The sequence below is a fragment of the Methylotuvimicrobium sp. KM1 genome (assembly GCF_044788715.1).
GTDB lineage: Bacteria > Pseudomonadota > Gammaproteobacteria > Methylococcales > Methylomonadaceae > Methylotuvimicrobium.
The window spans coordinates 4,439,757-4,497,427 of record NZ_CP173170.1; the positions used below are offsets into that span (position 1 = coordinate 4,439,757).

Here is a 57,671-nt window from a genome sequence, read left to right on the forward strand (position 1 = left end):
TGACGATAGCCTTGTCTTCACGAATTGAAATTCCTGCCGGCTGATCGTCGACCAGCCAGGAACCGATCAGGGTATGATTATCGCCGAATTTAGGTAAAGGATAATAGGCCTGGAAAATAAAACCTTCTTTTCCGTAAGGCCCATCTGTGCCAAAAAGCTTTTTACCGCCTTTATATAACGACACATTGGCGCCTTCCCTAGAAAATAACGGCTTTTTGACTAACTCCAGTCCTGGACTCCATTCGACATCATCTTCGAAAAAAGCAGGCAAAAGATTGGGGTGGCCGGGAAACATTTGCCATAACATCGGCAACAGCGCTTTATTAGACAGAATCGCTTTCCACAGCGGCTCCAGCCATTGCGTGCTACTTTTCAGCAACAACGGTCCATAGTCTTCGCTGAGCATGAACTCCCAGGGATATAGTTTGAATATGAGCTCAATGACTCTATCCTCCAAGTCGGTAAATGCCCCGCTTTCCCCTTGCCCAATATCCTCGACATAAACGAAACGATTAGGAATACCCGCTTCTGTTGCGCAATCTTGAAGATATTGCACTGTCCCCCTATCTTCCTCGCTGTCTTTGCAACAACTAAAGTAAAAGTCGCTGCCGTCGGTCGAAGCATGAATAGATCCTAAACGCTGCACCAGTTTTTCCTGTAAGGAATTAAATTGATCACAGTCTGGCGGCAACTCTCCGTTTCGGACATTGTCTTCAAGCCATAACCATTGCCAGAAACCTGATTCATAAAGACTGGTGGGCGTGTCGGCGTTATTTTCGTAAAGTTTCGCGGGATTGCGGCCGTCATAGGAAAAATCGAGCCGCGAATATAGGCTCGGTTGACGATTTTTCCAGGAGGCTTGAAGCAAATCCCAGAATATGTCTGGTATACCAAACTTTTCCATTAATCGTTCATCAACGACAACTCGGTCGACGACTTCGAGACACATCTGATGAAGCTCCTCGCTGGGTTCTTCGATATCTTTTTCAATTTGTTGCAAAGTAAAACGATAGTAGGCCGTTTCGTCCCAATAAGGTTCACCATACAACGTATGAAAGTGGAATCCGTACTCGTGAGCCAAATTTCGCCAACCCGATCTTTCCCGAATGGGCATACGAAACATGTCACTAGCCGCCCCAACCGCTGCTTCTTGAACTTGAGCGGGTCGAGCTCGAACCGCTCCAGGACGATTTAGCCGCAACCGTCGAACCGAAACCGCCTCGAGAAATGGTTCTGGTGACCGGGGGCTTGGATTGAAAGGCATCGCTACCGACGGTTACGTTAGTGCTGCGATTGCTGCCGTAACTTCGACCGTCGGCGGTCACCCAATTATTGTAAAAAGGAGAGCTGCGGCGATAAGAGGTAAAAACCGGTTGGGATTGGTAACCGCGATTAAAATCCAACGCCCTGGCAAACATAAATCCCGCCATTGCCGGCATAAACCAATTTTGTCCGGATGCATGCGGATAAGTCGTGCAGCGATTGAGTCCGAACTCTGACTCGCAGTCTTGCCGCGAGGCATACTTAGGCGCAGTTTTAGCGGCCTCTTCCTGCGCCTTGCGATAAGCTGCTTCGCAGTCTGCGGCATATTGTGGATTTTCGCTCTTACAAACGTCCAAGCTAGTATAAACCCGTGCATCGCGTTCTTCGTCAGAGCATGCATTTAACATGACACCCGCTACCGCTAAAGCAACCGGCTTGAGCCAAAAACGCGGGCCGTTTTTTTTCATTCGGTCCAGATTGATGCTTTTAGTGCGCTTCATGTGATCGCTCCTCAGTAGGTCATGCAGGCCGCATTCAAAATACCGACCGCAATCGAAAAACCGCCTAGGACCACGCCCGCGGAGATTTCATTATCATTGATGCTTTGCACGATTTTAGGCATGAAAATAAAGCGGATGATGGCAAAAGCAAGCAACTGTGCGATTAATGCGAATACGGACCATAACCAAAAATCCAGCAACGAAACAGAATTGGAGGCCGCTCCTGCAATCGCGATCGCGAAGCCTATGACAGCACCGATGAAACCAATCGCGGCCGCTACGTTTTTATCCTCCTTGACCAATTTCCATTCATCATGAGGCGTGATCAATGCATACAGAAATTTAAAAATCAGTAGCAAAGCCAATGAAGAGAAAAAATACATTGCGAAATTGCTGAGGCCCATCAGAGAATTTATCAAAGCGTCCACAGTTGACTCCTAGTGTTGTTTTAAAGAAAGGTTAAACTAATCGGCACCAGGCGGCGGCACTACAACAGAGAAGAACTTAACCGATAATTGTGATGTCGGCCGACTGCAAATTGATGCCGGTCGCGATAACCAAGCAACGGTCGGCACGCCCGTTTATTATTTTTTCTTCTCCTGAAACCAATGCGAATTCATCCAACGTATCATCGACCGGTCTTTCGTAGAGCATCACGAATTGATCGGTTTCGCTCGTACCGTCGGCTTCCGTATAAGTAATTTCAGTCATGGCCACCGGCGGCGAGGAACTGCCGACACTTTCCCAAACCCTAATAAACCGGTGACCCTCAAGCGTATATTCCGACCGGCTAATATCGGTATTGATTAAGCGATCCCAATCGGCTTGACTGCCAACAGCTTTGGTATCGTAAAAATACCAAAGCTTGACGTCTTCGATATGATTTTCCGTCATTCCGCCGTTTAACAGGACTTGCACGAAACTGTCGTCATCGGTGTAAAACCGCAAAAGCGTACTATTGTCGTCCAATTTGACTTCGCCGACCGCCTGAATAAACTGGGTTTTGGCGGCGCCTTCAAAAATAAGCAAGGGCTCGATCAGCTTGAGCCGCAGCGCGTCCAACTCAAATGCGCCGCCTAGCCTCAAACCGATGATTTCAGGGCTCCGAATTGTTTCTTGGGCGTTGTTTTTTTTGAACCATTTGCTAAACACACAGCTTCTCCCAATCGAGGCCGTCGATGCGTTCATCGGCAATGTAATAAATCATCGTGCCCGGATGAATCATGTGCGTCAAAGGCGGATTCAGCATGACGCTGCCATTGGTGTCGCCGACTGCGATCAGAATCGCATCGTGTTTTTGTTTAAGCGGAAAAAATAAATCGCCTAATAAAGCACTTTTCGATTGAGGCGGATATTTGATCGAATACTGCGTCATGCCGTCCTGAACATTCAACAAGTCCTGATGCAACGCGCTGGAGCCGGGATGCATGGCGGATTTAGCCAGCATCTCGACATCTACCGAAGGCGTGCATTCAATGTTCGGGCAATGCGTTTTCAGCAATTGGCTCAGTTTTTCATCATTGAAATAAGCGATCATGTGCGCGCTTTTATTACGACTTGCACAATACAGTGCGGTCGTCATCGTGACATCATCTTCCGGCGTATCGATAATGATCGTCGAGGCTTTTTCAAGACATGCTCGATCCATTTGCACGTCATCGTTATAACTATCGACCTTAACGAAATCGATTTGATCCGGTATCGGGTTCTCAATCTCTGCTTTCGCGCACAGCACAACCTTGTGTGTTTCTAAAGCGCCGAATTGTTCACGGAGCAGCAGACGGATGAGGTGTAAGGTCCGCATTTCGCCCCAGCCGATCACCAAAATGTGATTGGTGTAGTTTAACTGTTTCAAACCTTTTACTCCTTTTTTCCAATGATAGGCCGCAAAAACAGCGATCCGGCCTAAGAACATTGCAAACAGACTCAAGCCGAACGGAATCACGAATAATGCGGCCGTCATTTTGCCGCCAGGTGTCTGAGGAGATAAATCGCCGTAACCGACGGTCGATGCAGTGACTATCAACCAATACGGAAAGTCCGGCAAAGACAGTAAATCCGTTTCGCCGCAAAGAAAAAGCAAGGCATAGCTAATGCTCACATAAAGTAACAAAGCGAGAGCCGCACCTTGCCAACTCAAGATAATGCAATGCTGGATAAAAAATCGTTTAAGTTTATATAGGACAATCATCGAACAAGCCCATTAAACTCAACGACCGCCGAGAATGCGCTCCAGCTCGCTATCGGCATTTGCGTTGGAACCGGTGATGCCTGCCGCTTTCAATTTGGCCTCAAGCGCGTCGCCGCTTTCCTCGCCAAGCAGTTCTTCGGCGGCTTCCAGCTCGGCAGAGCGCTGGTTTTGCCGATCCTGAATACGCTTTAAGGATTCCGCCGCTGTTTTCATTTTGCTGTTCGCGCCCAAATGCCGAGAAGAAACCGAAACTTGAGCTTTTTGTACCGACTCGGTGGCTTTAACCATGTCGACTTGTTGTTCCATTCGACGTAAATTCGCTTTCGCCTCGGCAATTTTATGACGTAGCGTTTGCTCCGACTGATTGAATTGATTGACGTATTGCTGCTCTGCGTCCATTTGCTCGCGTAATTCCACGACTTTTTGTGCACATTCCAGCGCCAACTGCCTATCGCTCTCGGCGGCCCTGCGCGCGTGGCTCTCATAATCGACAATCGAGGTTTGTAAACCGGATACCTTTTGTTCCGCCAGTTTTCTTTTCGCCATGATTTGAGTCAAAGCATGGTCGGATTTACGCAGTTCTTCTTTCGCTTCCCGAATTTCTTGATCCAATATACGCAAAGCCTGACTATCTGCAACAGCCTCCGCAGCTTCGTTAGCGCCGCCCTTGATCGCAGTGACTAATTTATTCCAAACACTCATAGCTTAAACTCCATTAATCAAATGATTCTGGTAGGCATCCAAAAATGCACGCACATTCTGGAACAGTGTATCGACTTCGATGATAATACTCTCTTGTTTTGACTGACTCGACAATGCGCCGAAAGCCATATAATAATCTTCATCATCGATATGAGTAATAGCAATAGCCGTTAAGGGAAAAACTTGATGAGTTCTCAATATATCTTCATTGAGCAAGGCGCAGTCTTTAATCTCTTTTTTTGCGAATAATACCGACTCGACCAGGATTTGTTCGCCGCTAACCGCCAGATAAGCATCTAGTCCGTCGCCATTAGTGATACGCAAACAAGATTCTTCCCTAGCAACTTGATAACCGTCGCTTTCATTCAATAGACTTTCCAATTCGATAAGATTCCAACTCATAGTTTCTCCTGTAGCATGACATCGGCAAAAGAGCCTGCCAAAATTCTAGATGAAGGATTACGATAGCACAAACCTGTTTTTAACATATAAAAGGTAGAACAAAATCATCAGTTTTTTGTGAAATTCGGCCGAATTTAATTTCGACGATTGAAGAGCTATAGTTCTCGACAGGCGCTCCGCCCCTGCCAAAACCGAACGACTCTTAACCATCAAGATCGTTTATCTATCACTTCGTCTCTCAACACATCAAAATCATTGAATGCGCTTTTTAAGCTAAGCTTTAAATTGATGATCGTCGCGAGCGTGGTGCTGGTAAAAATACAAATCATGATCGCGATTTGATATTTTACGGCCACCCAGGGTTCGCTGCCGCCGAGAATCTGTCCGGTCATCATGCCGGGCAAAGAAACTAATCCCATCGTCGCCATGCCGGCTATCGTCGGATTGATTGCAGCTTTTATCGCATCCCGAAAATATGGCCGAACTGCCTCCATACGCGTTGCGCCTAGCATCAAAAAAGTCGCGTACTCGTTCTCGCTCTTGCGTAAAGCCGAATAGAATCGCTCTAATGCAATCACGTTGCCTTGCAGACAGTTGCCTAGAATCATACCGGCCAGCGGGACGATATACCGCGCATCGTAAAAAAGCGCCGGCCGTATTACCCAAAACACCAAAAATGCAGACGAGAACAGAATACTGAAAGCAATGGCTATAAACGTGACCAACGCAAAATAACGTACTTTAAGGCCCGCTCGACGTAAAATGCTGAAATCGGCGACCAAAAGCATCACCAGTATCCATAAGCCATTGAACCAAGGATTGTTGAGTTCGAACAGCCACTTCAGATAAAACCCGACCAAGGCCAACTGCACGCTCATCCGTAAAACGCTAATGCCGATATCTCGGCTCAACAGCAAGCCAAGCATTCGCAACAATAACCAAGGCAGTAGACAAAGGCCATACAGCAGCGCCATTCGCGGCAATTCGATATCAAGCGTTTCCACGTATTCTTTCCCGAACCAAGCGGCCCGCTTCCAGTTCTAAAATAAGATCGCAGCGCGCCAGCCACTCCGTATCGTGAGCGACCGAAAGCACCGTCAATTGAGGGTCGGAAAACACATCGAATACAGCTTGTTTGCTTTCCGCATCCAATGCACTGGTAATCTCATCCAACAAATACAAGCTTTTACCTAATAGCAGCCCTCGCGCCAATGCAATCCGTTGTTTTTCACCACCGGAAATTCGGCTACATTTCCGCTTTAAAATATCGACCGACAGATGCAAGCGATTCAATACTTCAACCAACCGAGCATCCGGAGGCCTTTGATTCCGATGGGTTTTAAACTGAAAAGGTAATAATAAAGCTTCGCGTACGGTCTCGGCGCCAAGTATGGGCTCTTGGCCGATATAAGCCGTCGCACTTCGAATCGCATGGACCGACGCAGGAGTCAACTGCATCTGCTGAAAATAGACGCCGCCGGCGGCGACGGCATGAAGCCCGATAAATGCTCTTAACACGCTACTCTTGCCGGAACCCGACTTACCGCATAAAACAGCTTTTTCGCCGGGGAACAGGGCAAAACTAATATTGGATAGGATGGTTTTTTCACGAACCGCTACCGATACTTGATCGAATCGAATGATTGGATTCATTAAGTTAATCCTAAAAAAAGCAGTTGAGAGTCTCAAACTACCGTTCGCCCTAGGCCCTTCGGCCGCGCTCAGGAAGAGCTCCGTCGAAGGGTCAAGGGTAGTTTGAGGCTTCACCAAGCCGGTGAAAGTGTTGTAGACCCTTCATGCTTCGACTTAGCTCTGCACGAACGGTCTACAACACATCTCAACTGCTCTTTTTGGGTTAATGGTTTAAAAGAACATACGCCCGAACTCACTACTTGCCCTATTCACTATTCACTATTCACTATTCACTATTCACTATTCACTATTCACTGCTCACTGCTCACTGCTCACTGCTAACTGCTAACTGCTAACTATTCTCTACTCAATACTCAGTCAACCAATAAAACTGGCACGGCTGAATGACCAGTTGCTGGTCGAATTCCGTCGGACGCTTGCCGGTATATAAATCACTGACTTGCCCGTAAATGCCAAACCCCGCCGTATTAAATTTTTCCATCTTGATACGCTGCGCTTGTTCGCTGAAATTACAAATCACCAGCACTTGCTCGGAAGGACGATTATGATCGTAGCGGATAAACGAAAAAATATGCGGGTTTTCGCACTCGATCAACTGCCGATTATTGAAGTCGGCAAAAGCCGTGGTTTCCTTGCGAATCGCAATCATTTTTTTCAATGCGTTAAATACGGCATGCTCGACCGTACCTTGTTTTTTACGTTGCTCGGCCCGTTCCCAATCGATCTTGGGCCGGTGAATCCAGCGGCTGTCATTGACCTTATCGGGTTGATCGAGATAACTGTGATCATTGAAGGTGGCGATCTCATCGCCGTAATACAGAAGCGGAAGGCCGCCGAATGAAAATATCACGCTATGCATTAATATGATCTTATTCAGCGCGATATCGATCGCATGCTCGTCGTCGGACTGAAGTGCCGTCTCAAGGCCGGCCAGCGAAGCCAGCGACCCGGCAATCCGCGCATCGCCGGTTTTGTCGTTACGCATGAACGGCACGCCGCTCGCGATCGAGTCCTCATAAACCCCTGTATAGAAATCGACCAGAAAGCGACGATGCGCGACTGGATCATAACCTACATGCCGCACATCGTTATCATCGAAACCTAGGCCGATATCGTCATGGCAACGCACATAATTCAACCAAGTCGCTCGCTCCAATTTATCGGGCAGGCTTTTCAAACCCTGATACAGTAATTTGCTATTGCGCGTCGCCAACGCATCCCAAAGCAAGGCCATCAGCGTCGCGTTATAGGCGATTTCACACTCTTTCGCGATAATCGCGTCCTCGCCGAAATATTTAGTAATCTCGACAGGCGCGACGATCGCCTCAGCAATAAACAAGGATCCCGGCGCGGTTACTTGGCAACAGTCTTTCATCAACTGCAGCAACAAATGCGCTTCGCGTTCGTTTTGACAGGTCGTGCCCATCTTCTTCCATAAAAAAGCAACCGCATCGAGCCGAATAATATCGGCGCCTTGATTGATCCAAAAGAGAATCACGTCGAGCATTTCGATGAATACCGAAGGGTTGCTGTAGTTGAGATCCCATTGATAATCATTGAAGACCGTCATCACCCATTTCTGCAGGGTTTCGTCCCAGGTAAAATTTCCCGGAGCGGTTTCCGGAAAAATTTCGGGCATGCTTTGTTCGAACATATCGGGAATTTCACGATTATCGAAGATGTAATAATAATCCTGATATTTTTGCTCTCCTGCCTTCGCCCGCTTCGCCCATTCATGCTCGTCCGATGTATGATTCAACACAACGTCCAAGGTCAACAGAATATCGCGTTTTCTGAACTCGCTTGAAACCCTCTGTAAATCTTCTAATTTGCCGACACGGCTATCGATCTGCCGAAAATTACTGACCGCATAACCGCCGTCGCTGCGTCCGGTCGGACACTCGAGAATCGGCATGATGTGCACCAAATTGACGCCGAGCTCTTGAAAATAAGAGGTATTATCCGCCACGCCGGCCAAGTCGTCGGCAAACCCGGCACTGTACAAAGCCATACCGACCCATTTTTGATTCAAAAACCAGTTATGATCGTTTTCCCGAGCGATATCGAGTTTCTCCAACTCTTCCGGCCGCTGAATATATTGCCGGGCCAAGGTTTCGACCAACTTGAGCATTTGCTCCTTGAAGTCGTCGCGGCGGCCGTATAGATGATGAAACAGATTATGAATCGCATAAAAATTCGCGCCGAGACGCGTGTAAAAATGCCGTAAATCCTGCCTGCGGATTTCCGGCTTGAGATCATCTAAAATTTCATTTAATAAGGAATGCGAAATCTGTTCGTACATGGTTAGGATGCGGAGAAAATGTAAAATTTCATAACCGGTAGAGCAAAGGCTCGCGCCCGGTAACGAGTAAAGAATGGATAGCTTAGTCTAGACCCCAAGCAGCTATGAACGTTTCATAAAATACAGGATCTCTAACCGTCGCACCTCTTTGGCCGACCATGGCCGAAGCAAACGCTTGCGCGCGCTCCATCGTGATTTGTAGCGGCCAATCGAGATTGAGCCCGAGTAGCATCACCGAAGCGAACGCATCGCCGGCACCAACCGTATCAATCACTTGGGCGATCTCGCCCGGCGTAACCCGGCACGACTCACCATGACGGTCAGTCGCAAACGCGCCTTGCTTGCCGCTCGTGACAATCAGTCCTTGTAATCGGTAAAGCTCGACAAAGCGCCGCATATCGGCCTTAAGATCGCCCGAAACCGGATAAAGCGCCGCCAACTCATGATGATTCAGCTTGACCCAATCGGCTTGACCGAGCCATTCAAGCACTTGGTCTTTTTGCCACCAAGGTTCGCGCAAATTGACATCCATGAAGATACGCCCCTTGTGTGCGTCTTTAAGAACGTCCAAAGCCGTCCTTGAAACCGGCTGACGCAAGGACAGTGTGCCGTGATAAAGCAAACCGGGACGCTCCGTATCTTGAAGCTCGGCTTCATTAATATAATCGTAGGCTTGTTCCGGCACGATCGTATAGGCGGGCTCGCCCTGCTCGATGACGATATCGACGACACCGGTAGGATGCCGGCTATCCCTTTGCAAACCCGACATATCCATGCCCCACTTATGCATCGCGGCAATGACCGAGTCTCCGGTCGCATCCTGACCGACTCGACTGATAAAATGCGGTTCTTGCCGGAAGGCCTGCAAATGCCAGGCGACATTGAACGGCGCGCCGCCGAGTACCCGGCTGCCATCGGGAAAATGATCGAACAAAACCTCGCCGAAAATAGTGATCGGATTTTTATTCATCGCCAATAATCCAGTGTTTGATTTCGGGTAAATAATGCACAACGCCTTCTAAAATACCGGCACTGTAATTGCCGTTCATTCCGAGAAAACCGCCTTCAGCCAAATATAACGATTGCTCGGTCGACTGCTCCCGAGCCAACTGCAGCGCCTGCTTGCGTACCTCGTCGGTCGCATTGGCGACCAATACCGAGTTAATCGGGCTGGTCAAAACCGGCAGATCGTTACCGCTATCGCCGGCGAAAACCGTGTTATCCAAACAAAAGCCAAGCTGCTTCATTAAAAACTCGACCGCATGAAACTTAGTCGCGCAAGCGGGTAAAACATCCAGCAGTCCAGTATGCGTGGTTTCGTCGACACTGTAAATAAGCTCCGCTCGTACCGAATTCGACGCCAAGCGTTTTCTCATTTCAGTCAACAAAGGCTTCGGATCGATTGCTGCCGATACATAATAACTGAGCTTGAAACGATTCTGCTTCGCGCCTTCCTGTTGCGTTAATTCGGACAATTCGCTGAACAAACGATGCATCTCGGCATGTTCGCGTCCGGCCCAATCCGGTTCGATTTCATGACTCCATTGCGGCCACTCTTGCCATTCATGATCAACGACTTGATAAATCGTCGTGCCTACATCACCGATCACGTAATCCGGCAACGGCAAATCGTATTCGGCTATCGCTTGCTGCACTAAGGCCTGATGCCTACCGGTCACATATGCCAGTGTGGATCCGGGATGCCGCGCCAAGGCCTTGAAATAAACCCTCGCCATCGCCGATTCCGGCACATTGCCGTTCGGCAATAAGGTTCGATCAAGGTCGGTACAAAGCAAAAGCCGGTCGGTCATAATTCTGCTCTCAGTCGTTTAAAAATCATAATGTTCTATCGCCTCAATGATACCGAGCGCAAAAGGTTGTGCCGCAAAATAAATCCGCTCGGGCTCGCGCAAACCCGATAATTCCTCGCGATGCCGATTAGCGACAACAACCGCTAAGGTATTACCCTGCATCATGTCTTCATCGGCGCCGGAGCCGCCGGCGACTAGAATACGCTCCAACGGCAGATTCCACTGCTGGGCGAAATAACGCAAGGCCAAACCTTTCGATGCACGCACCGGAACGATGTCGAAAAATTGCCCGAAGGATATATACACATTGACCGCCTGCTCCTCCTGACGCAACAATGTCTGAATTTCTTCTACCGTCGGCGCCTGCTCGGCATCGTAATGATAGGAAATTTTGAATCGGCTTTGCTCGCTTTTGGGCTGTAAAGTCAAACCGGGCAATTCCCCGATAATGCGGCGTATGGCCTTGCTATTCCAGTGATAATCGATATGTCTTGCCCAAGCGCTGTCCGGCGTCATTTGTGGCGAATAGACAATTTCGGTTCCCAAGCTGGTGATTAAAACATCCGGTACCGGCAAGCCGTTTCTCTTTAAAATTGTCATTGCCGAATCTAGCCTGCGGCCGGTCGCGACACCGAAAAAAACTTTTTTTCGATTCTCGGCCAAATAAGCGGCAAACGCTTTCAAACCCTCGGCGCTACCCAATAAACTTTGATCGATATCGGAAAAAACGGCTCGATCGCGATAGCTCAAATCGCCTCGCACGCGCGCCACTTTCGGGAACTCCGGATGATGCTCCAATAATGGCTGTATCATCTCAAGATACTTTTGTGCGTGCGTATTCCAGGAATAGCGTTTCCGAACATTTTTAAGGCCTTTTTCGGAAAATTTTTCCCATTTTTTCGGGCTGCTTAAAATTTCCAGCAACGCATTCGCTATCGCACTGCTATCTAGCGGATCAACGAGAATACCGTTATGGCAAGCACCGATAATATCGACCGGGCCGCCGTTTTCGGTCGCAACCAGCGGCAATCCGCATGCGGCCGCCTCGAGTAAAGTTAAACCAAACGGCTCGGTCAATGCCGGATTGACGAACACGCCTTTCGATTCCGCGGCCAAGCGGTAAATATCCGGAACATCCTCCTGTTTGTGGTGCTTAGGGATCGCAATATGGCCGTATAAATCATAGTAATCGACCAATAATAGAATTTCGGTCAACACCGCTTGCGCGCCTTCGTCCATTTCCCGGATATCGTCGCGATTGCCGGCTACGATCACTAAATTCGCTAATTTCTGTAATTCGGGAGACTCGCCGTAAGCATGAACTAACGAAACTATGTTCTTGCGTTCGTCAGGACGCGACAAAGCCAGAATCATCGGTTTTTTAGGATTATTCAAAAAAGGCTCCAGCGATTTGCCGAAGGCTATTTTTACCTTGTTTTCAGGAGGATGAAACTGCTCCAGATCGGTTCCCGGCGGAATCACGACCATGCGTTCCGGCTGATAATAGTCGTAGAGCTCGTATTGTTCGGCAATCTCGTTGCGGGTACTGGTCACGACCAACTCGGCATTGGCCAGCACATCCTCTTCGGCGCTGATTCTTTTGGAAATATGATAACGCTGCTCGATCAAATCATTCGGTAAGCCCATTGCAAGTAAACGACCGAGCTTGTCTCTGCCCAGTGAATGCCCGGTATGCACCAATGGGATACCGGTCAAAAGCGACAACCGCACGCCCACATAGCCGGCGTCGGCATAATGACTATGAATCACGTCCGGCATACGCGTCTGTTGCCGGAGCCACTCCAACAAATTGTCGGCGAAAATATCGAGATAATCCCAAAGTTCCTCTTTCTTGATATAGCCTTCGGGGCCGGCCGGAATCCGGACGATTTGCGCGTTTTTATCCAGCGGCTCAAGCGCTTCACGATAATCTGCACCAACCTCGGGATCGTCAACCAATCGCGTTGCTAAATCAACCCGACCTACCGAAGGTTGGCACGCTAAAGCCCTCGCTAAATCCACGACATACTTGGTCTGACCTCCGGTGTCGGCATCGCGTCCCAGTTCTAAATCTCGTCCGCGTATCAGGCCGTGAACACTGATCAAAAGAATATAATGCGAAACCTTCTTGCTCGTCATGATCGAACTCATTTCAGCTGGAGATAAATTGTATTCTCTCATTCACGAACAACTATCTCAAGTGACACTAACTTGCAGCATCTACCGGATCACCTTGAACCCTTTGCCCATTATCCTAGAAAAAGCATTTCACCATAACGGTCGTGTAGGCTTGGTATCGCCCCGGCAAATGAAAGTGCGAGGGTTGCTGAGGGTACGGTCACTCGCCCGACAGGACGCCCCGGTGCCGAATTTTGATCTACGATGGGTATAACCATTTTTTGAGCATGAAAGGAGTAGTGAAGCAAGTATAAACCTATGAAAATACTATGTTATTATTAAATACCATACTTAATGAAAGGCTTTTCTGTGCTACAATCCTCGACTCCTAAAAACAATTAAAAGGTTTTATTATGCAATTCACTAAATTTTCAACTTTTACGCTCCTATTTTTTGCTTTTTCCGTGAATGCCGATGTTCAGTTAACCCAAGCCGATCTAATCGGTACCTGGCAAATCGATAAGGAATCGGTCGACCGCGAAGGCACCAAATCCAGAAGCTTGAATACTACTTGGTCGTTCAGGGAAGACGGCACTATGGAAGGAAAGTCTCAAGAATCGGACGTTCACGCCCGGATCGATACACTCCGCGCAGTATTGAACTATTCGGTCGAAGACGGCAAATTGGTTAAACAAGCCGCACCGGGCCGCTCTAGAATGGAAACTTGCACCGCAATTGAAAAAGAAAACGACAAAATGATTCTTAAATGCCGATCGAATTATTTTTTCATGACCAAAAAATAACACGCAGGCAATCAAGTTACGTTGTATATCTATCTCATCAAATTTCGGTATAGCATATGGGGGCTTCGGGGTGTTCAGTCGATTTTTACTCCTGCAAAATCGACATTCACCCAGCTCCGAAATTAGAATGGTAAAGGTTATGTATATGCGCTACGCGCAATAATTTACTTTGTTAAATTTAAAACGATATCGGTTAAGAAAGTCATGCAGAACAATTTTCAAAAGAAAACAAACCATCCCATTCCTGGTCCAGTCGAAGCAGTGCATCGTTAAGAGAACAGGGCCTTATCAAATGATCGGGAGTCTCTTCGATCAAGCCCGCTTCGCTCAATTTGCGTATGCCATCACTCATCTCGAAATCGACCTGGACGCCATAGAGCTTCTGCAAATGATCTTCGATCAACCTATCCAACTGATGCGCCGAACAGCCCTGATGCTGTTTGTGCAATAATAATCCATAAGCGAGTATGGCTTCTTTGCATTCCTCTTCCTCTGCCATTTCGATCAGATTGGACAAAACACCCAAATTGTTGTCGAGATTATGAAAATACAGGCTTTTGGCTAGCACGGAAAGATAGCGGTTACGGCTTGACAACACTTTTCCGGCTTGCCTCCACATCAACCCCATGAAGCTGGCAACCGCTAACAGGATCGCAGCAGGATGCGCGGCTCGCGCCAATTTCGACACGACAGTAAAAATTCCGCCTATGACACCTCCCCCACCGCCGACGCCTATCTTAAACTTATCGAGCCGTCGCATTTCCACGCGGGTATTCGGAAACAACATTTCCAAATCGGCCCGTGGAATGTCTTTAAACAACTTGAGATAGATAACCGAATTATCTCCCTCTTGAGACATTTGCATCTGAAATAGCTGACGCCATTTATCGAGCACAAAAGCTTTGGGATCAGAGAAAAACGAGGTAGTTCCCACTGTTTTCTTTGCCGGTTTCAGTTTTAGCACCAAAAATAATCTTCGATAAATTGGAATTTCGATTGTTTCAGGCGTTAAAAAAAATGTCTGCCAAGAGCGTTTTTGCTCGGTCCGGCTAGCCCATCCCCGGTAGTACAAATGTATTTCATCGAAATCGTCGAAATCGATGGATAAATCCAAACCGTAAGGCGAAGTTTCAGATAATGCCTGATTCAGTTCTTCTTGACCAATTGGCCTGTAGTTGGCTTTGATAATGATACCCTTAATCTCCTCGATCAAAGTGTTTTGCATGACTTGCAATGCTTCGTTTGAATGCGTGTGCATCGCCAATGTCGTGCGATCGGGGCTGAACGGTAAATAATTGTGTTTCAGACTTTGCAATTTGGAAAAAAAATGGGCGTGATAAAGCGCAAGAAAAATTTTACAAAACTGTTTGAACAGTCGCTTTTCTTCCTCCGGAAAATCCAACTCGGTCAATAATCCAGAGATTAAATCATTTATATCCACCGGAATGAAATGCTCTAGCGTACTCTCTTGATCAAAGCTCATCTCGTTATCTATACCTTTCAAACTTCAAATTTCGGCAGTGCCGGAGGAGGCCTCGGGGTGCTCGGTAAGGCTTTGCCGGCATGGATCTAGCATAGAGCCTACACGGACGTATTTACGGCGTCCTTTGACGGGCACCCCGAGGCCGAATTTTGATCTCCGATGAGTATAACGACTCGTCGGAAAATAGCGCATATTCAGGGCTTATTAGTCGTGCCCGGCTCTTTGGGCGGAACCGGGTCATAGCCGTGACCGCCCCATGGATGACATCGACCAAGTCGTTTTAACGTCAGCCACAAGCCTTTAAATGGACCATGTCGAGTAATAGCTTCTACCGCATATTCGGAACAGGTAGGCTGATACCGGCACGAAGGCGGCAAAAGAGGAGAAATGACAAGTCGGTAAAAACGGACTATTCCAATCAACAAAGATTGCAAGCCTTTAGTCAACATCGTCAAATTCTCCAAAAATCAAAACAAATTACGCTTAAGCATAACCCAGCGCCAAACATACTTCTTTTTTACTTACTGTGAAAGCTCGTAGATTGAGACTCTTTATCTAATTTTTCGATAGATAATTCGAGCGCGTAGCCCGTATGCAGCGTAAGCGGAATACGGGGATTGCGTGGCCTCGAACGTCCCGGATTGCGCTTGCGCTCCATCCGGGCTACGCGGTTAAACTTTCATTTGCAGGGGCGATGGCCAGGCCTTCATGAACGTTACTGAAAAAGAGCACCTTCGATTTATTGATATTTGAAAACACTCCGCTTGAGTAACTTTTAGGGAATTTATTGTTTACCGTACCCTCTGCCTCAATTCAAACTTTGGCTGGCCAAATAATCCTCATAATTGCCGTTAAAATCGACGATGCCCTGCGGAGTCAATTCAATGATCCGGGTTGCCAATGAAGACACGAATTCCCGGTCATGGCTGACGAAAATCAGTGTTCCGGGGTAGTTTTCCAGCGCGGTATTCAACGATTCTATCGATTCCATATCTAAGTGATTGGTCGGTTCGTCCATAACCATGATATTGTTTTTTTGCAAAATCAATTTGCCGAACAGCATCCGGCCTTTTTCGCCGCCGGACAGCACTTTGACCGATTTGTGAATATCATCCTGCGAAAACAACAAGCGGCCTAAAGTGCCGCGAATAGTTTGATCGTCATCGCCGGGCTGCCGCCATTGGCCCATCCATTCCGTCAAAGTAATGTCTTCGGCAAAGTCGCCGGCATGGTCTTGCGCATAATAACCGACGCTGGAATTTTCGGACCATTTGATCACCCCGTCATCGGCAATCAAATCGCGCACCAGAGTACGGAGCAAGGTGGTTTTACCAATGCCGTTAGGACCGATCACCGCGACGCGTTCGCCGACCGAAACCACGAGTTTGAGATCTTTGAACAAGGGTTCGGCGCCATAGCCTTTGCTCAAACCTTCCACTTCCAAAGCCAAGCGATGCAGCTTTTTATCTTGGTCGAAACGAATGAACGGATTGACCCGACTAGACGGCTTCACTTCATCCAACTTAATTTTTTCCAGTTGTCTGGCACGCGAGGTGGCTTGCTTGGCTTTCGAAGCATTGGCCGAAAACCGGCTGACGAAGGTTTGTAATTCGGCAATTTGGGCTTTCTTTTTGGCATTGCCGGCCAGCAGACGTTCGCGCACTTCGGTGACCGCGGTCATGTATTCGTCGTAATTCCCCGGATAAATACGCAGTTCGCCGTAATCCAAATCCGCCATGTGCGTACAGACGCTGTTCAAAAAATGGCGGTCATGCGAGATGATAATCATCGTCGAGTCGCGCTCGTTCAAAATATTTTCCAGCCAGCGAATCGTGTTGATATCAAGGTTATTAGTCGGCTCATCCAACAGCAGAATATCGGGATCGGCAAATAAGGCTTGCGCTAACAAGACGCGCAATTTCCAGCCGGGCGCAACGGCACTCATCAAGCCGGTATGCTGTTCCTGAGGAATATCCAAGCCTAGCAGCAATTCGCCGGCACGGGATTCGGCGGTATACCCGTCCAGTTCCGCGAATTCCACTTCCAGCTCGGCAACTTGCATCCCTTCTTCTTCGCTCATTTCCGGCAGCGAATAGATGCGGTCGCGCTCCTGTTTAACGCGCCATAGCTCTTCATGGCCCATGATGACGGTATCCAGCACCGTAAATGTCTCGAACGCAAATTGATCCTGCCGCAAATTACCCAAACGCTCATTCGGACCGATACTGATGTTACCGGCGGAAGGTTCTAATTCGCCGCTTAGAATTTTCATGAGCGTCGATTTACCGCAACCGTTAGCGCCGATCAGACCGTAACGGTTACCCTCACCGAATTTGACGGAAATATTTTCAAACAGGGGTTTTGCCCCGAATTGCATGGTGATATTAGCTGTTGAAATCAAGATTTTGTCCGGATGTATAAGTGTTGTAAAAAACTGCCCATTTTAACCGGTTTAGCAGGGTAAAAGAGAGTTAATTAAAAACTACACCCATCCGAGCAAAAAAACGTCTAGTTTTCAAAAAGAGCCGATCGGCTTGGAATAACGAGGTTGCCCATAAGCGCCAACTTAAGAAAGGAACACGTCATTCCGCTAGGGATTCACTCCGGGCTATCCTGCCCGGAGCCCTTCGGGTAAATGCAAATCCGTTCCATACGGATTTGTGCCGGATTGCGGTTATTTTCACTAACTTTGGTCTTTATCCCGCTGAGATCATATTTACTCTCAACTTGAGCCCCGTCAGGACGGATTTTCTCGACGAACCTATCAAGCCCATCGTATGCGTAAGAAAACCATTGCCCGGCCCGCGCCCTACGTTGTGAGTATTCAGTCCCACGGCCATTCTCGTTCCTATGCTCTGTGTGGGAATGCCTGAGTACCGCTCCAGCGGTACGAGACGCTAGAGCGTCTCGGGCTGCATTCCCACGCTGGAGCGCTCATCGTTATACATAAGTCAAAAATTACTGTTTTGCAATCTTAGCCAATGAGGCTTCGATACCATTTTTTGTCGCCCAACGTTCCCGACTTCGAAATCGCGATCTGGGGATCGCTCCCACAGAGCATCCGCCCCCTTGTGGGAGCGACGCCTTCGTCGCGATTTCGAAGCCACTGATGTTCAATATCCGCCAGATTTATCAAACAGCACCGTTTCCAGGTATACGACGAACTCTGTTTAGCAAGTTTACCGATACTTGTGTATAACGGCGAGCGCTGGAGCGTGGGAATGGGGGGTGTGAATAATTACACAACGCAAGCCACAACACAGGAATAAAGGCACGCGCGAAGGCACCCTCGGTAAACAAGCGCCGTAAAAAATTAGGTATCTTGAACGCCACGAAAAACGCATCGGTAGCCGCATCGACACCAAACAGCCTGGCAATCAGCATATCCCTAACGAAACCCAAAATACGCGAAAGCATCGTCATAATACTGACGATCAATGTTGCTTTAAAAATCTCCCGGCCGAAAACAACTATTTCCCGCATGATTAAAAATTGACAATAGTAGCACTACGCAACATAATATGCGGTCTTATTAACTCACCCTTTACGAATCGATATACTATGGCTAACACAGCACAAGCAAAGAAGCGGGCGCGACAAGCGGAAAAAAGCCGCATTCGTAACGCTGGACAACGCAGCAATCTGCGTACCTTCATCAAAAAAGTTCTGGCTGCGGTCAACGCAGGCGACAAAGAAAAAGCGCAAGCCGCTTTTCAAACTGCGGTTCCCATAATTGATTCCGCAGCCAACAAAGGCCTGATACATAAAAACAAAGCCGCACGCAGCAAAAGCAGATTAAACGCTAAAATTCGCGGCCTTGCTTAATCGATAAAAAAGCCGAAAGCAAAACGCCCTTCGGCTTTTTACCCTTCCATCTTACATTACCACCATATTGTCACGATGAATTAATTCCTCATCGTCAGCATACCCGAGAATACGCTCGAATTCCGAACTCGGCTTTCCGACAACTTTTCTCACATCTTCCGCACTATAATTAATTAAGCCTCGTGCAACCTCCATCCCTTGAGCGCTCACGCAAGAAACCAATTCGCCGCGCTGAAACCCGCCGATTACGCTTTTTACCCCTACCGCCAATAAACTTTTACCGGCATCCCTTAAAACCCTCACCGCACCGTCATCCAATTCCAGACGCCCCTTAACCTGCAACTGCCCGGCCAACCAACGCTTTCTCGCCAATAACGGCCCAATACTCGGCACCATATAGGTACCAATCGATTTACCCGCAACAACTTCAGCAATTACATTCTCCACGACACCGGCCGCAATCACAGTGGCTGCACCGGAACGCGAAGCCAATCTCGCCGCACGCACCTTGGTATACATCCCTCCTCGACCAAGCCCGCTACGACTATCGCCAGCCATGATATCGAGACTCGCATCATTTACATTGATTTCCGAAACCAAACGCGCAGCAGGATCGACGCCGGGATCTGCAGTAAACAACCCCTGCTGATCGGTTAAAATAATCAACAACTCGGCTTCAATTAGATTCGCCACCAAAGCACCCAATGTATCGTTATCGCCGAAACGAATTTCTTCGGTCGCCACCGCATCGTTTTCATTAATGACAGGCACGACACCGAATTTAAGCAGTGCCAACAACGTGCTTCTCGCATTTAAATAACGCCGCCGATCCGACAAGTCATCATGCGTCAACAAAACCTGCGCGGCATGCAATCCGTGTTGCTGAAAATTATTTTCAAAAATACGAACCAACCCCATTTGCCCCACCGAAGCCGCTGCCTGCAATTCATGCAATGTTTTCGGACGAATCCTCAAGCCTAAACGAGCCATACCCTCGGCTACCGCCCCCGAAGACACCAAAATCACTTCGATTCCGCGCGCACGCAAACTTGCCATTTGCTCAACCCAAGCCGCAATTGCCTCCTTGTTGAGACCTCTCCCACCAGCGGTCAATAAAGAACTACCGATTTTGACCACTACCCTTTTCGTTTTAGCAAAATCACTTCTGCTCACTGTCGCTCCGCCGCCGCTCTTCCAAAAAACTCATGATCGCGAACATCAATTCACGCGTTCCTTCACCCCGCAAAGCCGAAACCTTGAACACGGGTCCCTGCCACTCCAATTCGTCAACAATAGCCTGGCAATGCTGCTCCACCGAATCGGACTCAAGCCTATCGATTTTATTCAGCACCAACCAACGCGGCTTATCGGCCAAATCATCACTCCACGACTTAACTTCTTGAATGATCTTACGCGCTGAAGAGACTGGCGAATCCATCGACTCATAAGGCATCACATCAATCAAATGCAGCAACAACCCGGTGCGCGACAAGTGCTTTAAAAACTGCAAGCCCAATCCGGCACCTTCGGCCGCCCCCTCGATCACACCGGGAATATCGGCGATAACGAAACTGCGCAAATCATCGACCCTAACCACACCCAAATTCGGATGCAAGGTCGTAAACGGATAATCGGCGACTTTCGGGCGAGCCGACGACACCGCGCGTATCAGACTTGATTTACCGGCATTGGGCAACCCCAAAAGCCCGACATCGGCAATCAGAGTCAATTCCAGCTTGAGCATACGATGCTCGCCTGGCGTCCCTTTCGTCGCCTGCATCGGCGTACGATTAATGCTACTCTTGAACCGCGTATTTCCCAGACCATGAAAACCGCCTTGCGCGACCAGTAACCGCTCACCCGCCTTGACCAACTCACCCAAAACCTCACCGGTTTCAGCCTCAGTCACCAAGGTTCCGGGCGGCACAGGCACCAAGCAATCCTCTCCTTTCTTACCGGTACAATTGCGAGCCATACCGTTTTGCCCACGCTGAGCCCTATGCACCGACTGGTAACGAAAATCCACCAAGGTATTGACGTTTTCGGTAGCTACCAAATAGACACTACCACCATCACCACCATCACCACCATCCGGGCCACCTTTCGGAATATATTTTTCACGGCGAAAACCGACGGCGCCATTACCGCCATCGCCGGCCTCAACCCGAATCACCGCCTCATCAACAAATTTCATCGCTTACACGCCGCATCTTCATCCGTTCACAAACAAAAAAGCCCCACCTTGAAGGGCGAGGCTTTTCATCAAACACTGCTTGCCGCGAATGCGGCGCAAGGTCTTATGCAGCAACAATACTGACAAACTTGCGTTTATTAGGCCCTTTGACCTGAAAAACGATTTTGCCCTCTGCCGTTGCAAATAGAGTATGATCTCTACCGCAGCTAACATTATCGCCCGCATGAAATTTAGTGCCGCGCTGACGCACGATAATATTTCCCGCTTTCACGACTTGACCGCCAAACATTTTAACACCCAAGCGTTTTGCATTGGAATCGCGACCGTTCCGAGTACTACCACCCGCTTTCTTATGAGCCATTACCTTACTCCCGAAATAATTTAAGCAGAAATACCAGTAATCTGGACTTCTGTGAAATACTGACGATGCCCCATTTGCTTCATATGATGCTTACGTCTTCTGAATTTAATGATTTTGACTTTTTTGTGCCTACCTTGAGACAACACTGTCGCTGTAACCTTGCCGCCTTCGACATAAGGCTGACCGACTTTTACAGCATCACCCGACTGAACCATCAGTACTTTATCGAATTCAACGCTATCGCCTGTTCCCAGCTCAAGTTTTTCTATTTTTAAGGTCGCACCCTCTTCAACCCGGTACTGTTTTCCACCTGTTTGAATTACCGCATACATCCGCGTCAGCTCCATCAAGCAACTATCTGTTAAAAGTAAACAGATAATTATATTTTTAAAAAAAAGTTACGTCAAACTTATATCCAACGAACTATTCGATTGCAACGCATAAAATAACACAACAAAGCTATTGACACCAATATACTTTATTCAATAGCATGGTCAGTTATCTTAGCCTTTACCCGAAAATAATTTTATTAATCGGATTTCACGGGCCGCACACCCGAAACAAACTTTAATTGACATTTTTTGAGCACTCATCGACTCATGGCATCCCAAACCAACCTTAGCCCGAATACTAAGCAACATCCGGATTTCAACACCATCAAGGGCCTCACAACCGAGGAAACCAAAGCGGTCGATCAGCTCATTCTCGACGAGTTAAGCTCCGATGTCATTCTTATTAATCAAGTAGGCCATTACATTGTCGGCAACGGCGGCAAGCGCTTGCGCCCGATGTTACTATTATTAGCAGCCAAAGCGCTCGGCCCGATTCACAATCACCACCTCATTTTAGCCGCGGTCATTGAATTCATTCATACCGCAACCCTACTGCATGACGACGTCGTAGACGAATCGGAATTGCGACGCGGCAAGGAATCCGCGAACGCGGTTTGGGGCAATGCCGCCAGCGTTTTAGTAGGGGACTACCTGTATTCGAGCGCCTTTGAAATGATGGTGAGAACCAACAACATGCGCGTAATGGAAATCCTATCCAAAACCACGACCGCGATTGCCGAAGGCGAGGTGTTGCAACTACTCAACTGCAACAATCCGGAGACCACCGAAGCCAAATACCTTGAGGTCATCTCGCGCAAAACCGCAATTTTATTCAGCGCCGCCACACGACTCGGCGCAGTGATTTCGGAAAGCGGCCCGGAAATTGAAGACAACCTTGCACGATACGGCCAACATCTCGGCATCGCTTTTCAATTAATCGACGACGCCCTCGACTACAAAGCCACAAAGGAAGAGCTCGGCAAGAATCTTGGCGACGACCTAGCCGAAGGCAAGCCCACACTACCGTTAATACACGCCATTCAGGTCGGCGCCCCTGAAGAAACGCAAATCATCATCGATGCAATCAAAACCGGCGACCGCGACGCCTTCCAAGAAGTCTATAACGTCGTACAAAAAACCCAAGCCATCGCTTACACCGAACAAAGAGCCCACGAAGAAGCCCAAAAAGCAATCGATGCGCTAACCATTTTACCCGACTCGATCTACAAGACCGCCCTGATTGCTCTCGCCGAATTTTCGGTTCAGCGAAATTATTAACGGTCCACATCCAAACCCGGATTAACGCGGAATTGACCGGCATCCATGCCGTACTTTTTTAACTTTCCGTACACCGCTCTCGGCGTCAATTCCATCGCTGCAGCCACTTTCTTGACATCACCGCGATGCAGGCGTAAAGACACTTGCAAAAAATTGCGCTCCGCATCCGCGACAACGCCTTCCTTGATGTCTCGCCAGTTATCGCCTACCGCGGCCTGAGAGGATAGCTCCAGATCAAGCTGCGTAATTTCGGGACCGGATGAAAACAAAACCGCACGCTCCAACACATTCTCCAACTCTCTGACATTACCGGGCCAATGATAAGCGCGAATCTTTTGCATCACGCCCCGACTAACCGAAAGCACCGTTTTATTATATTTTTCGCCCAGCCTTTTCAAGATAACCTGAACTAAATACGGCAAATCCTCCCCTCTTTGCGTCAATGGCGGAATAGATAACTTCACCACATTCAAGCGATAAAACAAGTCTTTACGAAACAAACCTTGCTCGACACGCTCTTGTAAATCCTGATTTGTCGCGGAAATCAAACGCACATCGACCTCGATGGTTTTTTTACCCCCAACTCGCTCCAGCTCACCTTCTTGCACCACTCTTAGCAGACGAGTTTGTGCACCCGCAGACAACGAATCCACCTCATCCAGAAACAGCGTGCCGCCATCGGCGCGCTCAAAAACACCTTGCTGGATCTCCACAGCTCCGGTAAACGCCCCTTTTTCATGCCCGAACAACGCACTCTCAATTAAAGTATCGGGAATCGCACCGCAATTAATTGCCATGAAAGCTTGACCGCTGCGCCAACTCATCGCATGAATAGCGCGCGCAACCAATTCCTTACCAACCCCGGTTTCTCCTTGAATCAACACCGTCGCAACTGTCGGAGCAATTTTTTCAATCGCCTGCAATATTTTTTGCATTACCGGAGATTTTGCCACTATAACGGGCGGCTGCTTTTTAGTGGGCCTTGGCGATTTCAATCGCCATATTTTTTGCATGCTCTCTTCAATTCGAGAATGCAAATCCGTCATATTACCCGCATCCTCCTCACTATTTCGGTGACCGTATTCAAGCCCAGGACGTCCTTTTGCCTCTTCCTCATTTAGATATACCGACACATCGCAGCCGCCATCCCCACGAGCGATGCTCTTAGCGATTTCCACCTTGGCATAACCGAAGTTTCTGGCCGCAATCCCGCCGAAAACACTAGAGGTCATTCGGCATAATTCCGGAAAATGCGTCACACCCTCTCCAAAAGGACAGCAAGTATTTGTAACCCGAATACATTGACTATCCGCCGAGTCCAGAGAAAATCCTCCGCCGATTTTATTTTTTAACCCAACAATTAACTCGATATAACTTTCCATATTTAAAGCACCATCAATATTGCGCTCTTCTCGATAAGTTTCTTCAAAAAACCTTCCTGCAGTTCGGGCGATGTATTCGATAAGCTCCTCGCTATGCGTTTTGCCTTGCTGCTCGGCAGCATGCATCAACTCCAACACAAAAGTCTGTAAAAAAAAAGTCGGCGTTAAATCGGAAAACGAAGTCTCATTCATGCAGCACCCTTGTGAAATTCAATTTCACTAATTGAAACATAATTTCACAAAACACACCACTACAAAACCTAATCCATTGTTAACAAGGTTATTTTTATTATTTAGTGCATTGGCATAAAGAATGCTTGATTGAGCAGGCTATCCATAAAAAGAGGATTTAAACCATGAATCAAGACAGACCTCCTTTAGACCCACATCCGCTTAGCGAATATGTTGCATGGGCCGGCAGTCGAAATCGAGACCCGCTACTGGGCGTATTAAAAGAAAAACTCCCGAAAGACCCGAGCCGCGTTCTCGAAATGGCCAGCGGCAGCGGCATGCACATCAATTATTTTGCACCACATTTCGACCACTTGCATTTTCATCCGTCGGATAAAGACATAGAAGTCTTCAATAACATCAAAAAATTATCCACGGAGCACAACAACGACAATATTGCCGACCCCGCACACCTTGATCTAACCGAACCTGAAACCTGGTTTAATCCCGGACCCCCGAATAGCTTTTCAGCCATTTTTTGCATAAACATTTTTCAAGTTGCGCCAATAACAATTGCCGATGGTATGATGGAATGCGCGTCGCATCTTTTGACTGACGAAGGCATTCTGCTGATTTACGGCCCATTCAAAGTCGAAGATTCCTTTACGACCGATAGCAACAAAGAATTTCATGAAACGCTGAGTTCTGCCGGCGTTCCTGAATGGGGCTTAAAAGATGTGGCCGACCTCAGAAAAGCGGCCGAAAGACACGGCATGGAACTAAAAGAACAAATCGATATGCCGGTCAACAACTTTTCTTTAATATTCGGTAAAAAAAACTAGTCGCGTAAATTACCGCGCGTCACTCACAATAATAATGAGGAGAAACACATGAGCAATGTATTGAATGAAGTTTTACTTGCCAACCGCGAATACGCCAATAGTTTCGACAAAGGCGATCTGCCGATGCCGCCGGGACGCCGCTTTGCAATCCTAACTTGCATGGACGCTCGTCTCGATCCCGCCAAATACGCTGGCCTTTCCGAGGGTGACGCTCACGTCATACGCAATGCCGGTGGACGCGCCAGCGACGATGCGATCCGTTCGCTAGTCATTTCCTATAAGCTTTTAGGTACACGCGAATGGTTCGTGATCCATCATACCGACTGCGGCATGGAAACCTTCACGAATGAAATTATGGGCGACTTATTATCTAGTAGCCTAAAAACCGCTTCGGTCGATGCCGATGGCTGGCATGACAGTTGCGAAGGCCCCGGTTGCACCGACGGCAAATACATCAATTGGCTGACCATCAAGGATCAGGCGCAAAGCGTTACCGAAGATGTGATGCGCATTAGAAACAGCCCGTTAGTGCCGTCCGATATTCCGGTTTACGGCTATATCTATGACGTAAAAACCGGTAAATTAATCGAAGTTCCCGAAGCGACAGCAGCGGGACGTATTTAACGATGCAGCAAAAATGTTCAGCCGTAGTCATAGGTGTAGGCCCGGAGCAAGGCCTGGGCGCCACACTCGCCAAATATTTTTCGTCCAAAGGTTTGCACGTTTTTATTGCAGGCCGAAGTGAAGATAAGCTGCTACATGTGGCCAAAACCATTCGCCAACAAGGGGGATCGGCCACCTTAGTCGTCGCCGATGCAACGGTTGAACACGACATTGAGCATCTTTTCGAAACAATAGCCTTACAAGGCTATCCACTCGAAATTGCCGCCTACAATGTCGACAGCAATATTCGTAGCCCACTTTTGGAAACTGAAAACGAAACATTCTCTCGTTTGTGGCAGCAAAATTGTTTGGGTGGATTTTTATTCGGCAAGGAAGCCGTCTCTTTAATGCTCGAACGCGGCAAAGGCACGCTGTTTTTTACAGGCGCCACCGCTTCGCTGAGAGCGAAACCGCCGTTTACCGCTTTCGCTTCGGCCAAAGCCGGACTTAGAGCCTTGGCGCAAGGCATGGCGCGAGAATTCTCGCCGCGCGGGATTCATGTCGTGCATACAATTCTCGACGGCGTGATCGACGGCGAACGAGCCAGAACGCAATTCCCCGAGTTTGTCGCACAAAAGGGTCCGGAAGGCTTGATGCAACTCGATGCAATCGCCGACACCTATTGGGCGATGCATCAACAACACCCGAGCGCCTGGACACACGAACTCGACTTGCGACCTTTTAAAGAATCTTTTTGACAGAACGTTATGAACCAAACCGATAAAACTTGGCATTTAAAAGGCGGCTATTTCGAAGCTTGTAACTGCGAAACCGCCTGCCCTTGCATCTGGCTGAAACCTCCTAGCGAAGGCACCTGTAAATTACTGGTCGCTTGGCATATCGAAACAGGCCATTACCAACAGGTTTCGCTCGACAATCTTAATGTAGTCCTGGCCTGCTACTCGCCAGGGACGATGATCGAAGGCAACTGGCAAGCCGCGCTCTATATCGACGACCGCGCTGACGACGATCAAGCAAACGCGATTACCGAAATCTTCGGCGGCCGCGCGGGCGGACATCCGCAAATTTTGATGAGTTTAGTTAGTGAAGTGCTCGGCATCGAAAAAACGCCGATACATTATTCGGCCGAAAACAACCAACGCCGCCTGAGCATTCCGGGCATCGCCGAAGCCGAAATCGAAAGCATTCAAGGCATATCCGGCGGCGAATCGACAATCAGCAATCCGCCTCTGTGCGTGGTTCCCTCACACGCCTCGATCGTTGCCCGCTCCAAACATTACCGTTACAAAGATTATCAATACGACTGGACCTTCTCGGAACGCAACGGCTTTTACTCCGATTTCGAATACCGTCCCTAAGTCGTGACCCGAACCCAAAATACGCTGTTTGCGGCCTTACTGGCCGTTAATCTCATGGCATGGACTGGGGTATTCTGGCAATACCGTTACATGACCGAAACGCCAATGATGGAAATGTGGATGCCGCCCTCCGCGGCTTCTGCGTGGTCTGCTTTCGATTTCGGCATCGTCTTCTTGATGTGGACCGTCATGATGACCGCGATGATGCTTCCTTCCGCATTTCCGACCGTGCTGGCATTTGCCACCATTTGCCGCAGACGAGGTCAATCCCTCTATCGCTTATCCTCGCTGTTCGTGCTCGGTTATTTGAGCATCTGGCTTTTATTCAGCGTCGTATTGACTCTACTGCAATGGCAAATGCACGGCCTGCTCTGGCTGTCTCCAATGATGGATAACAATAATCGGATTCTCGCCATTGCGATACTATTATTGGCTGGCGCCTATCAGTTTTCTCCGACCAAGAACGCTTGCCTAAGCTATTGTCAAAGCCCGGTCGGCTTTTTAATGAACCGATGGCGCGATGGCGCAATAGGCGCCTATCGAATGGGAACACAACATGGATCTGTTTGCTTGGGCTGTTGCTGGGCCGAAATGCTGGTGATGTTTTCGGTTGGTCTGATGAACATTACCGGCATGCTGGTTTTGACGTTACTCATCACGCTCGAAAAATTGAGTCCATTCAATGCTACAACCAGCGCAAGAATTGGTGGACTTCTATTTTTAGCTTGGGCAGGCGGGGTCATGTTTAGCGGCTAACGCTCGTAAATCGAGAAAAAAGAACACATTCTTGTGCGTGATATCGGAAGGTTCACGCGATTTCGCCCTAAATCCGGCCCATTCCGGACCGGTCAAGGCAAAGCAATTAACCTAAATTCTGCAGTTCAACCATGAAGTTCGTGAAGTACTTCAAGAGAATACCTAAATATTCCAACTAACCTTTCGAGTGAACGAAAGCTTCATACAAAAGCATAACAGATTATTGAATTAACTTATTATTCTACATGATCTTCATGGTGAAATTCTGTTTCTAGGATTAAATATCAAAGTCGAGCTCGAAACCTCCATAGGCGAAAATCGGCATGCCAGGACGAGGACCGTGAGGCTGTCTCGAAACGTTATATTCTTCGTTATTGGCGTTTTGTACGCCGCCGAGCAATTTGATGCCTTTCGTTACCTGGTAATAAGCCGAAACATCGACGATGACATAGTCATCTGTTTTACCGAATCGAGCATCGGGATTCCCGCCACCATCCAGTTGCAACGACGTGTTACTCGCGCTGGTATAAGTTTCGCCGACATAGTTGCCGGTCACGTCGAGACCCCATTTGTCAAAATGAATACCACTGCCGAAACTGACCGCATATTCGGGAATATACGGCATGCGATTCCCTTTTTTGCCGAAACTGAAAATCGACTCGGCATCTGATGAAGCGGCATCGTTCAATTGCACGGTATCGGTGTAGGTAAAAGACACGAAGTACGGATTACGGAAACCCCAACCGAACGCCTGTCCAGCGTCGAAATTGAGAGCCAGCTCAACCCCGCGCGAATCGACTTCTCCGAAGTTTTGGTTATTATCGCTGCCGGTACCACCGATACTATCGACAACCAATAAATTTTCAAATTGCGTATAAAATCCGATGACTTCAGCTGAAAATGCGCCGCGAGTATAACGCGCCCCCAACTCATAAGCATTGCTGGATTCCTCGGTCAAGCCATCGACAACGGCATCCTGCGGCCCAGGAGGTGAAAAACCCTTATGCACACTACCGAACATCATGAATTCATCGCTGAATTTATAATCCAAACTGGCTCCACCTGCATACATATCGAGAGAACTGGTACCGCTCTCGTTACTTTTTCCGGGGTTAAAATTTTGATTTGTCTGTACTAAATGCTCATAGCGTATACCCGGCGTGAATCCCCAATTGCCGAATTCGATTCGGTCTTTCAGGAAAAATGCATAGGCACGTGTATCCTGCCTTCTGTTATCCTGGCTTCCCGGAGCTCCGACCACTTTATTTGTGATTGCACCTGAGTCAGACTGTGTGTAAGTGGTATCGTGTTGAAAGCGCTTTTCACCGTCTTCGTGATAGCGGAAACCACCGCTCAATTCATGACTGGTTTCGCCTAAATCGAAGCGATAATTCGCGACCGACTCGACACCACCTAGATAATATTCACGGTTATTGTCTCTAACCCTCAATCCGCAAGATTGCCCGGCAGCCAGCTCACCTCTCAAACAGGATAATCCCAAGCCGTTATTAGCGCCTGCCAACGCGGCCGACAAATTCATATTCCCCGGCGTGCCACCGCGCAGATCATTCAACTTGCTCCAATTACGGGCAAACTCGCTGTAATAAGCCGTCGTGACGATATCCAAATCGTCGGTCGGCGAAATGAAATAGCGTGCGAAGCCTCTGAAATGCTCGGTTTCGATATTATCGAATCGAGATGCCGCATAACGGCGATAGGGATCGCGTCTAAAATCGGTTTCACTCAAGCCAAGATAGGTTTCGTCGGCATCCATGTTCGAATAGCCGAATTTGACCTCGAGTCTTTGGTACATTTCGGTATTCGGCTCCCACATTAAGCGCACCATCGGCTCGACCTGTGAAAAACCGGTATTATCGCTTCCTTCATAACCTGCGGTCGAATCGATCGTCTTGAAGCCGTCGGAGCGCCGATAAAACCCCTCGACTAGATAACCGAAACGCCCGAATTCTGTGTCGTGGGTCTTGCCGACATAACCGTGAGAACGGACCTCGTCGTAGCTACCATAAATCGTCTTCAGATAGGCCTTGCCGTCCTCCGGAATCGGCGTCGACAAATAGTTCAACACGCCGCCGGTGATATGCGGGCCGTATTTAACCTGACTACCGCCTTTCATGACCTCGACGCCGCTCATGCGACCGCCGGCAGGATTAAAATAAGCGGCAGGAGAGGAATAAGGCGCAGGAGCAGTCAAAACGCCGTCTTCCATTACAGTAATCTTGGCGCTACGCGTCGTATCGACGCCACGGAAACTGATATTCGGAAACAGACCGAAACCATCTTCCTCGCGAATATTGACTCCGGGTACTTTACGCAAAATCCGATTGATGTCGCTATAAGTCTGATCGCGAATATCACCGGTATCGAGATATTGCGCCGAAGCCGGCATATCTCGAGCCTTACTCGGGTCGCCGATAACCTTGACTGTATCGAGAATCGTCGGTGGCGCGTCTTTGTCGACGGCCTGTGCCGCCGTTGCCACACTAACTGAAAGACAGGCAAGCGATAGCGGCCCGATCACCCGTTTCGAATGAAACATAATTCCCCCAAATGATATTAATTATTTTACAACCGGACGCAAACCGGAATGATTTTTGTGGATCAAAAAAGTAAACGCATACAATACAGCAAGCGTTATTAATAATCAATATCATTCGTATAGAGATCTAAAGACTGCTCCCTTTTTTAAATCTCATGAAAATTACAAATTAATACAGCCCTCTCCAAACAAAAACGGCGCCTTAAAGGCGCCGTAATATTCAACTTCAAATTTGTGCTGTAATTAGAAACGTATGATTGCGTCGGCAGAAATAAGAACCTGATCGTCCGAAGCACCGGCATCGAAAGCGTTCGCACCGGTTACCCAATCGTATCTGATTTCAGGTCTTAACATCAACCAGGATAGCGGAGAATAATTAACACCGGCCGTAATCGCGAAGAAGTGATTTTTTTCGTCCATAACCTGAGTTCCGTCTTGGTCGCGGAACCATTCGAAACGCAGGCCGGTCGCCAATTCATCATTGACGTCATAGGTCAGATACTGGTTGACGCCATACCATCTTCTATCGCCGCCGAACTGATATTCGTTGTCCTGAACCCCGAAATCGTGCTGCAAGGTATAGTGCAAGTTATCGAGAAAATCATGAGATAAAACAATACTATACATCGAGCGGTGACGCTCGATTTTAGAACCGTCTGCAGTATCGCCCCTATCGGCCACGATAGTGTCACCCGTAATGAAAGAGACTGCCACCGAGGTTTTCTCGTCATCGGTCGTATAACTCACGCCACCGAGAAAATTAGCCGGCTGTTGAAAAAACGAATCCCAACCGGAGACCACACCACCTGTTAACTCGAAGTTATTGTTGAGCGGATACGACATCAACACACCTGTGTGCGTAAACGGCTCGCCGTATTGCATCGTATAGGCATGCGAAAAGAAAAAGTTATCCGGTGCGGTAACCACCTCGTTCCCGATAATCGTATAAAAGTGACCCACTTTAGTCGTCAAACCGTTACCGATCGGCGCAAACAATTCGGCATACACTTGCGGAAATGCCAGTTTATAAAACCGCGAGGAAGAATCGACAACAAGATTATCGTCGAAGTTACCTTGCGTAGTAAAACCCGCATCCACACCATAGACAACATCGGCACGAAAACCCAAATCCCATTTATTACTTTCAGTATCAACCGCTTTTTCGATATAGCCATACAATTGATGCATATGGAATTCGTTCGAACGGTTATTGAATGTTACCGGACCATTCGTTTTGTCGCGAGGATCATCCGGATTTCCGGCAATACCGCCCGAAACCCAACCGCCGAACTCGATTCCAAGATCGCGCATCGGCGCGGTTTTGTTGATATCGGAACCCGTCAAACTCTCAATAAGACCTTTATCTTCAGCCTGCACCGCCGATGACATCAACATCGCGCTTACAAGAGTCAATCGCCAACCGTTTTGTTTTTTATTTATGTACATAAGTGTCGCCTATTTAAGTAGAGTAGCTATCGGAAAACATTTTTGTGAATCAGTTATTCAAATGACTTTGATTAATCTTGCTTATTAACTAAAGTTCCTAACCCTATTGATTCGTCATGATTTTAGTATAGCTTTTGTTGCGTTTTACGCAAAATGTAGCATTAAAGATACAACCCGACTTGTATAAAGCAGACAATATGCCAATATTAAAATACACTTAACAAACAACGCATAAGAAAATAAAACCTCTACCAACATAAAAGCAACCGCCCTTTTATAGGGCATATTAATCAACAAAAGCACAATTTAGGTGCGGCAATCACTGCGCTATAAGACCTTGCACCGAAGAGACACTTATCTCAAACATAACAATCATGTCTCAACCCTATAATAATGAAATAAACCCATGCTATAAAACCGATGCGAAAATGACATAAAACCGCAACGCCCAAGCCTCGAATATTCTCATAACCAAGGCCTGCTCGTTTTTACCGCAAAGCAATTCAAGATGATGTTGCCTTGTTTTTTCAATATAATGCATGCCGAACGACTTTAATTTCAGCCCATTTGCATCTGCTCTAGGACTCCGGATACTAGCCATACTCGTAACCAAGCGCCTTTTTTAATCGCAACCGAAGTTAGTTGAATGCCCTGATTAACACTTAAAGCCGTATCAACTTTTAATGATTTGACCTCCCATAAGGTCCACGGAGAACCCAAGCTATGACAGCAGCCAACACCAAACCTTTAGGAATCACAGAAGTCGTATTACGCGACGCTCACCAGTCGATTCTGGCGACACGCCTTCGCATCGAAGACATGCTACCGATCTGTGAAAAACTTGATAAAGTCGGCTACTGGTCTTTGGAAACCTGGGGCGGCGCCACGTTCGACGCCTGCATCCGCTATTTGGGCGAAGACCCATGGGAACGCCTTCGCCAACTGAAGGCTGCAATGCCCAACACCCCCCAACAAATGCTGTTTCGCGGCCAAAATATTCTCGGTTATCGGCATTATGCCGACGATGTCGTCGACAAATTCGTCGAACGTTGCGCGGTCAACGGCATCGACGTCTTTCGAATTTTCGACGCAATGAACGATATGCGCAATATCGAGCGCGCGGTAAAAGCGGTACTAGCCACGGACAAACACGCCCAAGGCACCATTTCTTACACGGTCAGCCCGGTACATACGCTCGACATGTGGGTCGATCAAGGCAAACAAATCGAAGACATGGGCGCCCATTCAGTATGTATCAAGGATATGGCTGGCTTATTGACGCCCTATATCGCTTATGAATTAGTTGGCCGCCTCAAACAAAGCTTATCGATTCCGGTGCACTTACATTGCCATGCGACGACAGGACTAAGCGTCGGAACACTGATTAAAGCTGCGGAAGCCGGAATCGATAATGTCGACACGGCAATTTCCTCACTTAGCATGACTTACGGACACAGCCCGACTGAAACCATGGTTGCCGTACTTGAAGGACAAACGAGAGATACCGGACTCAACATCAAGAAATTGGAAGACATTGCCGCCTATTTCCGAGATATTCGCAAAAAATACGCACGTTTTGAAGGCAATTTAAAAGGAGTCGACAGCCGCATTCTGACCAGCCAAGTACCCGGCGGAATGCTGACCAACATGGAAAGCCAACTAAAGGAACAAAATGCCGCTGACCGCTTCGATGAGGTCTTGAAAGAAATACCGCGAGTCCGAGAAGACCTAGGCTTCATTCCGCTTGTGACACCAACATCGCAAATCGTCGGTACGCAAGCGGTCATCAATGTATTGACCGGCGAACGCTATAAAACCATCACCAAGGAATCCGCCGGTGTATTGAAAGGCGAATACGGTGCTACGCCGGCTCCGGTTAATGCCGAACTTCAAGCCAAGGTGCTTAACGGCGCCAAACCGATCACCTGTCGTCCAGCAGATTTGCTGGAACCCGAAATGGACAAATTAATCGAGGAAGTCCGCGCCAAAGCCAAGGAAGAAGGCGTAACATTAGCCGACAATCTCGAAGAAGACGCACTGATTTATGGCTTATTCGCCCAAATCGGCTGGAAATTCATTAGCCATCGCGGCCAGGCCGAAGCATTCGAAGCCCCACCTTCGAACGAACCCGCAGCCCCTGTTCCGACCGCACCGCAAAAAAACGTCGGTCAAACCGAAACCTACAGCGTCAACGTTGACGGCAAAACCTTTAATGTCTCGGTTGCGCCGGGCGGAACAACATTCGACATCAAGCCTGTAACGACACCATCAGAATCGGCTCAGCCAATCAGCTCCGAAGGCGCGGTCGTTCAAGCGCCAATGGCGGGTAATATCTTGAAGATCAATGTCGGAATAGGCAGCTCGGTAAAAGCCGGCGATGTAGTCGTGATCCTGGAGGCGATGAAAATGGAAACCGAAATTCGGTCTAAAACCAGCGGTACAGTATCTATCGTCCATATAAAAGAAGGTTCTTCGGTAACGGTCGGCGACGCACTGATTACCTTATAAAGACACAAAAGCCAGAAATAAACTACCGTTCGTGCTTAGCACTGCCAAAGCATGAACGGTCCTACCCTTAACATCGCACCGGCACCTTCCCGAAACCCAGCCCCTTCTTTAAATAAAGGATCAAGACTCGCCGGATGAGGATAAATAGAAGCTCTCTTCAATTTATAATAAAGCCTCTGGTTAATGAATTCAGTCCATTAGCGCTTCCTAATTCCCGGCATTGTCTCTGGTAATGATAACTATTCAGAATAAAAATCAACTTTAATCGAGATCAATTATGGAAAATTTAAATTCGCTCTGGCAAAGCACCGGGATCTACAACATCCAAACCGGCCAGGCTTTTATGATGATGGTAGGTTTTTTACTTCTGTTCTTAGCCATCAAGAAAGGTTTTGAGCCTCTATTACTTCTACCGATCGGTTTCGGCGCAATACTTAGCAACATACCGATTGCAGACATGGCGGAAGAAGGCGGTCTCTTATACTATTTATATTTCGGCATTAAAACCGGCATATTTCCATTATTGATATTCATGGGCGTCGGCGCAATGACGGACTTCGGACCGATGCTGGCCAACCCGAAGACTTTATTACTAGGCGCTGCGGCTCAATTCGGTATTTTTTCAACATTATTAGGCGCATTAGCGCTAAACATGGTACCAGGCCTCGAGTTTTCGCTTAAGGATGCCGCTGCAATCGCCATTATAGGCGGCGCCGACGGGCCTACGGCTATCTATGTTGCTTCGAAACTAGCCCCCGACTTGCTCGGAGCGATCGCAGTTGCCGCTTATTCCTATATGGCGCTGGTGCCGCTCATTCAGCCGCCGATCATGCGTGCATTGACTACGGAAAAAGAGCGCATGATCGAAATGGAGCAACTGAGAGCCGTCAGCAAATCCGAAAAAATCTTGTTTCCACTGCTGCTATTGTTGTTAACGGCCCTGCTTTTGCCTTCAGCCGCACCCTTAGTAGGCATGTTTTGTTTAGGCAACCTAATGAATACTTGCGGGGCAGTCGACCGTCTGAGCAAGACCGCGCAAAACGAATTAATCAACATCGTCACGATTTTCTTAGGCCTTTCGGTCGGCTCTAAGTTGAGCGCCGAAGCATTTCTGAAATTCGAAACACTCGGTATTTTAGGCTTAGGCGCGATCGCTTTTTGCATCGGCACTGCCGCCGGCGTCATCATGGCAAAAATCATGAATAAATTCAGCAAAACACCGGTCAACCCGCTAATAGGCGCGGCCGGCGTATCGGCGGTCCCGATGGCGGCCAGGGTAGCCAATAAGCTAGGCCTTGAAAGCAACCCGCATAACTTCCTACTGATGCATGCAATGGGACCGAACGTTGCCGGCGTGATCGGCTCCGCCGTCGCGGCCGGGATTTTGTTGAGCTTGGTTGATTAGAAATGGGCATGATGTAGATTCAAGTCTCCCCCAGGCGCTTGCCTTGCCAGTCTCCTCGTTTCTGCTGTTTCCCAAGCTCCTTGCTTGGGAAACCGATAAGTGAAGCTCTAGCTTCGAGATTCAAGCGAAAAAGAAGCCAATGTCCCTCCGCTTGCAGCGATCATAGCTGAACCAAGTCAAATCGCTCGAGTAAGCCTCGGGAAGGAGCGAAAATCTAGGATTTTCGCTAACTAAAGGACAGGGTCACCTAAAGCTAAACGAGGAACTGTCAATCACCGGCGTATCCATCCGCTAATACCGAAATTTGATGCGATAGGCATAAGGCGAATTCTACCCTCGATATCTTCAAATTTTCCACAACCGCTTGCCTTGCCGGTTTCCTCGTTTTTTATTAACTGAAGCCGCTCGATGTGCTCTGTTTTTAACGGGCGGAACATTACGCGTAGTACGTTTTTTATCCTTTTTTTCCGCCCCCGACCGAACCTCCAATGAAACAGTTTCGTAACCGGTATCGGCAACGCGAGGTATCGACCGTTTTAATAATTTTTCAATCGCCAAGAGCATCGGCGCTTCCTCCGGACAAACGAGCGAAATAGCCTCGCCGCCCCATCCTGCGCGACCGGTTCTGCCAATACGATGCACATAATCCTCGGCCACGGATGGCAAATCGAAATTAACTACGTGCGGCAATTGATCGATATCGAGACCACGCGCGGCAATATCGGTCGCGACTAAAACCGCTATCTTCCCGGCTTTGAATCCCGCCAAAGCACGCATCCTCGCGCCTTGAGATTTATCACCGTGCAATACCCCAGTCCGAATACCATCCTTGATTAATTGTTCGGCCAAACGGTCTGCTCCATGCCGGGTTCTAACAAACACCAAGACTTGTCGCCAATTACCGCTGCCGATCAGGTAAGATAATAATTCCCGCTTGTATTCGCGCTTAATCGGATAAATACGTTGTTCGACGGTATCGGCATCGATCGTTTGCCGCGGTGCTTCAATTGCGACCGGATCATGCAGTAACCGCCCTGCCAGAGCTTTTATCTCATTAGAAAACGTCGCCGAAAATAACAAATTTTGACGCTGATTAGGCAGCAATGCCAGTATTGCATCGACCTCACGCTTGAACCCCATATCCAACATTCGGTCGGCTTCATCAAGAACCAATATTTCGACTCGCCCCAAATCGACATTGCCTTGACGAGCATGATCTAACAATCGCCCCGGAGTCGCGACAATAATATCGCAACCGCGCCTCAATTGTTGAGCTTGACCGTTCATGCTCACGCCGCCGAAAACCACCTCGCTAAACAACGCGACATGCTTGCCGTAATCTTTGAAACTTTGATGCACTTGTACTGCCAGTTCGCGAGTCGGCACTAATACCAATGCACGAACAGGCCGAGGTTTTTTGTTAATCGTCTCGCTCAACTGCTGCAGGATCGGTAACGCGAAACCGGCCGTTTTTCCGGTTCCGGTTTGCGCGCCTGCCATGACATCGCGTCCGTCAAGAATAAGCGGAATGGCTTTTTGCTGTATCGGTGTAGGCGTTTCATAACCTTGTTCCGCAACGGCTGTTTGGAGTTGGGCAATAAGCCCAAGAGATTCGAATGTCATAATTTTCAGATGGGGAGAATATAGTTGCGGGTTGATAAAAATAGAACGCGAAATACAAGATTCCGACTGATGGGCTAAAGAAAATGCTTGTTATCTATAAGGCTTAATTATTGCTTTTGATGGATTACCTTCGTTTTACTCCAAAATCTAACTAAACGATACGACGCTCATTGTTGGTCGCTAAAGATACATTGAGCGAGAACATAAGCCCCCACCTTTCACCTTTCATCTTTCACCCCCCCGTTACATTCATATGCCTAAAAATAACCGGTTGCTCGTTTAGATTGAATTCATGCTTTTCGGGTTTGATTTTCATCGCCTCGACGATCGTATTTTTAAGCGCATCGAGATTCCCCGGATTCGCTCGAATGACTTTTTTTAGATCGACCGAGTGCTCGTTGCCGAGGCACAACAGCAATCGGCCTTCAACGGTCAATCGGACACGGTTGCAGGTGCTACAAAAATTGTGGCTATGCGGCGAGATAAACCCGACCTTGGTCGAAGTTCCTGCAACCTGGAAATACTTCGAAGGTCCGCCGGTTTTTTCGGTACTCGCAATCAAATTAAAATGCCGTTCCAAATCGGCCTTAATGTCATCGCTAGAATAATAAGCTTCGGCGCGATCGTGGCTACCGACGACACCGAGCGGCATTTCTTCGATGAAACTGATATCCAAATCACGGTCGATCGCAAACTGAACCAAATCGGTCGTTTCTTCATGATTACGATTTTTCAAAATCACGGCATTGATTTTGATACGTTTAAACCGCGCTATTCTCGCCGCCTCGATACCTCGCAACACCTGATGTAAGTCGCCGGTTCGGGTAATATCCTTAAATTTTTTTGCATCGAGCGTATCCAAGCTGATATTGAGCCTCTTTACGCCGGCCGATTTAATCGCCTGCGCCATCGGCGCCAATTGAGAACCGTTGGTGGTTAGAACCAGCTCATTCAGCCCCGACAAACGACCCAGATTTTCGAGCAATTGCAATGCGCCTTTGCGCACCAATGGCTCACCCCCGGTCACACGGATTTTTTTGACGCCCAATTCAGTAAACGCCCGAGCTATCGTATGGATTTCTTCGAGCGTTAAAATTTGTGCACGCGGCAAAAACACCATGTCTTCGGCCATACAATATTGGCACCGAAAATCGCAGCGGTCGGTAATTGAAATTCTTACATAATCAACAATTCTACCGAAGCGGTCGATCAATTGCGTCGTGTTGGATAATGAACTCATAAGTAATATCGATTGACTAATGTGGCAATATTATCACAATACGGCTCACAGTCTGTTTTAGTGCATTGCTCTCGACTGCCGGTTCCAGACGCAGTCTACCGCTTAGGAACGAGCATGAAATAACCTAGACAACTGTTGGAAGGGGGTTCGGTGGCTCGATTGACAGGTGTCGGCGGCAGGGATAGCCGTCGTCAAGCCTACATGGACGTATTCACGGCGTCCTGTCAAGCGAGTCACCGAACCTCCGCAAAGCCTACTACTTGTAGAAGTTATTTTGTGCATATTCCTTACTTCCCTATAAGCGTCGAACAACAGAGCCATGCAGAGCGCAAACATAACCGCGCGAAGCATAGCCGCCCCATTTCAGAACCAAAACGAGTTAAAATGTTTCGGTTATTGACTATCGAATAGATAAGGATGACTCCAATGAAAAAACAATTACACTTTTTATGGCTTGGCTTGTTGTTTTCGCTTAACAGCTTCGCCACAGAACCCGTTACCATCCGCCTGGGCATTTTGGAGTTCGGCACGGCAGCCTGGGAAGTACAAACCTTACAAAGCGCTAAACTCGACGAATCCGGCAAATTTAAATTGGCCATTCATCCACTGGCCAACCCTGAAGCCGGCAAAATCGCGCTACAATCAGGCGCTGTCGATATCATCGTCTCCGACTGGATATGGGTATCGAAATTGCGCTCGATGGGCGCCGATTATTCATTTTATCCTTACTCAAATGTCTCGGGCGGGCTCGTCGTTACCGAAAACAGCCCCATCAAAACGCTAAACGACCTTAAAGATAAGCGCTTAGGTATCGCCGGCGGAGAACTCGACAAAAACGGGTTGCTGATGCAAGCAGTTTTCCAACAACAAGGCAATAGCGAAATCGCTTCATCTATCGAAAAGGTCTACGGCGCTCCACCTTTACTCAATCAGCAAATGCTCAGCAACCGCCTTGATGCCGTCATGACATATTGGCATTTTGCCGCAAAACTTGAAGCCCAAGGATATCGCCAAATTATCGATGGTCAAGCGTTGATCAAAACACTAGGTATAGAAGAGGAGGTTCCGACTCTTGGCTATGTCTTCAAACAAAGCTGGGCCGAGCGACATAAACAAGCACTGACCGGTTTTTTGCAAGCCACCCGACAAGCCCGCGCATTGCTATGCGAATCGGATGAAGCCTGGCAAAAAATCTTACCGTTAACGCAAACCGATGATACGCACACTCAAAGCGTACTACGTAAGCGTTACTGCGAAGGCACCGTAAAACGATGGGGGAGCCATGAAAAAAATGCGGCTAACCGCATCTACCGTATTTTGAAAACGGTGAGCCACAACAAACTGACCGGAAAAGACGACAATCTTCAGCCGGGCACTTTTTGGGTCACAGACCAAGAGTAATGTTTGGATGTCATTAAATTTAAGGAATACCTACAAAAACTCGAAATGACAAAAGGAAGCTCTTTCGTCAATAACAGCGGATCCAACGAAATGTTGCTGTACTCAATCCAAACATGACCTTAACTAAATTCTTAAGCCATTACAGAACACTTAATCTGTTGTCGATTCTGCTCTTTATAGGACTATGGCAGGGCCTTGCTCTTTATCTCAGCGACAATAGCCTACCGACGCCAGCAACGGTGGCCGAGGTATTCTGGCAAGAAACCTTATCCGGCCAACTGCCTTATCATCTGGGCGTGACACTGCTCAGACTGATATCGAGTTTTGTTGTCGCGATGTTGCTCGGTTGCGCAATAGGCATCTTACTGGGCAGAAACCAAAAACTGGATGTTTTCTTCGACAACTGGCTGGTAATTTTTTTGAATATTCCGGCATTGGTGACGATCATTCTCTGCTACGTTTGGTTCGGACTGGTCGAGTCGGCCGCGATTCTTGCGGTCGTGATCAACAAATTACCGAATGTCGTCGTCACGATTCGCGAGGGCACTCGAGCGCTTGACAAGGATTTACTGGAAATGGCCCGCTGCTATCGTTTCAGCAAGCTCAAGACGTTGCGTCATGTCATCTGGCCGCAGCTGCATCCGTTTGTAATGGGCGCGACACGTTCCGGCTTGGCCCTAATCTGGAAAATCATCCTCGTCGTCGAACTGCTCGGCCGCAGTAACGGCATGGGTTACCAACTTCACCTGTTTTTTCAATTATTCGACGTCGCAGGGATTCTGGCCTATACAATCGCGTTCGTTGCAGTGATTCAAGTGATCGAGCTGCTCATTCTGAAACCGCTCGACCGAAAAGCCGGAAGGTGGCGCCGATGACCGCAATTACTGTCGACATCATCAACAAAAGTTATCCCGCAGCCGGACAAGCCGGCCTACACCGAGCGATTGCAGATTTAAAACTCTCCTTGCCGAGTAACGAATTCATTTGCCTGGTCGGGCCGTCCGGCTGCGGCAAAACTACGCTGCTAAACATCATCGCCGGACTCGATCAGGATTACAGCGGCGAAATTACTGTGGAGCAACAGCATAAAGCGCCGAAGATCGGTTACGTATTCCAAAATCCTCGTCTGCTGCCCTGGCGAACGGTAAGAGAAAATATCACGCTGACCTTGCCTAGCGATTACGATCCGAAAACGGTCGACGCATTACTCGAAACGATGCAATTGACGCAGGCCCAGCATGTCTACCCTGAGCGCCTGTCTTTGGGCATGAGCCGGCGCGTTTCGATCATCAGGGCCTTTGCGGTCGACCCCGACGTGCTATTGATGGACGAGCCTTTCGTGTCGCTTGATGCACCAACCGCGCGTCAGGTCAGGGAATTGTTGATAGGACTCTGGCAACAGCGCCCGCATACGGTCTTGTTCGTCACGCACGATTTGCGCGAAGCGATCGCGTTAGCCGACCGACTGATATTTCTATCGCCGCCGCCGATGCAGTCGCTCAGCGAAATCCGCGTGGACATTCCGAGAGACATACGTGACGACGAGACGGCTATCGAGGCGTTCAGACAAAAATTGCTTCAGGATCATCCTGAAATCAGAGCGCTGTTATGAGCTTACCGGCAGTCGTTTTAAACGTCCGTCACGGTTGCCAGCAATTCCCAATTTGGGGATCAAACAGGGATACCCCACACCCTAATCCAGTGAAAATGCTCAAACTGGGAATTGCTGCACGGTTGCAGGACCGGGAAAAATACCCGATACTTGTAGCCCTTTATGCCCCGCTATCCAAGATAATGGCGGACTGATATTCCACCACCTGGAGGACCATACAATAATGATCAAAACAATCCTATTAGGCTTGGCCGCATTCGGATTCACTTTCGCGTCAATGACTGCTTCAGCCGCCAGCGACGATCAATATCCGGCCAGTAATTTTCAACCGAAAGTTGTTTTTATCGATAAAGATTTAGCCGATCAATTGGATACTTCACCGGCACCCCAAAAAGCCGATAAAAAATCGAGCAGCGAACCGGCCTCGATAACGGAATTCGATCCCAAATATCCGGCCGCATATTTCCAGCCCAAGGTTATCTATCCTTAGTCTTTTATCACTCAATGCTTTGAATTTTTCATTTAACGCTTGATAAAACCACAGAGTTAACAGCGGTGCAAATACTCATGCGTTGTGTTCTCGGCGGTTGAAAAACGATCTGGCACCCTACACCTAGCGCTTTATAGCTTATGATCACCAACAATTTCCAAGTTATTTTGAGATTAAAAAGCGGGATCACAGAAATTAGCTAAAATAGCTTTTTTCAACAGCCTAGGCGCCGGGGAATTCGGCCCCTCACCTAACGCTAGGTAAGGGGCCTACATGGGCGTTTTCACCGCGTCCTTTAACCTAAATTCAGCAGTCAGCCCAAGAAAATCACGAAATACACGCAAGTAATCATACGGTTACATAAATCTCTTGAATCACCCGCCGGGCGGGCAGCTTGAAAAGTTTAACTATTTGAATATGTTCGTGATTTTCGTGTGTTTCATGAACAAAATGCTTTTTATAGGCTTAACGGACACCCCAGCACCGAATTTTGATCTACGATAGCTATAGCTATTCTGTTAACCGGACTCTTTGTCTTGAACCCTTTACGTCAACTCGTTTCACAGACCGCGATTTACGGCTTAAGCAGCATCATCGGCCGTTTTCTTAATTATCTTTTGGTCCCGCTCTACACCTATACGTTCAGCACCGGCGAATACGGCGTGGTCTCGGAATTTTATGCCTATGCCGGTTTTTTCGCGGTACTGTTGATCGGCGGCCTTGAAACCGGCTATTTCCGATTTCGCAATAAACAGAATTTTTCGAACGAAACAGTCTATGCCGGCGCGCAAAGCTTTCTAGTTTTAGTCAATCTGACTTTTCTCGGGTTCATCGTATTTTTCAACGAAACTTTGGCGGCGCATCTGCATTACGGCGAACATTCTGAATATATTCTTTGGTTTGCATCGATTCTAGTTCTGGACGCGATAACGGCGCTGCCGTTCGCTCGGTTACGCGCGGAAAACCGGGCATGGCGTTTTGCCGGCATCAAATTGACCGAGATTTTCTTGACCATCGGTCTCAATCTGTTTTTTCTGGTTGCTTGCCCGAAAATTGCTGCGGCTTGGCCGGGTTCGGCGATTCGCTTTATTTACGATCCGGCGATCGGTGTCGGATATATTTTCCTAGCCAACCTGCTGGCCAGTTGCTTTAAATTTCTGTTATTGATTCCGCAACTGCGCGGCATACGGCTACAGCTAAGCCCGACAATACTCAAACCGATGTTGGTCTATTCATTGCCGATGGTCATTATCGGTTTCGCCGGCATGGTCAACGAAATGCTCGACCGGGCAATATTGAAATATATGCTGCCTTATGATTTGGATACTAATTTGCAAATGCTAGGTATTTATGGCGCCTGTTATAAATTATCGATTCTGATGAGCCTGTTCGTGCAAGCATTTCGTTATGCCGGCGAACCGTTTTTCTTCAGCATAGCCGGCCGTGAGGATGCACAAAAGTCTTATGCCTTAGTCATGAATTATTTTGTGATCTTCGGCGTGTTTATTTTTCTAGTCGTGACGCTATTCATCGATTTTTTTCAATACTTTATCGGCTCGGACTTCCGCGAAGGGCTCGACATTGTACCGGTCTTATTGATCGCGAATCTACTGCTCGGCATCTATGTCAATCTGTCGATCTGGTACAAATTGACCGACCGCACCGGCATGGGCGCTTTGGTATCTTTGGCGGGCGCCGGTTTGACCGCTTGGCTGAATATTTGGTGGATCCCGATTTGGGGCTATCACGGTTCTGCCTGGGCGACGCTGGCGTGCTATTTATTCATGGTCGTCATATCCTGGCTACTGGGGCGTCGCTACTATCCGGTCCCCTATAAGCTAGGCAAGATCACCGGCTATATCGCCTTCGGCTTAACATTATATGCTGCGCATCATTTTGCGACAGAAGTCTATCTTATCAACACCTGGCTCAGTGCTTCGGCAAGCCTTACGGCTTACCTAGTTACCACAGCGTGGTTCGATTTTCGACCGCTGCTGCGCCACAAACACGATATTTGATTGGAACCTTTACCGTGGTATGCACAGCGTATCCTACTGCTTTAACATCGCGAAGCTAGAGCTTCGCGTATAGCTTTCCCAAGCTGGAGCTTGGGAAACAGCGGACCTTTAACCTTTCATCTTTCACCTTTCACCTTTCACCTACCCAAACAATAAACTATCGATATTGGCTCGGACCGTTCTGGCCGTATTCTTCAACGCATCGTGTTCTATTTCGTTCAAGTCGGGCTGTAAATAACGAATGATGCCGGACCGGCCCAATACCACCGGAATGCTGAAGCAATTGTCTTTGATGCCCTGCCAATCATCGAAGCAAGTACTAAGCGGCATCGTTCGGTGTTCGTCGTGAACGATGGTTCTGATGACTTCGCAAGCGGCTGAAGCAATAGCGAAATTGGTATAGCCTTTCAATCGATAGACCTCGAAACCGGCCTTGTTGACCTCTTCAAAAATCTCTCTATGCCTCGGACTATCGGTTATCGGTTCGCCGCCGGCTGAAGCGTGGCTGAATACCGGAAACTGATTCGGTCCGTGCTCGCCGAGAATATAGGCTCTTAAATCATCGGGATGAATCTGTTCGGCCTTGGATAATAGGGTTCTGAAACGTGCCGAATCGACCAGCGTACCGATACCGACGATTTTTGAAGGGGGCAACTCCGAAATCCGCGTAGCCCAACAAGTCATCACATCGACCGGGTTCGTGATGATAATAAAAACAGCTTCAGGATTATTTTCGGCCAGCATTGGAATCAACGACTTGAACAAATCGATATTGGCTTTACCTAATTCCATACGAGAAGTCATGCCTTTTGCCATCGGTGCCGAAGCGGTGATCGCGACGATATCGCAGCCCACCGCCTCTTCAAGCGGGCCGCCTTCGATTTGCATCGGCCGTTCGCAAAAAGCCAAGGTATGCTGTAAATCCAAGGCATTGCCCAACGCTTTGGTCGCATCCCGATTGACCAACAACAAATGATTACCCAAGCCCTTCAACACCAATGCATAGGCTAAAGAAGAACCGACATGGCCGGCTCCGATTATGGCTATTTTCATGATTGATACTCGCTATGTTAAAACGCTCTCGCAACAGCCGGGATAAAGACAACCGATTGATTTATTTTCAATAGAAACTATTTAAATTCAATGTGATACTATTAGCAGAATTTTTTAATCCTACTAATTTCCGCAATAACGCTTACCCGAAATAACAACATAAAGTCAGACGATGGACAACCGAATAATAATAAAAATGAAAAGCGGCGGCCTAGGACGTCTCATCAACATCATACAAACCCTGTTCGTGAGTCTGATGCGAATATGGACCATTCCCATCGTTCTCGCGCTCAGTTTGGCTTCCGGATTTACGACATATTACGGCATGTCGCATTTCATCACACCCTGGATCGCGCTGATCATCACGGTCGCGATTCAATCGATCATCGTAATTTGCTCATTTGAGATCGCCGGAATTCATTGGCGCGCCAATCGATTGCGTTATTTTAGCGTGTTTGCCTCGCTGTTGATTGCATTGGGCGCATCGGTGTCGTTTTCTTATTTCAAGTTTTATGAAATCTCCGAACAAGATACGATTCATATCCAACGTCTCAACGAAGTCCGTAATAAAGTCGAGGATTATTTAAGCGACATTATCGCCATTAAAGGAGAATTATTGGCGAAAGAGCGGCTTGAAGTAGAGCAGTTGAACCAACAAGTCACTCAAGCTTATTTCGGCACGCATCCTGAAATCCCTCCATCATTAAGAAACCAAGTCGGTGAAGGCCGAATCTGGCGGCACTATAACGAGCTTTTTCAAAACAAAAAATCCGAATTGGCGGGGCTCGAAGAACAGCTTGCACTACTCGATGCCCAAATCGGCGCACTTCAAGCCAATTTAAATCAACTTGACCAGGATTCCGAGGCTATTCGAGAAATATATCAACAGATATCGAGCGGCTTGCAGACCGTTCAATTGCAATTCAATCGGCAAGTCGCCAAATTCAATACCCATTTACCTGCGGCACCGGTATTAATGCCTTACTCGCAATATATTCAAGGCATCAAGCCGTCTTTTGCAATGTGGACAGGCTTTTCAACCTTTGCTTTAGTTTGTGCCGGCATGGTCGATTTTTTTACCGTACTGCTCTCCTACCGCCTAGAATTCACGGCCCCCGGACCATTGACCGAACAAGAGGAAGAGCTGGTTTTCGAATGCCTAAGGCAATTCACGCAATTCCGCATCAACGAAAACGATGCCTTAGAAATGATTATCGAAAAAACTGAAATCGAAAAAGCCAAACGCTATATTGACTGGCCGCGAATGTTTGCGGTCGGCCTGTTGCTCAGCCGGGGCTTTTTGCGTAAAGTCGACGACCGTACCGTGGAATTCGCGCCGACACTCTATCCGTTGATTGCCGAAAAGCTAGGCGATAAATTGCAACAACTCAAGGAGCAATCCGGACGCGCAGAACCTGCAACGATGAATACCGAACCCGTCGCCCATGAACAGCACTAAATCGCCTCTAGACCTTTGGCTAGCCGATATCGCCAGCGAAGCTAACAACCAAGATGAAACTTGGGACCCGGGCTTCGACGGCAGTCGACGCTTAGTCGTTGCAAAACTAGGCCCTTACCGGAAGGCTTTTCCCCGTCCCCAAAAATTTACCCCGCGTTTTTATCACCGTATTTTTCAACTCCCGATCGAAGACTGGTCACTGACCTGTCGCGCCGAACTATACGGCGGTTTTTGCTCACTCGAGATCAATCTGACGATTCATTTTCAGGCCTCGATTCACTATGCAATGACACATATTGAGACCTTGCCCGAGATCAACTCATATATCAAAAAAGCTTATGAAAGCCTGGTTCGCGATGTCATCGACCAGGAAATTAAAAAACTCGATGATGGCGAATGGATAGAATCCGGTTTAGCGCCGATCGAAAAACGCATTCAAACACAAATCAACGAAACACTGATTACTCAACATATTCAGTGCCGTGCATTATGCTCGATGCAACCATCTTTTGCCGATGTCACTCAATCGCAAAACTTGAGTAATAGCTTTGCTCGAGAAGATATTTATCTAAAAATTCAAAAGAAGAACTTCGAATTCAAGGAGCGTCAAAACCGGGAAAGTCTGCGCCAACAAGAAGAACAAGAACGCCTGCTTATCGAAAAACGAAACAGGGAAACAGAACTGAAAATCAAGGAACAAGCACTTGAGTCCGAGTCCAATTTACGCTTGCTAAAGGAGCAAGAGCGACAAATAACCGAGCAATTCAGCCTGGAAGAGCGTCTGTACATGGAACGGGTTCGGCATCAAGCTCGTCTGCAAGAGCTCGAACAGGAAACGCAACGAGAATTGCAACGCCAGCAACTGGCCAAACAACTTGAAACCGAGCAAAGACTCCAAGAAGAAAAGTTGAGGCATCAACAGTTACTTAAAGAAAAGGAACTCGCGGCCGAACTCAAACAGTTCGAAGAACAACAGGCTCAATGGAACGCCGCGAAAGAGCGTATGCAACAAGAAAAGCTCAAACAGGAGCAGCGCTTAAAGCAAATCGAATCCGAAGCGGAACGGGCTCTGGCCGCTCAGAAACAATCAGAAGCTCAAAAATTGCAGGAAAAACTGCATGCGGAAAGGCTGCAACACGAAAGCCGCCTAAAGGAAATGGAACTGGCGATGCAGATCGAGGAGCAGAAAAAACGTTATGAAGCCACTCAGGAGACTTCCGAATATTTACGCAGGGATATCGAGCTATTGGTACTCGAGAAGCGGCGCAACGAAATGATACAGGCCGCAAAAAAAGCCAAGCAGCCCACCGACCAAACGCCTCGCGAACTACCGTTGAATTCGGAGCCCGAATAAAGCAACATCAAAATTCAAACAGGAACAGATGAGCGAATAACAATCATATTTGATAACCGAAGAGGAAGGCCGCCATGACACTATCCGAAAAGACCGCAAAGATCATACTGTCGCTGAAGCACAACTTGGTTGCTACCTTCGTCGGTCTGTTATTCAGCATAGCCATTATCAAATTAATCGGTGCTTACCTGAGTGCCAATATCGACGACGGCGAATGGGAGCAATTTAAAGTCGACCACGATTGCCAGCCGTTTATCAACGACAGCGGGAGTCAACGCTTGAGTTGGCAATGCGATGACGGAAAAATTTATTACCGTTGGCGGCAACAACGTTAAGCTCTGGAAAAACTTCTCGTTAAAGGACTATCAAAAAAACCAATTATCGAATCCCGAACTATTTTACCCTCACTAATCAACCAAAGCCCGGTAATACTCTAATCTGTCAAGCGCAGCCGCCGCAGCATGATTGGTCAAGTGTCCGTGATAAGTTATCACCGCTTTCTTTAATCCAATGCCAAGATGCTCAAGCCCTTCTTTACCAGCTTCGGCCAGCTTTAGAACAAAAGGTAAAGTCGCTTCGTTGAGCGCCAGTGTCGACGTTCGAGGGTAGGCGCCGGGCATGTTGCTAACGCAATAGTGAATCACGCCATGCGTCGTGTAAACGGGCTCGGTATGCGATGTCGGCCGCGAAGTTTCGATGCAACCGCCTTGATCTATACTGACGTCGACAACGACCGAGCCGGGCATCATCGTCGCGATCATTTGTTCGGTGACGACTTTAGGCGCTTTGTCTCCCCGGCACAACACGGCTCCAATAATAAGGTCTGCCTCGGTAACAATGCAGCTTATATTTTCCGGCGTCGATAATACGAAATTGACTTCCGGCAACTCGTTTCCTCTCAACCAATCCATGTGCGATTTGTCAATACCGGCGACATAAACCTCGGCTCCCATTGCCGATGCCACGCGCGCGGCATGCATGCCAACCACCCCGTCGCCGACGACCAACACATGACCATGCCTGTTCTTGCCAATGCGACCTAATTGAACGCCTTTGCCGCCATTGAACTCAGCCAGATAATACGCGCCCATCAAGACCGCGACATTACCTGCTATCGCACTCATCGGCACTAGAATCGGCAACCGGCCTTGCTCATCTTCAACCAGTTCGTAGGCAATCGCGGTGGTGCCATTAGTGAGCAAGGCGTCGGTCAAAGCCGGGTCTACACCGGCCAAATGCAAAAAAGTAAAGATCTTTTGTTGCTTCAAATACTGATACTCGGCAGGCAACGGCTCCTTGACCTTAACCACTAGGTCCGTCTTCCAAGCCTCCGATGCTGAAACCACATTAACACCAAGCTGTTTGTACTGATCATCAGCAAACCCCGAATCTAAACCGGCACCGGTTTCAACTAATACTTCGTGGCCTCGTTCGACCAATTTTCCGGCGGCAGCCGGAGTCAGACCCACCCTTCCTTCTTGATCCTTAATTTCTTTCGGAATACCTATTCTCATTGCGTCCCCTTGATTTAGTGGCAAGCTATCATCCGAATTGGAATATAATTCGGTTATACCTTTCGCACTTCAAATTTCGGCAGTGCCTAAGGAGGCACCGGGGTGCTAGGTCGATTTTTGCACCTGCAAAATCGACATTCACGCCATCCATGGCGCTCGCAAAGGCTTTGCCTACATGGACGTATTCACCCAGCACCTAAATTATCCAAGATAGTTAACCATAGCTAATGGATTATGGAATTTAGGTGCTGGGTTCACGGCGTCCTTTGACGGGCCCCCGGTGCCGAATTTTGATCTACGATGGGTATATAAAACCGGTACAACAATAGCTCTTTCAAAGCTTGATTGTAATCGATTTCCTTTGCCCTTCCATATACAGAATCATAAAACTCTGTATTTCTTTTTTGGAGTCTCCATGGCGTTATCCGTTGTTATAATCATTGTCGGCTTAGCATTATTAGTCTGGAGTGCCGATCGCTTTGTCGAGGGCGCGGCCGCTGTTGCGCATTTTGCCGGCATGTCGCCGCTACTGATCGGCATGGTCATCGTCGGCTTCGGCACCTCCGCCCCGGAAATGGCGGTGTCCGCCATATCGGCATCGCATGGCAATCCGAATATTGCATTAGGCAACGGCTACGGTTCAAACATCACCAATATCGCATTAATTCTCGGCATCACCGCGATCATCAGCCCGATTGCCGTTCACTCACAAGTGCTTCGAAAAGAACTTCCAATCCTTAGCGCAGTTACGCTATTCGCCGCTTGGCAAATTTATGACAACGAATTTACTCAATTGGATGCCTGGCTTTTATTAGCGGTGTTTGGCATGATTATGACCTGGACAATCATCCAAGGCATGCATAAAGACTCCGATAGCTTCGAAAAGGAAATGGAATCCGAATTACAAGCCCACGCGATGACACTTGGACGTGCGTTATTTTGGGTTGCCGTAGGTTTGGTATTATTGGTCGTCAGCTCCCAGATGCTGGTCTCAGGTGCAGTCACGATTGCGCAAAGTCTAGGCGTCAGCGACTTGATTATTGGCCTAACCATCGTTGCAATCGGCACATCCCTGCCGGAACTGGCATCATCAGTCATCGCCGCCAAGAAGGGTGAGCACGATATTGCCTTGGGGAATATTATCGGGTCCAATCTGTTTAATACGACTGCGGTCGTCGGGATCGCAGGAGCCATACACCCCATGACGATCCCTGAAGATATTTTGATCAGAGATTGGCCGGTCATGGCTGCGTTAACGGCTTCTCTTTTCGTCCTGGGTTATTCCTACAATGGCGGAGGGCGAATCAACCGTATCGAAGGCGGATTATTATTATCGGCCTATATCGGTTATACCTGTTATCTGATCTTTTCGGTCACTACTATTTAAACTTATTGCCGTCACGAAAAACCATGAGTCAAAAAAAATTAAGCCTACAGGAACAACTGCTTAAGTCGGGCCTTGCCAGCGACACCAAGGCTAAACAAATCCGAGCCGAGAAACGTAAACAACCCAAAAAGAATGCCCATGCAGCTGCGGAGCAAACTCGACTTGAGATACAAAAAGCTAAAACGGAACAACAAGAGAAAGACCGCCTGCTTAATCAACTAAAAAAAGAGGAAACGGAACGTAAACAGCTAGCTGCGCAGATCAAACAATTGGTCGAACAGCATAAGTTTGCGCAAAGCAATGACGGCCTAAAATACAATTTTAACGATAACGGCAAAGTTAAATCGGTATATGTTTCGGAGTTCGTACGAAATCAAATCGTTAATGGCCGCGCGGCAATCGTGATTTGCGAAAAACAATATCAAATCGTACCGCTCGAAATTGCCCAAAAAATCGAACAACGCTTACCCGGCGTGATCGTTTTAATCAACGAGCCCCCTAAACAACCCGAGGCTGACGACCCCTATGCCGATTATCAAATACCGGACGATTTGATTTGGTGATTTTCCCTTGAAGTAGAAATATTTGATGCAACAAAATCACCAGCTAACGCTCAAACAATCTCACAATAAATTTAACCGGGAGAAAGCAAGATGAACAATAATTGTTATTTAAAATACGCAGGCATGTTAGGGTTACCGTTAGCCATGCTAACGCTGGGAATTTCAACGGCGACCGCGCAAACTCAAGGCAAATTCGACAGAAAGCTATTATTAGAACAACAGATCGAATTACCGTCGAATACTGTCAATGCCAAGACAATCAAAGTTACCATTCCGGCAGGCTTCAAAACACCGGACCATACCCACGACGGCCCTGGCCCTCGCTATGTCATCAAAGGCAAATTAAAAGTCATCGAAGGCGATAAAACGGGAGTTTATTCGGCTGGTGACGTCTTCTGGGAATCCGGCGATGTTATGTCGGTGGAAAATGTCGGTAAAGGCTCCGCCGAATTGATCATTTTCGAACTCGCGCAACCGAAACAACCCGAGAAAAAATAACAAGAACCACCTCGGTTCGATCGACCATACCGGGAGCAAATCGATGCCCCTGGTTTGGTCATAAGAAAACAGCTATCAGCTTATAAAAAGCATTTTTTATTCACGAAAATATTCCTTGGCTGGACGGGGTTTGTAACACCCATGCGCATCAAGCTCTTTCCCAAGCTCCAGCTTGGGAAAGACACCCCGGAAGCTCCAGCTTCCTGAACAGGTTGCCCAAGCTGGAACTTGGGTAACAGCATATTTTTAGTCTTTGTGACCTCGATGCCATTTAGTGTAACTTGATATTCTCGGCCTCGAAATCGCGATCTGGGGATCGCTCCCACAAGGAGGCGGATGCTCTGTGGGAGCGACGCCTTCATCGGCCCTCACCTAACGCTAGGAGAGGGGAAGCCACTGATGCTCGACACCCACGGCTTATGTCGAAGCCCTCGAAGCGACCTAAATTCAATGTAGGGGCGATTTTAATCGCCCAGGCGAATAAATTTAACCCTAAATGAAAATTCGGCAATTCAATAAGTTAATTTTAGCGACATCCTTAGCTTAATGCGTATGGGTTGTAACCCCGTCCTAAACGTTACCTACATGGATGTAGGTAAGGGGCGTGAGCAGGAGCAGAAGTAGAAGCTTTTCAAAGTAGAAGCTTTTCAACCGAGGTCAAAGCAGATCAAAACGTTCGGGGCAGGTTAAATAACCCGATCCGCGTATGGGATCAAGCAATACACAACTCACCGCTTACTGCTTACCACTCACTACTTACCATCATCTACTTTCCGCTAATCATTGCGACAAGCCGGTCCACATCGAGTCGATCGAACGGCCAACAAAGCTCAATACCGGAGTCCTCGTGCAACAACACCGGAATGCGTATTGCGTAACGTTCCTGCCATTGCGTTTGCTCGGCTATATCGATCGACTCAATCTCGATATCATTATTATCAGCCAGATAACTATTCAGAATTTCCTCCGCTTGCTCGCATAAATGGCAGCCTTGCGTGCCGAACAGCATCAACTTAGGAACGAGCATGAAATAACTTCGACAATTGTTGAAGGGGGGGTCCATGGCTCGATTGACAGGCATCGGCGGCAGGGAGCCGCCGTCAAGCCTACATGGACGTATTCACGGCGTCCTGTCAAGCGAGTGACTGAACCACCGCAAAACCTACTACTTATAGACGTTATTTTGCACATATTCCTTAGTCATGATGCTTGCTGATTTTATCGAGAAAACCCATCAACAGCGCAGAAATTACCAGCGTTAAATGCACAGCGACATACCATAAAATCTTGTCATTGTCGGTCGCCTGTATGTTCATAAAGACCTTCAATAAATGAATCGACGAGATCGCGACAATCGACGAAGCCAGCTTGATTTTTAGAGAACCGTAATCATGCGTTCCAAGCCAATCCAGCTTTTCGGTCGACAAACCGATATCCATTTGCGAAACGAAATTTTCGTAACCACTGAACATCACGATGATGACTAGACTGCCGACCAGCGTCAGATCTATCAAGGTCAATAACTTCAAGGTCAAATTCGCCTCATCCATCTCAAGAATATGAGGGACAAAATGAATGATCTCCTGAAAAAATTTTACCGATATTGCTAACAAGGCTACGCTCATGCCTAGATACACCGGCGCCAAAATCCAGCGACTCGCATACATGATGCGCTCGATTGCGCGTTCAATCATAGAAAGATCCTCAGTGATGCAAATGCGCGGACAACCACCGCTCAGCAACTTCCTTGGCGATGCCTTTTCGGCTCGCATAATCTTCGAGTTGATCGTGATCGATCTTGCCGACATTGAAATACTGCGCTTCCGGATGCGAAAAATACCAGCCGCTGACCGCCGAAGCCGGATACATCGCATAACTCTCGGTCAACTCGATTCCGGTCGTCGCAGTGACATTGAGCAACTCGAACAATTTGCTCTTTTCGGTATGATCCGGACAAGCCGGATAACCCGGAGCCGGCCTTATGCCTTGATAAGATTCAGCGATCAACTCCTCGTTACGGTATTGTTCGTCTTTTGCATAACCCCAAAAATCCTTTCTAACCGCTTCATGCATATACTCGGCGAAGGCTTCGGCCAATCGGTCCGCCAAGGCCTTTAGCATGATCGAACTGTAATCATCAAGATCTTTTTCGAATTCTTCGAGCTTAGCTTCGATACCGATGCCGGTCGTTACCGCAAAGCCACCCAGATAATCGGTCTTGCCGCTGTCGATAGGCGCGATGAAATCGGACAAACAATAATTCGGTCGCCCCGGCGCCTTGACACTTTGCTGCCGCAAATGATGCAAAATTTCTCGCTTTTCAAGACGCGAATCGTCTTTATATAAAATAATGTCGTCGCCGTCGCTGTTGGCCGGGTAGAACCCGATAACGGCACAAGCCTGAAGCCATTCTTCGTTGATGATTTTTTTCAACATCACTTGTGCGTCGTCGAACAGCTTTCTAGCTTCTTCGCCGATGACTCGGTCTTCGAAAATATCGGGATATTTACCGGCCAATTCCCAGGTATGAAAGAACGGCGTCCAATCGATATACCAAACCAACGTATCGAGAGGAAAGCGATCGATGACTTTATTGCCTAAAAAGGTGGGCTTGACCGGCTCGAAATCGGTCCAATTGAATTTATTGCGTCTCGCCTTCTCAATGCTATGTTGCTTGGTTTTGGCTTTACGCCCCTGATGCCTTTCCCGAACCTCCTTGTATTCTTCCTTGATTTTTTGGGTAAATGCCTCCTTGGAGTCGTCGCTGACCAAATGACTAGCCACACCGACGCTTCTGGAGGCATCGGCGACATAAACAACCGGACCATGATAGTTAGGCTCGATCTTGACCGCAGTATGGGCTCTTGAGGTCGTTGCGCCGCCGATCATCAACGGAATGTCGAAGCCTTGACGCTCCATTTCCTTGGCCATATGCACCATTTCATCGAGAGAAGGCGTAATCAAGCCGCTAAGACCGATGATATCGACCTTTTGGTCCCGCGCGGTTTGCAATATCTTCTCGGCCGGCACCATCACTCCCAAGTCGATAACCTGAAAATTATTGCATTGCAGCACCACGCCGACAATGTTCTTGCCGATATCATGCACGTCGCCTTTGACGGTGGCCATCAGTATTTTGCCGTTAGTCTGCATTTCGCCGTCTTGCTCAGCCTCCATGAACGGCATCAAATACGCGACCGCTTTTTTCATGACCCGCGCCGACTTGACCACTTGCGGCAAAAACATTTTGCCGGCTCCGAACAAATCGCCGACCACATTCATGCCATCCATCAACGCGCCTTCGATCACATGCAGCGGCTTTTCGGCTTCCTGTCGTGCCTGCTCGGTATCTTCGTCGATGAAATCGGCAATCCCTTTAACCAGGGCATGTTCGAGCCTTTTAGTAACCGGCCAACTTCGCCATTCCAGCTCTTCTGGTTTGGCTGCCGTACTGCCGTCGCCGCGATATTTTTCAGCTAACTCAAGCAAGCGTTCGGTCGCGTGATTGTTGCGATTGAGCACCACATCCTCAACCGCATCGCGCAATTCCAACGGAATATCTTCATAGATCGCCAATTGCCCGGCATTGACGATACCCATGTCCATGCCGGCCTTGATCGCATGATATAAAAATACCGCATGTATCGCCTCGCGGACCGGATTGTTTCCTCGGAACGAAAAAGACACGTTTGACACGCCGCCCGATACAAGGGCATGCGGTAGCGTCTGTTTGATCTCGCGAGTCGCCTCGATGAAATCCATGCCGTAGTTATTGTGCTCATCGATACCGGTTGCAATCGCAAAGATATTCGGATCGAAAATAATATCCTCGGCCGGAAAATTCAACTGCTCGGTCAGAATACGATAAGCCCGACTGCAGATTTCGACTTTTCTATCACGCGTATCGGCTTGGCCTTGTTCGTCGAAAGCCATCACGATTGCAGCCGCACCATAGCGACGAATCAACTTGGCATGCTGTATAAATGCTTCCTCACCTTCTTTCAGCGAGATAGAATTGACGATGCCCTTGCCTTGAATGCATTTCAATCCGGCTTCAAGAATCTCCCATTTCGACGAGTCGAGCATGATCGGCACCTTGGCGATATCAGGTTCGGCCGCGATCAAGCTGAGAAAGCGCACCATCGCTTCTTTCGATTCCAGCATGCCTTCGTCCATGTTGATATCAATGATTTGCGCGCCGTTTTCGACCTGATCCTTGGCGATTTCCAATGCGGTTTCAAAATCGCCTTCGACAACTAAACGCTTGAATTTCGCCGAACCGGTCACGTTGGTCCTTTCGCCGACATTGACGAATAACGAATCCGGCCCGATATTCATCGGCTCCAGACCGGCCAGGCGGCATTGCTTTTCAATAACGGGAACGACTCTCGGCGGGTATTGCTTGACCGCCTCGACAATCGCTTTGATATGCTCAGGCGACGTACCGCAGCAGCCGCCGATGATATTCAAATAACCGTTCGCGGCCCAATCGGCCAATTCCAAGGCCATATCTTCCGGAGATTCGTCGTATTCGCCGAACTCGTTCGGCAAGCCCGCATTCGGATGAGCCGATACATGCGTATCGGCGATCGATGATAATTCCTCGATATGCTGCCTGAGCTCTTTAGCACCTAAGGCACAGTTGAAGCCGAACGAAATCGGCTCGATATGACTGAGTGAATTCCAAAACGCCGCGACGGTTTGGCCCGACAGTGTTCTTCCCGAAGCATCGGTAATCGTGCCGGAAATCATGACCGGCAATTTATGGCCGAGTGCTTCGAAATATTGATCTACCGCGAAAACTGCCGCCTTAGCATTGAGCGTATCGAATACCGTTTCGATCAAAATAATATCGGCACCGCCGTCGATTAAGCCGCGTGTCGCTTCGGTATAAGCATCGACTAAAGTATCAAAATCGATATTACGAAAACCGGGATCGTTGACATCGGGCGACATCGATGCGGTCCGGTTGGTCGGCCCCAATATGCCGGCAACGAAGCGCGGCTTTTCAGGTGTTTTATGACTATATTCATCAGCGGCTTGTCTAGCTAGACGCGCCGATTCCAAATTGATCTCATAGGCCAATGATTCCATTTTATAATCGGCCATCGCAATTTGTGTCGCGTTAAAGGTATTGGTCTCGATAATATCGCAGCCGACCTCAAGATAAGCGCAATGAATCGCTTTAATAA

At 48.1% G+C, this 57,671-nt stretch carries 52 protein-coding genes (2 of these 52 cut by a window edge); 21 read left to right on the forward strand and 31 right to left on the reverse strand.

Going from position 1 to position 57,671, the window contains the following annotated elements; genetic code table 11:
* From ACINK7_RS19330 to ACINK7_RS19390, 13 genes are all read right to left on the reverse strand, one after another.
* Positions 1-1,123 carry the 5' portion of a glutathionylspermidine synthase family protein gene (locus tag ACINK7_RS19330; protein ID WP_404357832.1) on the reverse strand. Its footprint begins 41 nt before the window's first position, so only the first 1,123 of its 1,164 coding nucleotides appear in the window; the start codon lies at positions 1,121-1,123; its stop codon lies beyond the left edge, outside the window.
* Between the two features lie 4 nt (positions 1,124-1,127).
* Entirely contained in the window at positions 1,128-1,763 is a 636-nt protein-coding gene (locus ACINK7_RS19335; RefSeq protein ID WP_014147126.1) for a DUF1190 family protein, read from the reverse strand.
* 11 nt (positions 1,764-1,774) lie between these two features.
* On the reverse strand, positions 1,775-2,191 hold the full coding sequence (locus ACINK7_RS19340; protein WP_014147125.1) for a DUF350 domain-containing protein: 417 nt from the start codon (positions 2,189-2,191) through the stop codon (positions 1,775-1,777).
* 76 nt (positions 2,192-2,267) lie between these two features.
* The gene (locus tag ACINK7_RS19345; RefSeq protein ID WP_404357834.1) at positions 2,268-2,915 is read right to left on the reverse strand and encodes a YjfK family protein; all 648 of its coding nucleotides are present in this window, start codon (positions 2,913-2,915) and stop codon (positions 2,268-2,270) included.
* Positions 2,908-3,903 carry an ion channel gene (locus ACINK7_RS19350; protein ID WP_404357836.1) on the reverse strand — a complete coding sequence of 332 codons (996 nt, stop codon included), beginning with the start codon at positions 3,901-3,903 and terminating at the stop codon, positions 2,908-2,910. The genes ACINK7_RS19345 and ACINK7_RS19350 overlap by 8 nt, the downstream gene beginning before the upstream one ends.
* Before the next feature lie 69 nt (positions 3,904-3,972).
* The gene (locus tag ACINK7_RS19355; protein WP_404357838.1) at positions 3,973-4,656 is read right to left on the reverse strand and encodes a PspA/IM30 family protein; all 684 of its coding nucleotides are present in this window, start codon (positions 4,654-4,656) and stop codon (positions 3,973-3,975) included.
* A gap of 3 nt (positions 4,657-4,659) precedes the next feature.
* The gene (locus ACINK7_RS19360; protein ID WP_404357840.1) at positions 4,660-5,058 is read right to left on the reverse strand and encodes a YjfI family protein; all 399 of its coding nucleotides are present in this window, start codon (positions 5,056-5,058) and stop codon (positions 4,660-4,662) included.
* 209 nt (positions 5,059-5,267) lie between these two features.
* Positions 5,268-6,062 carry an ABC transporter permease gene (locus ACINK7_RS19365; RefSeq protein WP_404357842.1) on the reverse strand — a complete coding sequence of 265 codons (795 nt, stop codon included), beginning with the start codon at positions 6,060-6,062 and terminating at the stop codon, positions 5,268-5,270.
* Complete coding sequence (locus ACINK7_RS19370; RefSeq protein ID WP_404357844.1) at positions 6,049-6,711, reverse strand: ATP-binding cassette domain-containing protein; 663 nt, start codon at positions 6,709-6,711, stop codon at positions 6,049-6,051. The genes ACINK7_RS19365 and ACINK7_RS19370 overlap by 14 nt, the downstream gene beginning before the upstream one ends.
* Positions 6,712-7,057: 346 nt before the next feature.
* Positions 7,058-9,013: an amylosucrase gene (locus ACINK7_RS19375; protein ID WP_404357846.1), complete on the reverse strand. Its 1,956-nt coding sequence runs from the start codon at positions 9,011-9,013 to the stop codon at positions 7,058-7,060.
* 82 nt (positions 9,014-9,095) lie between these two features.
* A complete protein-coding gene (locus ACINK7_RS19380) occupies positions 9,096-9,983 on the reverse strand; it encodes a PfkB family carbohydrate kinase (protein ID WP_404357848.1) in 888 nt (295 codons plus the stop codon).
* A complete protein-coding gene (locus ACINK7_RS19385; RefSeq protein WP_404357850.1) occupies positions 9,976-10,824 on the reverse strand; it encodes an HAD-IIB family hydrolase in 849 nt (282 codons plus the stop codon). The genes ACINK7_RS19380 and ACINK7_RS19385 overlap by 8 nt, the downstream gene beginning before the upstream one ends.
* A gap of 18 nt (positions 10,825-10,842) precedes the next feature.
* Complete coding sequence (locus tag ACINK7_RS19390; RefSeq protein WP_404361483.1) at positions 10,843-12,975, reverse strand: HAD-IIB family hydrolase; 2,133 nt, start codon at positions 12,973-12,975, stop codon at positions 10,843-10,845.
* Between the two features lie 380 nt (positions 12,976-13,355).
* Between ACINK7_RS19390 and ACINK7_RS19395 the strand changes: the two genes are divergently transcribed.
* Positions 13,356-13,745, forward strand: a complete 390-nt coding sequence (locus ACINK7_RS19395) for a hypothetical protein (RefSeq protein WP_404357852.1) — start codon at positions 13,356-13,358, stop codon at positions 13,743-13,745.
* Between the two features lie 202 nt (positions 13,746-13,947).
* On the opposite strand, the gene ACINK7_RS19400 is transcribed toward ACINK7_RS19395, so the two are convergent.
* From ACINK7_RS19400 to ACINK7_RS19415, 4 genes are all read right to left on the reverse strand, one after another.
* Positions 13,948-15,228: a DUF3754 domain-containing protein gene (locus ACINK7_RS19400; RefSeq protein WP_404357854.1), complete on the reverse strand. Its 1,281-nt coding sequence runs from the start codon at positions 15,226-15,228 to the stop codon at positions 13,948-13,950.
* Positions 15,229-15,422: 194 nt separating this feature from the next.
* The gene (yidD, locus tag ACINK7_RS19405) at positions 15,423-15,677 is read right to left on the reverse strand and encodes a membrane protein insertion efficiency factor YidD (protein ID WP_404357856.1); all 255 of its coding nucleotides are present in this window, start codon (positions 15,675-15,677) and stop codon (positions 15,423-15,425) included.
* Positions 15,678-16,036: 359 nt separating this feature from the next.
* Entirely contained in the window at positions 16,037-17,629 is a 1,593-nt protein-coding gene (locus ACINK7_RS19410; RefSeq protein WP_404357858.1) for an ABC-F family ATPase, read from the reverse strand.
* A gap of 731 nt (positions 17,630-18,360) precedes the next feature.
* Positions 18,361-18,711 carry a lipid II flippase MurJ gene (locus tag ACINK7_RS19415; RefSeq protein ID WP_404357860.1) on the reverse strand — a complete coding sequence of 117 codons (351 nt, stop codon included), beginning with the start codon at positions 18,709-18,711 and terminating at the stop codon, positions 18,361-18,363.
* Positions 18,712-18,789: 78 nt separating this feature from the next.
* Here ACINK7_RS19415 and rpsT point away from each other — a divergent pair, with 78 nt between their 5' ends.
* Complete coding sequence (rpsT, locus tag ACINK7_RS19420; RefSeq protein ID WP_014149998.1) at positions 18,790-19,053, forward strand: 30S ribosomal protein S20; 264 nt, start codon at positions 18,790-18,792, stop codon at positions 19,051-19,053.
* A 51-nt stretch (positions 19,054-19,104) separates the two neighbouring features.
* Here rpsT and proB read toward each other — a convergent pair whose 3' ends face one another.
* The 4 genes from proB to rplU all read right to left on the reverse strand — a co-directional run bounded on the left by proB (position 19,105) and on the right by rplU (position 21,940).
* Complete coding sequence (proB, locus tag ACINK7_RS19425) at positions 19,105-20,226, reverse strand: glutamate 5-kinase (RefSeq protein WP_404357862.1); 1,122 nt, start codon at positions 20,224-20,226, stop codon at positions 19,105-19,107.
* On the reverse strand, positions 20,213-21,247 hold the full coding sequence (gene cgtA / locus ACINK7_RS19430) for an Obg family GTPase CgtA (RefSeq protein ID WP_404357864.1): 1,035 nt from the start codon (positions 21,245-21,247) through the stop codon (positions 20,213-20,215). The genes proB and cgtA overlap by 14 nt, the downstream gene beginning before the upstream one ends.
* A gap of 103 nt (positions 21,248-21,350) precedes the next feature.
* Positions 21,351-21,608, reverse strand: a complete 258-nt coding sequence (gene rpmA / locus ACINK7_RS19435; RefSeq protein ID WP_014150001.1) for a 50S ribosomal protein L27 — start codon at positions 21,606-21,608, stop codon at positions 21,351-21,353.
* Positions 21,609-21,628: 20 nt separating this feature from the next.
* Entirely contained in the window at positions 21,629-21,940 is a 312-nt protein-coding gene (gene rplU / locus ACINK7_RS19440) for a 50S ribosomal protein L21 (RefSeq protein ID WP_125220723.1), read from the reverse strand.
* Positions 21,941-22,207: 267 nt separating this feature from the next.
* On the opposite strand from rplU, the gene ispB reads away from it, so the two are divergent.
* On the forward strand, positions 22,208-23,218 hold the full coding sequence (gene ispB, locus ACINK7_RS19445) for an octaprenyl diphosphate synthase (RefSeq protein ID WP_404357866.1): 1,011 nt from the start codon (positions 22,208-22,210) through the stop codon (positions 23,216-23,218).
* On the opposite strand, the gene ACINK7_RS19450 is transcribed toward ispB, so the two are convergent.
* Positions 23,215-24,792 carry a sigma 54-interacting transcriptional regulator gene (locus ACINK7_RS19450; RefSeq protein WP_404357868.1) on the reverse strand — a complete coding sequence of 526 codons (1,578 nt, stop codon included), beginning with the start codon at positions 24,790-24,792 and terminating at the stop codon, positions 23,215-23,217. The two genes, ispB and ACINK7_RS19450, sit on opposite strands and share 4 nt — an antisense overlap.
* 164 nt (positions 24,793-24,956) lie before the next feature.
* Between ACINK7_RS19450 and ACINK7_RS19455 the strand changes: the two genes are divergently transcribed.
* The 5 genes from ACINK7_RS19455 to ACINK7_RS19475 are packed head-to-tail and all read left to right on the forward strand — an operon-like array spanning position 24,957 to position 28,351.
* The gene (locus ACINK7_RS19455; RefSeq protein WP_404357869.1) at positions 24,957-25,613 is read left to right on the forward strand and encodes a DUF938 domain-containing protein; all 657 of its coding nucleotides are present in this window, start codon (positions 24,957-24,959) and stop codon (positions 25,611-25,613) included.
* A 48-nt stretch (positions 25,614-25,661) separates the two neighbouring features.
* Positions 25,662-26,237 (forward strand): beta-class carbonic anhydrase, encoded by a 576-nt coding sequence (locus ACINK7_RS19460; protein ID WP_404357870.1) that lies wholly within the window; start codon positions 25,662-25,664, stop codon positions 26,235-26,237.
* A 2-nt stretch (positions 26,238-26,239) separates the two neighbouring features.
* Positions 26,240-26,974, forward strand: coding sequence for an SDR family NAD(P)-dependent oxidoreductase (locus ACINK7_RS19465; protein ID WP_404357872.1), 735 nt, complete (start codon positions 26,240-26,242; stop codon positions 26,972-26,974).
* Between the two features lie 9 nt (positions 26,975-26,983).
* Positions 26,984-27,595: a DUF1326 domain-containing protein gene (locus tag ACINK7_RS19470; RefSeq protein WP_404357874.1), complete on the forward strand. Its 612-nt coding sequence runs from the start codon at positions 26,984-26,986 to the stop codon at positions 27,593-27,595.
* 3 nt (positions 27,596-27,598) lie between these two features.
* The gene (locus ACINK7_RS19475) at positions 27,599-28,351 is read left to right on the forward strand and encodes a DUF2182 domain-containing protein (RefSeq protein ID WP_404357876.1); all 753 of its coding nucleotides are present in this window, start codon (positions 27,599-27,601) and stop codon (positions 28,349-28,351) included.
* 277 nt (positions 28,352-28,628) lie between these two features.
* On the opposite strand, the gene ACINK7_RS19480 is transcribed toward ACINK7_RS19475, so the two are convergent.
* Together ACINK7_RS19480 and ACINK7_RS19485 are read right to left on the reverse strand one after the other, a co-directional pair.
* Positions 28,629-30,908, reverse strand: coding sequence for a TonB-dependent receptor family protein (locus tag ACINK7_RS19480; RefSeq protein ID WP_404357878.1), 2,280 nt, complete (start codon positions 30,906-30,908; stop codon positions 28,629-28,631).
* Positions 30,909-31,151: 243 nt separating this feature from the next.
* Complete coding sequence (locus ACINK7_RS19485; RefSeq protein WP_404357879.1) at positions 31,152-32,354, reverse strand: porin; 1,203 nt, start codon at positions 32,352-32,354, stop codon at positions 31,152-31,154.
* 723 nt (positions 32,355-33,077) lie between these two features.
* Here ACINK7_RS19485 and oadA point away from each other — a divergent pair.
* Positions 33,078-34,862 carry a sodium-extruding oxaloacetate decarboxylase subunit alpha gene (oadA, locus tag ACINK7_RS19490; RefSeq protein WP_404357881.1) on the forward strand — a complete coding sequence of 595 codons (1,785 nt, stop codon included), beginning with the start codon at positions 33,078-33,080 and terminating at the stop codon, positions 34,860-34,862.
* Between the two features lie 277 nt (positions 34,863-35,139).
* On the forward strand, positions 35,140-36,267 hold the full coding sequence (locus ACINK7_RS19495) for a sodium ion-translocating decarboxylase subunit beta (protein ID WP_404357883.1): 1,128 nt from the start codon (positions 35,140-35,142) through the stop codon (positions 36,265-36,267).
* A 345-nt stretch (positions 36,268-36,612) separates the two neighbouring features.
* Here the strand turns inward: ACINK7_RS19495 and ACINK7_RS19500 are convergent, their stop codons facing one another.
* Together ACINK7_RS19500 and moaA are read right to left on the reverse strand one after the other, a co-directional pair.
* The gene (locus tag ACINK7_RS19500) at positions 36,613-37,890 is read right to left on the reverse strand and encodes a DEAD/DEAH box helicase (RefSeq protein WP_404357885.1); all 1,278 of its coding nucleotides are present in this window, start codon (positions 37,888-37,890) and stop codon (positions 36,613-36,615) included.
* A gap of 232 nt (positions 37,891-38,122) precedes the next feature.
* Positions 38,123-39,130, reverse strand: a complete 1,008-nt coding sequence (gene moaA / locus ACINK7_RS19505) for a GTP 3',8-cyclase MoaA (RefSeq protein WP_404357887.1) — start codon at positions 39,128-39,130, stop codon at positions 38,123-38,125.
* 426 nt (positions 39,131-39,556) lie between these two features.
* On the opposite strand from moaA, the gene ACINK7_RS19510 reads away from it, so the two are divergent.
* The 5 genes from ACINK7_RS19510 (at position 39,557) to ACINK7_RS19530 (ending at position 44,651) form a co-directional block, all read left to right on the forward strand.
* Positions 39,557-40,531, forward strand: coding sequence for an ABC transporter substrate-binding protein (locus ACINK7_RS19510; RefSeq protein WP_404357889.1), 975 nt, complete (start codon positions 39,557-39,559; stop codon positions 40,529-40,531).
* 113 nt (positions 40,532-40,644) lie between these two features.
* Positions 40,645-41,406, forward strand: coding sequence for an ABC transporter permease (locus ACINK7_RS19515; RefSeq protein ID WP_014147044.1), 762 nt, complete (start codon positions 40,645-40,647; stop codon positions 41,404-41,406).
* A complete protein-coding gene (locus tag ACINK7_RS19520) occupies positions 41,403-42,143 on the forward strand; it encodes an ABC transporter ATP-binding protein (RefSeq protein ID WP_404357891.1) in 741 nt (246 codons plus the stop codon). Before ACINK7_RS19515 ends, ACINK7_RS19520 begins: the two co-directional genes overlap by 4 nt.
* Positions 42,144-42,366: 223 nt before the next feature.
* The gene (locus ACINK7_RS19525; RefSeq protein WP_404357893.1) at positions 42,367-42,633 is read left to right on the forward strand and encodes a hypothetical protein; all 267 of its coding nucleotides are present in this window, start codon (positions 42,367-42,369) and stop codon (positions 42,631-42,633) included.
* Between the two features lie 536 nt (positions 42,634-43,169).
* Positions 43,170-44,651, forward strand: a complete 1,482-nt coding sequence (locus ACINK7_RS19530) for a lipopolysaccharide biosynthesis protein (RefSeq protein WP_404357895.1) — start codon at positions 43,170-43,172, stop codon at positions 44,649-44,651.
* Between the two features lie 141 nt (positions 44,652-44,792).
* Here ACINK7_RS19530 and ACINK7_RS19535 read toward each other — a convergent pair whose 3' ends face one another.
* The gene (locus ACINK7_RS19535; RefSeq protein ID WP_404357897.1) at positions 44,793-45,704 is read right to left on the reverse strand and encodes a malate dehydrogenase; all 912 of its coding nucleotides are present in this window, start codon (positions 45,702-45,704) and stop codon (positions 44,793-44,795) included.
* A 196-nt stretch (positions 45,705-45,900) separates the two neighbouring features.
* Here ACINK7_RS19535 and ACINK7_RS19540 point away from each other — a divergent pair, with 196 nt between their 5' ends.
* The 3 genes from ACINK7_RS19540 to ACINK7_RS19550 all read left to right on the forward strand — a co-directional run bounded on the left by ACINK7_RS19540 (position 45,901) and on the right by ACINK7_RS19550 (position 48,852).
* Positions 45,901-47,163 carry a hypothetical protein gene (locus tag ACINK7_RS19540; protein ID WP_404357899.1) on the forward strand — a complete coding sequence of 421 codons (1,263 nt, stop codon included), beginning with the start codon at positions 45,901-45,903 and terminating at the stop codon, positions 47,161-47,163.
* Complete coding sequence (locus tag ACINK7_RS19545; protein WP_404357901.1) at positions 47,150-48,517, forward strand: hypothetical protein; 1,368 nt, start codon at positions 47,150-47,152, stop codon at positions 48,515-48,517. The genes ACINK7_RS19540 and ACINK7_RS19545 overlap by 14 nt, the downstream gene beginning before the upstream one ends.
* A 74-nt stretch (positions 48,518-48,591) precedes the next feature.
* Entirely contained in the window at positions 48,592-48,852 is a 261-nt protein-coding gene (locus ACINK7_RS19550; RefSeq protein ID WP_404357903.1) for a hypothetical protein, read from the forward strand.
* Positions 48,853-48,924: 72 nt separating this feature from the next.
* Here the strand turns inward: ACINK7_RS19550 and ald are convergent, their stop codons facing one another.
* The gene (gene ald / locus ACINK7_RS19555; RefSeq protein ID WP_404357904.1) at positions 48,925-50,031 is read right to left on the reverse strand and encodes an alanine dehydrogenase; all 1,107 of its coding nucleotides are present in this window, start codon (positions 50,029-50,031) and stop codon (positions 48,925-48,927) included.
* A 415-nt stretch (positions 50,032-50,446) separates the two neighbouring features.
* Between ald and ACINK7_RS19560 the strand changes: the two genes are divergently transcribed.
* From ACINK7_RS19560 to ACINK7_RS19570, 3 genes are all read left to right on the forward strand, one after another.
* Positions 50,447-51,418 carry a calcium/sodium antiporter gene (locus tag ACINK7_RS19560; protein WP_404357906.1) on the forward strand — a complete coding sequence of 324 codons (972 nt, stop codon included), beginning with the start codon at positions 50,447-50,449 and terminating at the stop codon, positions 51,416-51,418.
* Positions 51,419-51,441: 23 nt separating this feature from the next.
* The gene (locus ACINK7_RS19565) at positions 51,442-51,981 is read left to right on the forward strand and encodes a DUF2058 domain-containing protein (protein WP_404357908.1); all 540 of its coding nucleotides are present in this window, start codon (positions 51,442-51,444) and stop codon (positions 51,979-51,981) included.
* Positions 51,982-52,071: 90 nt separating this feature from the next.
* Positions 52,072-52,479, forward strand: coding sequence for a cupin domain-containing protein (locus ACINK7_RS19570; protein ID WP_404357909.1), 408 nt, complete (start codon positions 52,072-52,074; stop codon positions 52,477-52,479).
* A 766-nt stretch (positions 52,480-53,245) separates the two neighbouring features.
* On the opposite strand, the gene ACINK7_RS19575 is transcribed toward ACINK7_RS19570, so the two are convergent.
* The 3 genes from ACINK7_RS19575 to metH form a co-directional block, all read right to left on the reverse strand.
* Positions 53,246-53,506 (reverse strand): glutaredoxin family protein, encoded by a 261-nt coding sequence (locus ACINK7_RS19575; RefSeq protein ID WP_404357911.1) that lies wholly within the window; start codon positions 53,504-53,506, stop codon positions 53,246-53,248.
* A gap of 169 nt (positions 53,507-53,675) precedes the next feature.
* Positions 53,676-54,170, reverse strand: coding sequence for a TIGR00645 family protein (locus tag ACINK7_RS19580; protein WP_404361484.1), 495 nt, complete (start codon positions 54,168-54,170; stop codon positions 53,676-53,678).
* Positions 54,171-54,183: 13 nt separating this feature from the next.
* Positions 54,184-57,671, reverse strand: partial view of a methionine synthase gene (gene metH / locus ACINK7_RS19585; RefSeq protein WP_404357913.1) — the 3' portion only. It continues 184 nt past the right edge of the window; 3,488 of the gene's 3,672 nt are visible here — the last part of the coding sequence; the start codon falls outside the window, past its right edge; its stop codon occupies positions 54,184-54,186.

Coding starts and splice junctions, on each gene's coding strand:
- ACINK7_RS19335 (WP_014147126.1), bottom strand. CDS start 1,763: ATGAAGCGCACTAAAAGCATCAATCTGGACCGAATGAAAAAAAACGGC.
- ACINK7_RS19355 (WP_404357838.1), bottom strand. CDS start 4,656: ATGAGTGTTTGGAATAAATTAGTCACTGCGATCAAGGGCGGCGCTAAC.
- ACINK7_RS19360 (WP_404357840.1), bottom strand. CDS start 5,058: ATGAGTTGGAATCTTATCGAATTGGAAAGTCTATTGAATGAAAGCGAC.
- ACINK7_RS19370 (WP_404357844.1), bottom strand. CDS start 6,711: ATGAATCCAATCATTCGATTCGATCAAGTATCGGTAGCGGTTCGTGAA.
- ACINK7_RS19375 (WP_404357846.1), bottom strand. CDS start 9,013: ATGTACGAACAGATTTCGCATTCCTTATTAAATGAAATTTTAGATGAT.
- ACINK7_RS19380 (WP_404357848.1), bottom strand. CDS start 9,983: ATGAATAAAAATCCGATCACTATTTTCGGCGAGGTTTTGTTCGATCAT.
- ACINK7_RS19385 (WP_404357850.1), bottom strand. CDS start 10,824: ATGACCGACCGGCTTTTGCTTTGTACCGACCTTGATCGAACCTTATTG.
- ACINK7_RS19390 (WP_404361483.1), bottom strand. CDS start 12,975: ATGAGTTCGATCATGACGAGCAAGAAGGTTTCGCATTATATTCTTTTG.
- ACINK7_RS19395 (WP_404357852.1), top strand. CDS start 13,356: ATGCAATTCACTAAATTTTCAACTTTTACGCTCCTATTTTTTGCTTTT.
- ACINK7_RS19400 (WP_404357854.1), bottom strand. CDS start 15,228: ATGAGCTTTGATCAAGAGAGTACGCTAGAGCATTTCATTCCGGTGGAT.
- yidD (WP_404357856.1), bottom strand. CDS start 15,677: ATGTTGACTAAAGGCTTGCAATCTTTGTTGATTGGAATAGTCCGTTTT.
- ACINK7_RS19415 (WP_404357860.1), bottom strand. CDS start 18,711: ATGCGGGAAATAGTTGTTTTCGGCCGGGAGATTTTTAAAGCAACATTG.
- rpsT (WP_014149998.1), top strand. CDS start 18,790: ATGGCTAACACAGCACAAGCAAAGAAGCGGGCGCGACAAGCGGAAAAA.
- cgtA (WP_404357864.1), bottom strand. CDS start 21,247: ATGAAATTTGTTGATGAGGCGGTGATTCGGGTTGAGGCCGGCGATGGC.
- rpmA (WP_014150001.1), bottom strand. CDS start 21,608: ATGGCTCATAAGAAAGCGGGTGGTAGTACTCGGAACGGTCGCGATTCC.
- rplU (WP_125220723.1), bottom strand. CDS start 21,940: ATGTATGCGGTAATTCAAACAGGTGGAAAACAGTACCGGGTTGAAGAG.
- ispB (WP_404357866.1), top strand. CDS start 22,208: ATGGCATCCCAAACCAACCTTAGCCCGAATACTAAGCAACATCCGGAT.
- ACINK7_RS19450 (WP_404357868.1), bottom strand. CDS start 24,792: ATGAATGAGACTTCGTTTTCCGATTTAACGCCGACTTTTTTTTTACAG.
- ACINK7_RS19455 (WP_404357869.1), top strand. CDS start 24,957: ATGAATCAAGACAGACCTCCTTTAGACCCACATCCGCTTAGCGAATAT.
- ACINK7_RS19460 (WP_404357870.1), top strand. CDS start 25,662: ATGAGCAATGTATTGAATGAAGTTTTACTTGCCAACCGCGAATACGCC.
- ACINK7_RS19465 (WP_404357872.1), top strand. CDS start 26,240: ATGCAGCAAAAATGTTCAGCCGTAGTCATAGGTGTAGGCCCGGAGCAA.
- ACINK7_RS19470 (WP_404357874.1), top strand. CDS start 26,984: ATGAACCAAACCGATAAAACTTGGCATTTAAAAGGCGGCTATTTCGAA.
- ACINK7_RS19480 (WP_404357878.1), bottom strand. CDS start 30,908: ATGTTTCATTCGAAACGGGTGATCGGGCCGCTATCGCTTGCCTGTCTT.
- ACINK7_RS19485 (WP_404357879.1), bottom strand. CDS start 32,354: ATGTACATAAATAAAAAACAAAACGGTTGGCGATTGACTCTTGTAAGC.
- oadA (WP_404357881.1), top strand. CDS start 33,078: ATGACAGCAGCCAACACCAAACCTTTAGGAATCACAGAAGTCGTATTA.
- ACINK7_RS19495 (WP_404357883.1), top strand. CDS start 35,140: ATGGAAAATTTAAATTCGCTCTGGCAAAGCACCGGGATCTACAACATC.
- ACINK7_RS19500 (WP_404357885.1), bottom strand. CDS start 37,890: ATGACATTCGAATCTCTTGGGCTTATTGCCCAACTCCAAACAGCCGTT.
- moaA (WP_404357887.1), bottom strand. CDS start 39,130: ATGAGTTCATTATCCAACACGACGCAATTGATCGACCGCTTCGGTAGA.
- ACINK7_RS19510 (WP_404357889.1), top strand. CDS start 39,557: ATGAAAAAACAATTACACTTTTTATGGCTTGGCTTGTTGTTTTCGCTT.
- ACINK7_RS19515 (WP_014147044.1), top strand. CDS start 40,645: ATGACCTTAACTAAATTCTTAAGCCATTACAGAACACTTAATCTGTTG.
- ACINK7_RS19520 (WP_404357891.1), top strand. CDS start 41,403: ATGACCGCAATTACTGTCGACATCATCAACAAAAGTTATCCCGCAGCC.
- ACINK7_RS19525 (WP_404357893.1), top strand. CDS start 42,367: ATGATCAAAACAATCCTATTAGGCTTGGCCGCATTCGGATTCACTTTC.
- ACINK7_RS19535 (WP_404357897.1), bottom strand. CDS start 45,704: ATGAAAATAGCCATAATCGGAGCCGGCCATGTCGGTTCTTCTTTAGCC.
- ACINK7_RS19540 (WP_404357899.1), top strand. CDS start 45,901: ATGAAAAGCGGCGGCCTAGGACGTCTCATCAACATCATACAAACCCTG.
- ACINK7_RS19545 (WP_404357901.1), top strand. CDS start 47,150: ATGAACAGCACTAAATCGCCTCTAGACCTTTGGCTAGCCGATATCGCC.
- ACINK7_RS19550 (WP_404357903.1), top strand. CDS start 48,592: ATGACACTATCCGAAAAGACCGCAAAGATCATACTGTCGCTGAAGCAC.
- ald (WP_404357904.1), bottom strand. CDS start 50,031: ATGAGAATAGGTATTCCGAAAGAAATTAAGGATCAAGAAGGAAGGGTG.
- ACINK7_RS19560 (WP_404357906.1), top strand. CDS start 50,447: ATGGCGTTATCCGTTGTTATAATCATTGTCGGCTTAGCATTATTAGTC.
- ACINK7_RS19565 (WP_404357908.1), top strand. CDS start 51,442: ATGAGTCAAAAAAAATTAAGCCTACAGGAACAACTGCTTAAGTCGGGC.
- ACINK7_RS19570 (WP_404357909.1), top strand. CDS start 52,072: ATGAACAATAATTGTTATTTAAAATACGCAGGCATGTTAGGGTTACCG.
- ACINK7_RS19575 (WP_404357911.1), bottom strand. CDS start 53,506: ATGCTCGTTCCTAAGTTGATGCTGTTCGGCACGCAAGGCTGCCATTTA.